Genomic DNA, 56,339 nt, shown 5'->3' on the forward strand with positions numbered 1-56,339 from the left:
CGGCGACGGCGCCGTGGACGTCGCCCCGGTCGAAGCGGACCGTCGCGCGGTTGACCCAGGCGGCCGGCAGGTCGGGAGCGTGCTCGACGGCCCGGGTGAGCAGGGCCTCGGCCTCGGGGAGGCGGCCGCGTTCGGATTCGACCACCCCGAGCACGCAGAGCAGGTGCGGCTGGCCGGGGGAGAGGTCCAGGCCCGCGAGCGCGTCGCGTTCGGCGAGGTCGGGCCGGCCGTCGTCCAGGTGCAGTCCGGCCCGGTTGACCAGGGCATCGAGGTGGTCGGGGGCGATCAGGAGGGCCCGGTCGAGGTCGGCCAGGGCCGCCTCCGGACGGCCCAGGTCGGTGTGGGTCCCGGCGCGGTTGTAGTACGCCTCGGGCAGGTGCGGGCCGAGGCGGATCGCGGTGCCGTAGTCGGCGATCGCCTCCGCCGGGCGCCCGGCGGCCCGGTGGAGGGCCGCCCGGTCGACGTAGTACTCCGCGTTCTGCGGGTCCTGCTCGATCACCGCGTCGAGGTCGGCGAGCGCGCGGGCCGGGTCGCCCAGCGCGAGGTGCAGCTGGGCGCGGTTGTGCACCAACCGGGCGCGGTCCCGGGGGCGTTCGCCGGGCGCCAGGGTCTCGGCGAGCCGGGCGATGCCGTCCTCGACCGTCCGCAGCGCCGCCGCGTGGTCGCCGGCGCGGCTGTCCAGCAGGGCCAGGCCCTGGCGGTGGAAGACGGTGGTGACGGTGCGTTCGCGCGGGTCCTCGATCCGCTCGGCGAGTGCCAGGGCGCGCTCCAGCCAGCTGCGGGCGGCGGTGAGGTCCCGGGCGTTCGCCGGCAGGTGGCGGGCGTGGAGCATGGCGGTGGAGTAGGCCGCGGAGAGGTGGATCCTCGGCTCGTCGGTGACCTGCCGGGCGTGGTCGTAGAGGGCGAGCGCCTCGGCCGGGCGGTCCAGGGCGGTCAGCGCGGTGGCCAGCGCGGTGGTGAAGGCCCACCAGTTGCGGGTGTCGCCGGTCGGGGTCACCAGCGGCAGGCCGCGTCCGGCGAGGCGGACGGCGTGCTCGTAGAAGCCGCTGTTCAGTGCGAGGCCGAGGGCGGTGCGCAGCGCGTCGACCCCGTCGGTGGCGGGGCGGGTGCCGCGTTCGCGGTGGTAGGGGATCGCGCCCAGCTGCCAGGACCACTCGCCGGTCGCGGCCAGTTCGTCGGCGCGCTCGTCGTGCCAGGCGGGGTGGCGGTGGTCGGGGTCGTGGTGGTCGGGGCCGTGGTGGGCTGCCGCGTGGTTCCCGGTGGCCGGCCGGGGCGGTGGTGGGGCGGCGGGGTCGGTGGCGGGGGCGGTGCCGGGTCGCGCGGCCGTCAGGGGCCGGGCGTACTCGGCGACGGTGGCCGCGAGTGCGTCCGGCAGTGCGGCGCCACCGACGTACAGCCTCAGCCGGGCGGGGTCCACGCGTCGCAGCAGGACGTCGACGAGCTCGACGGTGGTGGCGTCCGCCTCGTCCAGCCGGTCGAGCACGACGGCGGCCGGCGTCCGTGGGCCCTGCGACCAGGCGGCCACGAACTCGCCTACGCCGTGGGCGAGGTGGCGGGTGCGCCGGGCCGGGTGGAACCTGATCTGCACGTCCGCGACGTCCAGCGCCGCGACGGCCTCGGTCGCCCAGGGCATCGCGGGCTGCAAGTCCCGCACCACGCAGAGGAGTTCGACCTGATGGCGGTCAACCAGCGGGGTGTGCCCCTGGTCGAGGACGAGGCGGCGGACGAACTCGCCGACCCCGCCGTAGGGGCCGCGTTGCCAGACCCGGCAGTCGAAGGAGCCCAGGAGCCCTTCGGCTCCGGCGGCCGCCGTGCGGCGGTCCCGGGGCAGTGGTGCCTCCAGCCAGACGTGCCGCATGGTCGACTCATCTCCTCATCGTGCCGGCGGGCCCCGCCGTGGGCTGTCGTTCCGCCGGCCGGGGCCCCGGCCGGCCCGGTGGCGCGCCAGGGCTCTTGGAGCGTCCTGGCGCGCCACCGGTGTCAGCGCTGCGCCGGAGCTCCTACCAGCACCACTCGAACCAGAGCCGGCGGGCGTTGCCGGTCAGGGTGACGGTGCCGGACTTACGGATCGTCATCTTCCGCATGTCTGTCTCCTTCGGTGTACGTGGGGGAACGGTCGGCCGGGAGTTGCGGTGACCAAGGCCCATGGTGGTGATAATTCGTATGAACTGTCAAGGAATTGGAAACTCCGCTAAGCGGCCCGGGGTGGCCGCTTCCGGCCGCCCCGGGTGGCGCCGGCCGCGGGCCAGGGTTCAGGCGAGGGCGGTGACCAGCAGGGCGAAGGCGGCGACGATGACGGCGACGCGGGCGTAGTGGTAGCGGTCCCACCGGTTCATCTGCCGCCTCCAGTCGGCGGGCCGGTCCTCGGGGGTCCACGTCTTGCCCCGGTCGTTGATGGGCACGAGGAGCAGGATCGACATGATCACGCTGAGGAGGAGCAGCGCGCCGGAGGTGGCGACGAGGCCGGTGTCGTGGTGGTGCCGTCCGGTGATGGCCCAGGCCGTGACGAGGGCGAGCGAGCCGATGTACCAGACCGGCATCACGGCGCCGAGCATCCGGCCTCCGTGGGCGCGACCGCGCAGGGTGCTGTCGTCCGGGAGGGCGTTGAGGATCGGGTTGATGACGAAGGCGACGGAGAACTCCACCCCCACCATCACGCCGACGACCACGGTGGTGCAGACCGCAAGTGCGTTGAACATGATGACCCCTTCCGGGATCTAGCGCCGCTAGATGTCACTGCCGATGCTAGTTCTACTGTCGCTCGATTGTCTAGCGATGCTAGGATCGAGTCATGTCGGTACAACAGCGCAAAGAACGCGAACGGATGGACCGCGAGCGCCTCATCGTGGCCACGGCCCGTGAACTCGCCGAGCAGCAGGGCTGGGATGCCGTCACCACCCGGCGGCTCGCCGAACGCATCGAATACAGCCAGCCCGTCCTCTACAGCCACTTCCGCGGCAAGCGCGAGATCATCGGCGCCGTCGCCCTCGAAGGCGCCGCCGAGATGGCCGTGCTGCTGCGGGCCGCGGCCTCCGCCGCGGACGGCCCGCGCGCCCGGGTCACCGCCCTCGCCCGCGGCTACCTCGACTACGCCGCACGCAACCCGGCGGTCTACGACGCCATGTTCCAGCTCGACGGCGGACTGGCGTTCGCGCAGGAGGACACCCCGGAGCCCCTGAAGGACGCCTTCGCCGCCCTGCTGGAGAACCTCGGGGAGGTCGCCGGCGACGGTGTCCACCCCGGGCTGTTCACCGAGCTGTTCTGGTCGGCCCTGCACGGGCTGGCAACCCTGACCAGGGCGGGAAGGCTGCCGCCGGAGCACACCGAGGGGCGGGTGGACCTGCTGGTGGACCGCCTCGCCGTGCTCTGACGCCCGCGGGCGTTCCTGACGTCCGTGCAGGAGGCCGGACCGGAGGGCTCGCAACCGCCCGCCGCACCGACACCGCCGTCCGCCCCGGACTCCGCCGGGCACGCCCCGCTTTCCCCACCGCACCGACGCTGCGCGGAGTAGGGTCGGTGGCGACCGCCACGCACCTGACCTACGACGTCTTCCGGTGAGCCGATGACCACTGTCAACGTCCATGGGACCGCCCTGGGCATCGAGTCGTTCGGGGACGACGACGCGCCGCTCGTCCTCCTCGCGGGCGGGACGACGATGCTCTCCTGGCCCGATGCCCTGTGCGAACGCCTGGCCGCCGGCGGGCGCCGGGTGGTGCGCTACGACCTGCGCGACAGCGGCGAGTCGACGACGGGGGATCCGCAGGCGCCCGCCTACACCCTGCGCGACCTCGCCGCCGACGCGGCGGCCCTCGTCGGCGCGCTCGGCGGGGGACCCGCGCATCTCGCGGGGATCGGCGTCGGCGGGATGGTCGCCCAGGTGGCCGCGCTCGACCACCCGGGGGCGTTCTCGGCGCTCACCCTGGTCGGCACCCGCGCGGTCGCCCCCGGCCCGGTCGACGACGACCTGCCGGACCACGACGGGGCGGTGATGGGCCGGCTGTTCGCGCGACCGCTGCCCGACTGGGCGGACCGGGAGGCGGTCGCGGAGTTCGCCGCCGCCGGCGCGGAGATCCTCGGCGACGACCCCGCCGCCGCCCGCGCCCTCGCCGCGCGCATCTGGGACCGCACGCCCGGCACCGCGGCCCCGGTCCAGCTGGCCAACCAGCTGGGTCTGGTGTTCGCCGGGCTCGACTGCGCACCCCGCTGGCGCGAGCGCCTGGCCGGGATCGAGATCCCCGCCCTGGTCGTCCACGGCCGCCGCAACCGGTTCTTCCCCGTCGGCAACGCCGAGGCCATCGCGCGCGAGATCCCCGGTGCGCGACTGCTCATCCTCGAAGAGGCCGCGACCGCGATCCCCGACGCGGCGGCCGGCGAGGTCGCAGGGGCGATGCTCGCGCTCGGATAGCGGACGCCGGGTTCGGCGGGCGGACGGCTCTGGCGGGTGATGGCACCGAGCCGCTACGGTCTGGACCAGCCACCCGTCCTGGCCTCTACCGGGAGTCGACATCAGCACCCGAACCACCGTCAGCGCCGTTCGCTCCACCGACGTTTCGGTGCCCGACGCCGCCACCGCGCTCACCCTGCCCGATCTGCTCGACGACCGGGCGCGGCGGCACCCCGACCGGCCCGCACTGCTGGTCCCGGGCCGTCCGGCGCTCGACTACCGGAGCTGGCGCGAACGGGCGGTGCGCGCCGCCCACGGACTGGCGCGCGCCGGGGTGCGGCCGGGGGACCGGGTGCTGCTGCTCTTCCCCAACCGGGCCTGGGACGACTACGCGGTGGCCTTCCTGGCCGCGCACTACGCGGGCGCGGCGGGCGTCGTCGCCCGCGAGGACCTGAGCGCCGAGGACACCGCCCGGCTGGCGGGCGACAGCGCGGCGGCGCTCGCGGTCGCCCGCTCGGCCGAGGACGAGCGCGCCACCGCCGCCGGCCTGCGCTGTCTGCGCCTCGCCGACCTGGAGGAGGGCGGCGCGGGCGACGACCGGCCGCCGCACCGCCCCGGCCCCGGCGACCTCGCCCAGGTCATCGGCACCTCCGGCACCACCGGCGCGCCCAAGGGCGTGCACGCCGCCCACGCCAGCCTCACCGCCGGCCAGCGGCTCGACCCGCGCCCGCGCCCCTACGCCCACTCCGCACACGTGGTGCACGCCTTCCCGATCGGCACCAACGCCGCCCAGGTCGTCCTGGTCAACGCCCTGGTCGCCGCGCCCGCCACGATCTGCCTGCCGCGCTTCGACGCCGAGGAGTTCGGCGCGGCCGTCGCCGAACACCGCGCGGGCACCGTCTTCCTGGTGCCGTCGATGGCCGTCGAACTGCTCAACTCCGGCGCCGCGACGCGCCACGACCTCAGCAGCGTGCTGCTGATCAGCTCCTCCGCCGCCGCCCTGCCCGCCCCCGTCGCCACCGCCCTGCGCGCGGCCCTGCCCACCGCGACCCTGGTCAACACCTACACCTCCGCCGAGGCGTCCCCCGCCCAGATATCCGCCGTCGTCGACGCCCGCCGCCCCGGCTCCGTCGGCCGCCCCGCCAACCCCGCCGACCTGCGGCTGCTCGGCGAGGACGGCCGGCCCGTCGAACCGGGCGCCGTCGGCGAGGTCTGGCTGCGCCAGCCCGGCCCGCCGCGCGGCTACACCGCCGGGGCCGACGCCTCGGCCGCCGTCTTCCGGGACGGCTGGGTGCGGATGGGCGACCTCGGCCGGCTCGACGCCGACGGCTACCTGTACCTGGTCGACCGGGAGAGCGACGTCATCAAGTCCGGCGCCCTCAAGGTCTCCACGCTGCGCATCGAGGACGTCCTGCACGCCCACCCGCGGGTCGCCGACGCCGCCGCGCTCGGCCTGCCGCACCCCGTGATGGGCGCCGTGCCGGTGGCCGCCGTGGTGCCCGCCGCCGACGGCCTGGACCTCGACGAGCTGCGGCTCTTCCTGGCCGCCCGGCTCGGCCGGGCCGAACTGCCGGTCCGCATCCTGGTCACCGACCGGCTGCCCCGCAACCCCAGCGGCAAGGTCGTCAAGCACGAGCTGCGCGCCCGCTTCGACGCCCCCGCCGACGACACGGCCGGCACCCCGCCCGCCACCGAGGACGAACGCGCCCTCGCCGCCGTCTGGCGCAGGATCCTCGGCCGGCCCGTCGCCGCCGTCGAGGACGAGTTCTTCGCGCTCGGCGGCGACTCCTTCCGCGCCGTCCAGCTCGCCGCCGCCGTCTCCGCTGAGTTCGGCGTCACCGCCAGTACCGCGCTCGTCTTCGAACGCCCCTCGCTGCGCGCCCAGGCCGCCTGGCTCGCCGACGCCCCGAGGAACGGCGACGGCCCGGCCCCGGTGGACGACTCCGAGCTGTCCCCGTTCCTGCGCGAACTGCGCGCCCAGCCGCACGACGTCCCGCTCACCTCCCAGCAGGAGAACTTCCTGCGCTGGATGGCCGAGGCCGAGGGCCGCAACGTCGGCTCGGTCGCCGTCATGTTCCGCGTCACCGAGGAACTGCGCCCCGGCCTGCTGGCCGAGGCCCTGACCGAGGCGGTCCGCCGCCACCCGGCGCTGCGCACCCGCTTCGTGCCGGTGCCCGGCGCCGCGCCCGGGATCCGGCGCGCCGTGCTCGACGCCGAGCCGGAGATCGAGGCCGTCCTGGTCGACGCCCCGGGGGAGAGCGACGACGAGGTGTCGGCCCGGCTGATCGCCGTCCGGGACCGGCTCACCGACGTCGGCGAGGGCCCGATGACCGGCCTCGCCGTGGTCAGCCGGGGCCCCGAGGACCACGCCGTCCTGCTCGCCGTCCACCACATCGTCGGTGACGGCTGGTCGGTCGGCGTGCTGCTGCGCGACCTCGGCGTCATCTACTCGGCGCTGCGCCGCGGCCGCCCCGCGCCCCCGCCCCGGCCGATGCCGACGCTCGGCGAGCTGGTCACCCGCGCCAACGCCCACTGGCCGGTCTCCCGCGCCCACTTCGCCCGCGCCCTGGCCGGCGCGCCCGAGGCCGTGCACCCGTTCCCCGGGCGCGCCGACACCGAGACGGTCCTCAGCGCCGCCCACCGCCTCACCGTCCCCGCCGACCGCGCCGCCGCGCTGCGCGAACGGGCCGCCGAGGCCGGGGCCACCCCCTTCCAGGCCCTCGCCACCGTCTGGCTGGGCCTGCTGGCGGAGCGCAGCGGCCAGGACGACCTCGTCCTGATGACCCCGGTTCCCGGCCGCACCACGCCCGAGGCCGAACAGGCCGTCGGCTGCTTCGTGCAGTCGCTGCTGCTGCGGGTCGACGCCTCGGGCGCGCCCGGTTTCGCCGAACTCCTCGCCCGGGTGCGCGACACCGCCACCGCGGCACTGGACCACCAGCTGTACCCCTTCGCGGAGTTCAGCCCGCTGGTGCCGTTCGCCGCCTGGCTGCGCTACGAGAGCTGGAACGCCCCCGCCCAGCTCCCCGGCCTCAGCTGCACGGCCTGGGAGGTGCCGCGCAGCGCCACCGTGCCCTACCCGCTGCCCGGCGGCGACCGGCACGTCCCCGAACTGGCCGCCACCGAACAGCCGGACGGCTCCCTGGTCTGCTGGCTGCGCTACAACGAGCACGCCTTCACCCCGGCCGCCGTCGAGTCGCTGGCCGCCGCCCTGGAGGCTCGCGTCACCGAGGCGGCCGGCGGCTGAGCGTGCGTCTGTCAGTGGCCGATGCCATGATCCCCATGACCCGACCGAAGGAGATCATCATGGGTACCTGGGACATCGGCCACTTCGACAACGACACCGCCGCCGACTTCTCCGGCACGCTCGACGAGGCGGCCCTGGAGGAGCGGGAGGGCCTGGTCCGCCGCGTCCTGACCGTCGTCGCCGACACCGGGGCCGAGGACTACCTCGACAGCGACGAGGCGGCGGAGGCCCTGGCCGCCGCCGCCCTCGTCGCCGCCCAGTGCCCCGGCGGCGAGCCGGTCACCACCGCCTACGGCCCCGACGAGCCGCTCCCGACGTTCCCCGCCGACCTCCGCCCGCTGGCCGTGGAGGCCCTGGACCGGATAGTCGCCGATGAGTCCGAACTCGCCGAACTCTGGGACGAGACCGAGGAGAGCGCGGCCTGGCGCCGCGCCGTCAAGGACCTCCGCGCCGTCCTCGCCCCCGAGCCGGAGCCCGACACGGAGCCGCTGTTCGACCTCTAATGCCCGCCGTTCCCGCCCGGCTCCGGCGCGAGATCGCGAGGTGGCACCGGAGCACCTAGGCGTCGAGACCCGCCGATCCGACCACATGGGTGAGTTCGGCGTGGAAGAGCTTGTCGGGCGAGAGTGTCTGGGCGCGCAGGTGGCCGTAGATCTCCAGCGCGACCAGGCCGTGCAGGTGCCCCCAGATCCGCAGGGCCAGGGCCACTCCGGCCGGCGGTAGCGCGGGGAACGCCGGGCGGACCTTGTCGAGCAGGCCGGGGTCGAAGTCGTCCCAGTCGAAGTCGACGTCCCCGTACGCCTGTTCGGCGCCGCCCCAGGCCACGTCCGCCAGCGCGGCGATGCCGACGCAGACCCGCCGGGCGGCGTCCGGCGCGGCGCCGCCGGCGGGGGCCTGGTAGCCGGGGACGGGGTCGCCGTAGATCAGCCGGAAGCCCTCGGGGTTGGCCAGCGCCCAGTCGCGGAAGGCGTGCGCCCAGGCGTGTATCCGCTGCGCCGGCGCGTCCTGCGCGGAGGCGGCCCAGGCTGCGTCGACGGCGTCGGCGAGCGCCGTGTAGACGTCCGAGATGAGGGCGGTGACCAGGTCGTCGCGGGTGGCGAAGTAACCGTAGATGGCGTTGGCGGTCATGCCCATCTCACGGGCGATCGCCCGCAGCGTGATCGCGTCGGGGCCGCCCGAGCCCATCAACTCCAGTGCGGTGCGCTTGATCTCGGCGGTCGTCTCGATCCGCAGTCGCTCGCGTCGTCCGGTGCTTCGGGTGCCTGTCACGGGCTCACTCTACAGCGTCACCGCAAGGATTGCCGTGAAGAAACTTCACGCCGTATAGTTTTTGCGCGGCGTGAGGTCACCCGGCCATGCGTCGCCGCATCCAGCATGACCACGGCATGAAGCAAGGGGAGAATCATGCACATCGGCGTCATCGGAGCCACCGGCACCATCGGCAGCCGGGTCGTCACCGAGGCCCTTCGGCGCGGACACCGCGTCACGGCGTTCAGCCGGGACGTCTCCGCGATCACCGACCAGCGGGAGAACCTCGGCTGGGCGAGCGTCGACGTCCTGGACGCCGCGAGCGTCGCCGCCGTCCTGCCCGGCCTGGACGTCCTGGTCAGCGGCTTCCAGCCCGGGAACGCGGCGAAGGACTTCGCCGACACCGTCCAGCGTTCGATCGCGGACCCCACCGTCTACGCGGCGGCCGCCCGGGCGCTGCTCAAGGCCCTGGAGAGCCACCCCCGCACCCGGCTGATCGTCATCGGCGGCGCGGGCAGCCTGGAGATCGAACCGGGCGTCGTCCGCGCCGACCACGAGGAACTCGTCCACGCGTCCCTCGACGACCTCGGACTGCCCCGTCAGTACGCCGCGGCCGTACGCGGCCACCGGGAGGCGCTGAACGTCCTGCGCACCTCGAACCGGCTCTGGACCTACTTCAGCCCCGCCGAGCAGATCGCCCCCGGCGAGCGCACCGGTCGCTTCCGCGTCGGCGGCGACCAGCCCGTACTGGACGCCGACGGCCTGAGCCGGATCTCGGTCGAGGACGCCGCGGTCGCCCTGGTGGACGAGGCGGAGCTGCCCCGCTTCGTCCAACGCCGCTTCACCGTCGGCTACTGACCAGGCTGTCGGCCCGGCGTCCGCAGGCCGGATCGGGCCGTCCTCACGGCCCGATCCGGCGAGACCGCTGGACCGTCGAGGCCGGCTAGAGCGAGGCCAGCCAGTCCTCCTCCAGGCCATCGAGAACGAACCCGTTCGCGAACTGCACCTTGTACGTGGTCCGGGCGCCGGCCGCGGTGCCGTGCAGGCTCATCCTGACCACCTGCTGACGGAGGTCGTCGACCAGGCCGGCCGCGAAGCTCGGGAGCTGGCCGCCGCGGAGCTGCTGGTCGAAGGCCGCGAGGTGATCCTGGGCAGCACCGGCGCTGCCCTGTGTGACGCCCGTGACGATGCCCGCCAGCCCCTCGGCCAGGAAGAGCGCTCCGGAAAATCCTCCTCCGGCCGCCGTGCCGTGCGCGGTGACCTGCACCTCCCTGGTCAACCTCACTCGCGAGCCGGTGTCGTACGGCATGGCGGTACCCCCCTGGTTCGATCCTGCCCCGACCAGGGCGAGCGTAGTCGAGAGGCCTGCGGGGCGCCGAGGCCAGGGGGCGGCGCGGCTACGGGGCGCCGAGCAGCTGGGCGCGCAGGGCCGCGGCGCCGCCCTCCGCGAGCCAGTCCGTCAGGGTGCGCAGTCCGGGGTGGATCACCCGCAGCGCCTCGATGTCGGCGCGCCAGCGGTGGCCGTCGTCCCACTGCTGCCGGACTTCGGCGAACTCCGGGTTCAGCGCCGCCGCCTGGTCGTGGGTCACCTGCTCGTAGCGCACCACCGTTCCGGTCGCGGCGCTGATCGCGGCAGCCGCCTCGACCGGGGTCGGGTCGTCACCGGCCAGCTCCAGGGTCCGTCCGGCGAACCGCTCCGGCTGCTCGAAGGCCAGGGCCGCGAACTCGGCGATGTCCTCCAGCGCGATGACCTGGAGCGGCGCGTCCGGGGTGAACAGGTGCCGGTGGACGCCGTCCACGATCCCGTCCAGGCCGATGCCGTTCGTCCCGAGGTAGTTCGTCATGAACCGCACCGGGCGCAGCACGGTCACCAGCGGGAACCAGTCGTGCAGGTACTGTTCGAGGCGCCGCTTTCCCGGGGCCGCGAACGCCCGGCCGGTGGTCGAGGCGACGCCGGTGAACACCACCTGGCGGATCCCCGCGGCGGCTGCCGCGTCGGCCAGGGCCCGGCCCCGGGTGAACTCCAACTCCGGGTCGCTGCCCGTCGGTCCGTAGGCGACCGGCGGCACGGCGAACAGGGCCGTGGCGTCGGCCAGCGCCGGTCCGAGGCTCGCCGGGTCGTCGAAGTCCGCGACGGCCAGCTCGGCCCCGGCGGCCGCGAGGGCCGCGGCGGCGGGGGTGGTCGTGTCCCGGACCAGCGCGCGCACGCGCCGGCCGCCGGCCAGCAGCCGTCGTGCCGTCGCACCGCCCTGCTTGCCGGTGGCGCCGGTCACGGCGATGGTCGCGGACCAGGCGGTGTCCTTGCCGATGGTCATGATCGTTCCTCCTTCTCCCGGGGCCGGGGGCTTCGGACTGCTGCGGTGGACCCGGGGTATCTGGAACACTGCAACCCGGTTGAGTCGAGGCACAAGGGGTTTCGTGACATGACGACAGCGATCGCCGGAGACCGGGCCGACGCCCGCCGCAACCGGGAGAGGGTGCTGGCCGCCGCCGCCGACGCGATGGCGGACCAGGGGCTCGACGTCCCGCTCGGCGAGATCGCGCGCCGGGCGGGCGTCGGCGCCGGCACCGTGTACCGGCACTTCCCGAGCAAGCAGGCCCTCCTGGAGGCGGTGTTCGCCCGGCATCTGGAGGACCTGATCGCCTCCGGGGAGCGCCGGGCCGCCCGGTACGCGCCCACCGAGGCCTTCTTCGGGTTCCTGCTGGACATCGTCGAACTCTCCAGCAGGCGCGGGCACATCTGCGACGTGGTGACCGCCGACACCAGCTGGCCGCGCCCGGTGCTCACGGCCTCCCGGCTGCGCTTCCGCCAGGTGCTGGCCGCGCTCCTCCACGCCGCGCAGCGGGCCGGGGGCGTCCGCCCCGACGTCGACCCCGAGGACGTCCTCGCCCTCACCGCCGGATGCGTCTCGACGCTCACCGCCCGCCACGACCGCCCGGCCGGCCTCAAACTCGTCCACCTCACCCTGGACGGGCTGCGCCCCTGCACTCCCGTCACGAAAGCGCGCCCGTTCCGTGACGACCCGCAGGCCCCGTGCTGCGCGGAGTGCGGGACCGGGCTCACCGCCCGCCCCACCGGCCGTCCGATCCGCTACTGCGGCCCGACCTGCCGCCAACGCGCCCACCGCCGCCGCCTCGCGGGCTGAGCCCCGGCCGGACGGGCTGCTCCGCCGGGTGCGGCCGGGGGCGCTCCGGGCGCAGGCCGATCTGGACCGGGCGGGCGTCCCTGGCGGACCTGGACGAGGTGATCAGCGAGAACGGCGGGCCGTGGGCGCCGGCCCGGCGGCCAGGGGAAGGGGATCGCGCAGCCGGGCCGTGGAGCGCCGGTACGCCCGGGCCTCGGGGGTGGCGGCGTCGACGGCGGCGAGGCGGTCGGGGAACAGCACTCCTCCGGCGTGGAGCCGGGCGTGCGCCCCGAACCGGTTGCCGTGCAGCCGCCCGGTGAGCAGCCGGCCCCGGGCGCCGGGGACCGGCCTGGACCGGCCGGACGCCACCGGAGCGCGGTTGGCCTGGAACCAGATCTCCCGCCGGTTGCCGAACAGCACGATGCTCTCGCGCAGATCGCGCACATCGGTGTACACGTTGAAGTCCCAGTCACCCGGTGCGCCGCCCGAGCCGTACCGGCCGCGGAGGTGGTGCAGGAACCGCGGCAGCGCGATGCGGGCGCCGAACGGGATCACCGCGTCGGCGTAGGGCTCACCGGCGAGGAAGTGGATCCTGAACTCCAGGCCGTACGGCCGCCCGTGGACCTTCCTCCGGACGAAGAGCGAGAACGTGTCCGCGTCGTCGCGGCTGGAGCGGTTCTCGGCGCGGACGTGCCGGCTCAGGTGCCCGAACGACAGCGCCTCCGGACCGGGCAGGAGGCCGGGGATCCGCTCGACCGAGCCGTGCAGCAGGTAGAGGCACATCAGGTCCACCGGATGGGTGTCATGGGCCAGCCGCGTGAGGAGGCCGTCGGAGAAGCAGTCCCGCACAGGTGTCTCCAGTCGTCGAGCCGTCCCAGCCGTCCCAGCCGCCCCGCCCCGCGCCGGATCGCCGGAGCGGGCGCCGGAGCGGGCGCCGCTGCGGGGCGCGGGTACGGGGTCAATCTACGGGAGCGGGGCGAGGAGCCGCGCGCTTGACCTCAACCGCGGTTGACCTTGCGGGCTCGGGGTGTTCGCACTCACGCACAGGCAGGGGGCAGGCGGCATGCGCGCCGTACAGGTACACCGCTTCGGGGGGCCCGGCGAACTGGTCCTGGGGAGGTCCCGGATCCGACGGCCGGCCCGGGACAGGTCGTCGTGGAGGTGGCCGTCCGGCGGGCCGGCAGACGCCTGCGGTCGAGGTCGGGCGACTCGAAGAAGCCGTTCGGCGCGGCCGATGGCGGCGGGGCGGGTGGACCGGGTCAGGGGAGCAGGGCAGCGAGTTCGGCGTCGTAGAGGACCTCGGGGTCGAACCGCATGCCGGTGAAGTGGCCGGCGAGTTCGAGGGAGAGGACGCCGTGGAGGCGGGTCCAGAGGGTGAGGAAGAGGGCGAGGGCCTCGGGTGGGGCGGGGTGGTCGGCGGCCCAGGTGCGGTGGGCGGCGAGGTGGGTGCCGAGGGGGGAGGCGGGGGCGGCCGGGGGGAGGGCGGCGGTGCAGGCGTCCAGGAGGGTGGTGGCGATCTCCTGGGAGATGGCGGTGGTGTCCTCCGGGGCCTGGTAGCCGGGGATCGGGGTGCCGTAGACCAGCAGGTAGCGCTGGGGATCGGCGAGGGCCCAGCTGCGCAGGGCGCGGGCGAGGCCGGCCAGGTCGGCGCCGTCGGCGGCGGCCGCCGCGAGGGTGTCGGCGAGGCTGCGGTAGGCCTCGCGGACGAGTTCGGTGATCAGCTCGTCGCGGTTGGCGAAGTAGCGGTAGAGGGCGGGGCCGCTCAGGCCCATCTGCTTGGCGATCGCGTTGAGGGAGAGCGCGGAGGCGCCTGCGGTGGCGATCTGTTCCCAGGCGCGTTCCATGACCTCGGCGCGCACCTGGGTGCGGTACCGCTCGCGGGGGGTGGTGGGGTCGCTCTTCGCCATGGGTTAGAACCTATCACGGAAGCTATTGACTGTCGGGATGATGGCGAGTTAGAACTTGTAACGGAAGTGATGGGATCTAGAGAGGGATGTCATGATGGGAATCCGAGCTGCTGTGATCACGGTCCCGCTGGTGGTCGGGATCCTCGCCGGCGCCGCCGTGCCCGCCGGGGCGCAACCCGTCAAGGGGCTCACCTGCCGGGGCGCGGGCGTCGACCCAGCCGCGCAGGTGCGGTACCGGACGGAGACCGTGATCGACGCGCCGCTGGACGTGATCTGGAAGCTGCAGACGGACGTGGACCGCTGGCCGTCCTGGCAGCAGGCCGTCACCGGCGCCCAGCGCCTCGACCACGGCCGCTTCCGGCCCGGGTCGGCGTTCCGCTGGATGACACCGGTGCCGCCCGGGACGGGGATCCCGGCTACGAGCCTGGACATCACCTCGACCGTGCGGCAGGTCAAGGCGGGCTCCTGCATCCGGTGGACCGGTCCGGCGGTCGGCGAGGGGGTGCGCATCGACGGCGTGCATGTCTGGAGCTTCAGCAGGGTCAAGGACGGGGTGAAGGTGAGCACCGAGGAGACCCACACCGGGCCGCAGGTCGACGCCGATGTGCCGGTGGCGACCGCGATCCTCAAGGCGGGCCTGGACGGCTGGCTGACCGACCTCAGGGCCGCCGCGGAGGCGCGGGCGTCCGGGTGGACGCCCGCGCCCCGGCCGTGATCAGCCGCCGAGGCGGTCGGCGGCCTCGTCCTCGCTCAGGGCCTCGATCTCCGCGATGAGGAGTTCCTCGACGCGGGCCGCGAGCGCGGCGGCGGTGGACAGCTCGAAGGCGTCCCGGATCGGGACGTCCAGGCCGACGCCCGCGCGGACCCGGGCCACCACCCGGGTGACCAGCAGCGAGTCCCCGCCGAGTTCGAAGAAGTCGTCGAGGGCCCCCACCCGGGGCACCCCCAGGACCTCCTGCCACAGCTGGGTGACCAGTTGCTCGGCGTCGGTGCGCGGCGCCACGTACGGGCGCGCGGAGGCCTGGGCCGGTTCGGGCAGGGCCGCCGTGTCCAGCTTGCCGTTGAGGGTCAGCGGCAGGGTGTCCAGCAGGACGACCGTGTCCGGGACCAGGTAGGCGGGCAGCCGTACCGCGAGGTGTTCGCGCAGGGAGGCCGGGTCGGGCCCGGTGCCGGGCGCCGGGACCGCGTACGCCACCAGGCGCCGGCCGCCGAGCACTACGGCGGCGGCGCGCAGCACGTCCGGACGGCCGGCCAGGGCGGACTCGATCTCGGCCGGTTCGATCCGGTAGCCGCGCAGTTTGATCTGCTCGTCGGCGCGGCCGAGGTAGTCGAGGGTCCCGTCGGTGCGCCAGCGGGCGCGGTCGCCCGTCCGGTACATCGGCCCGCCGGCGAACGGGTCCTCGACGAACGCGGCGGCCGTCAGATCGGGGCGGCCCAGGTAGCCGCGCGCGAGCCCGGCGCCGCCGATGTACAGCTCGCCCTCCGAGCCGCGCGGGAGCAGGGCGCCGCGCTCGTCCAGCACGTACAGCCGCACGCCCGGGAGCGGGCGGCCGAGCGGCGGGCGGCGTCCGGCGTCCGGGGCGCCGAGGTCGGCGGCGGTGACGATGACGGTGGCCTCGGTTGGGCCGTAGGTGTTGACCAGCCGGACGGTGTCGCCGTGCCGCTCCCGCCAGCGGGCGACGGCGTCCGCGCGGACCTCGGAGCCGCCGAGCACCACCAGGCGCAGGGCGGCCGGCCACGGGGTGCGCTCGTCGTGCGCGACCAGTTCCTCCCAGTAGGCGGTCGGAAGGTCGAGCACGGTGACGGCCGGGCCGTGCGGGCCGCGCAGCAGGTCGGGCAGGGTGCGGCCGCCGCCGGGGAGCAGCACGACCCGGGCGCCGGTGGCGAGGGCGGGCCACAGCTCCTCGGCGTGGGTGTCGAAGCCGATCGAGGCGAACTGCACGATCCGGTCGGACGGGGTGAGCCGGTAGCCGTCCGGGCCCGCCATCCAGTCGACCCGGGCCGCCAGCGCAGTGTGGTCGACGGCGACGGCCTTGGGGGTGCCGGTGGAGCCGGAGGTGTAGAGCACGTAGGCGAGGCCGGCGCGCTCGTCGTCCGGAGCCGGATCGGCGCCGGGCAGGAGGCGCAGGCCCTCGCCGCCCTCGTCCGTGAGCAGCAGGACGGCGCCGGACTCGCGGACCATCAGCCGCCGCCGCTCCTCCGGGTGGGCCGGGTCGAGCGGCAGGTAGCCGGCGCCGGCCTTCCAGATCGCCAGCAGGGCCGTGACCAGGTCGAAGGAGGGGGCCAGCCGGACGGCCACCACCTGCCCGGCGACCGGGCCGAGCCGCTCGGCCAACTCGGTGGAGCGGCGGTCGAGTTCGCCGTACGAGAGGACCTCGCCGTCGCACTCCAGGGCGGTCGCGCCCGGAGTCGCGGCGGCCTGCTCGGCGAAGCGGGCGAGCACCGGGCGGGCATCGGCAGGGACCACGGGGCCCGTGCCCAGCGCCAGCAGTTCGGCGCGCTCCTCCGCCCCGATCAGCCAGTCCCCGTGCAGCGGCACCGTGGCGTCCTCGACGGCGGCGGCCAGCAGCGCGCGGCAGCGGGTGCCGAGCGCGTCCACCGTCGCCGGGTCGAGCACCTCCCGGTCGAAGCAGAAGGAGAGCGCGAGACCGCCGTCCGGGGTGCGCCAACTGTCCAGCAGCAGATCGGTCTTGGCGCGTTCGAAGCCGGAGTCCATGGAGGCCGTGCGCACCCCGGCGGGCAGCGGGGCGCCGCCGTCCTCGCCGGCCAGGTCGTACTGGCTCTGGTGCACGAACACCGCTTGGTAGAGCGGCGCCGCGCCGGCCTCGGCGGGCAGGTCCAGGTGGGCGGCGAGCCGTTCCAGCGGGACGTCCTGGTGGCTGAGCGCGCCCAGGGTGGCGGTGCGGACGCGGCGCAGCACGGTGCGGAAGTCGGGCTCGCCGGTGAGGTCGGCGCGCAGCACGCCGGAGCGGGCGAAGTAGCCGATCAGCGCCTCCTGCGCCGGCTCGGTACGGCCCGCGAGCGGGGTGCCGACCACGAAGTCGGTGGTGCCGGTCCAACGGGCCAGCACGCACTGGTAGGCGGCCAGCAGCACCATGAACGGGGTGCAGCGCTCGCGGCGGGCCAGTGCGTCCAGGGCCGCCGTCAGCTCCGGATCCAGGTCGACCGTGGCGAAGCCCGCCGGGTGCGACGGCTCGGCCGGGCGCGGGTGGTCCAGCGGCAGCCGCAGCCGGCCGGCGCCGGCCAGCTTCTCCGCCCAGTAGCGGAACGCCGCCTCGGCACCGCCCGCCGCCGCGCGCTCCTGCTCGGCGCGCGCGATGTCGCCGTAGCGCAGGGCGAGCGGTGCGAGGGCGGCCGGTGCCTCGCCGAGCGCCTCCCGGTAGAGCGCGAGCAGTTCGCGCCAGAGGATCCCGAACGACCAGCCGTCCGCGACGATGTGGTGCACCACCAGGGCGACCGCGTGCTCCTGCGGCCCGGCGGAGACCAGGACGGCGCGCAGCGGGGGCCGCCCGGCGAGGTCGAACGGCGCGTTGACGGCCGGGCGGCAGGCCTCGGTGAACTCCTGTTCGCCGGCGCCGGGGGCGAGTGCGAGCAGGTCGAGCGGGACGGGCGCGGGCGGTTCGACCAGCTGGACGGGCGCCTCGCCGTCCAGGGCGAAGCGGGTGCGTAGCGGCTCGTGCCGGGCGGTCAGCGCCTCCAGCGCGGTGCGCAGCGCGGTGACGTCCAGCGGGCCGCTCCACCGGCGGCACAGGTACATGTTGAAGCCGGCGTCGGCCGGGTCGAGCTGCTGGAGGAACCAGAGCCGGCGCTGTTCCTCGGTGAGCGGATGGACGGCCTCGGCGGGGCGGGCGCCACTGAGGGTCCGGTCGGTGATGGTCATCGGGTGGCGGCCTCGGTTCCGGTACGGCGCGCGGATGCGGCGGCAGGTTCGACGGGTGCGGTGGAGAGCTCGGCGGAGGTCGCCGAGGGGACGACGGACGGGGACACCGTTCCGGCGCGGGCCGTGAGGGTGGCCAGGCCGACCAGGTCGTCAGGCTCGGCGTCGGGAACGTCGCGGTCGAAGTTGCGCAGTGCCGGGACGGCCAGGCAGACGGCCACGAGCAGCGCCATGGCGAGGCCGAACAGCAGGTAGAGCAGGCCGATGCCGCGCCCCTCGCCGGTGCCGATCAGCCGGCCGACGGTGCCGGCCAGCGCGCCGTTCTCCTCGATCCACGGCTGGACCAGGCGCGGCCCGAGCGGGGCGACGACGGCGAAACCGACCGGGAGGGTGGACCAGGCCACCATGGTGTTGACCGCGATCACCCGGCCGTGGAAGCGCAGTGGCACCTTGGTCTGCACGATCGTCGCGTAGACGCCGTTGACCAGCCCCAGCGCGTACGCCATGCCGAACGCGCCGAGCGCCACCGGCCAGACGCTCGGGCGCAAGCCCGTCACCAGGCAGGCGGCGGCCACGCCGAGGGTCGAGAACAGGACGCCGCGCAGCCGCAGCCTGCGCGGCCCGCCCCAGACCAGCAGGGTCAGCCCGCCGAGCACGGCGCCGAGCCCGGCCGCGACCGAGACCCAGCCCGCGGCCGCGAGCGGGGCGAAGGAGAGCACCAGCGGGGTGGTGAGCAGGAACAGCGGCGAGAGGAAGATGTTGAGCACCGCGAAGAACAGCAGCATGGCCCGGAAGTGCCGGCTGCCGAGCGCGCGCCGGAACCCGGCCCGGATCTCGGCGGTGACGCTCTCGCGGCGCCGCGCGGCCATCACGTCGGGGAAGCGCACGGCGAGGGTGACGCCGGTGGCGACGACGTAGCTGGCGACGTCCATCACGAGGATGCCGCCGAGGCCGAGCGCCGACAGCAGGCCGACCGCGAACAGCGGGACCAGGAACTGGGCGAGGCCGAAGGCCATCTGGACGACGCCGTTGGCGCGGCCGAGGAAACGTTTCGGGACGAGCTGGGGCACGGCCGAGTTCCACGCCAGCCGCTGGAAGGTGAGCGCCGTCGACAGCAGCGCGATCAGGACGTAGGCGTGCCAGACCTGTAGCGAGTCGGTGAGGTACAGCAGCAGCATCACCGCCTGGGTGAGGCCCGCCGCGATGTCGCCGTACAGCATGATCCGGCGCCGGTCGCCGCGGTCCACCAGGGCGCCCGCGAGCGGCGCGGTGAGGATGCCGGGGACGAGACCGCAGGCGGCCAGCAGGCCGAACTGGGCGAGCGAGCCGGTGGTGAGGTAGATCCACACCGGCAGGGCGAACTCGGTGAGCGCCGAGCCGATCATCGAGATCTGCTGGCCGGCCGCGACGCCGAGGAAGCGGCGCATGGTCGGCCGCACGGCCGTGGACGGGTGCTCGGGGGCCTGCGAGGAGTCCCGGGAGAGCCCGGCCAGCCACCAGGTGGCGCCCTCGGTGCGCTCGTGCCGCCGCTCCTCGCCGTCCGCCACCGAGCGGTGCACGGTGGTGAGGATCTCGGCCAGCTCGGCGGCCCGGTACTTGAGGTAGAAGTGGCCCGCCTCGTCCAGCACCACCACGCCGGTGGTGTCGCTGAGCCGGTGCCACTCGCGGTACCGCTCCTCGTAGAACTCGGTGGCCGGGTCCTGGGTGCCGCAGACCGCGTACACCGGGGCGTCGATCCGGCCGCCCTCGCTCTCGAACAGCCGGGTGAAGTACCGCTCGGCCTCCTTGGTGCCGGTTCGCCGGTTGGCCACCATCAGGCGCAGCTGCTCGGTGCTGACCTCGTCGGTCTCCAGGCCCGCCGCCGCCAGCGCGTTGATCATGCCCTGGTCGCTGCGCAGCTTGTCGGCGGTGCGGGCCCACCACTCGCCGACGGCGGCGCCGCGTCCGCTCGGGCGGGCGAACGGGAAGATGCCGCCGAGGTGGACGGCCTCGACCTCGCGGCCCGCCGCCTCCACCCGCCGGGCGATCTCCACGGCCAGCCGGACGCCGACGCCGCAGTGGCCGTACAGCACGACGCGTCCCTCGACGTTGTCGAGGATCTCCTGGGCGCAGCCGGCCGCCACCTCGTCGATGTCCATCGCCTCCTCGCCCAGCTCGTGGCCGGGGACGGCGAGCGAGTGCAGGGCCCAGTCGGCGGGCAGGGCGTCGGCCAGCGGCTTGTAGATGAGCGCGCTGCCGCCGCCGTACGGCGCGCAGACCAGGCTCGCGGTGGCCTTGCGGCCGGGCGGGGTGAGCAGGTGCAGCAGGCTGCGCGGGCCGCGGTCGGCGTGCGGGTCGCTGACCAGGGCGGCCAGCCGGCGCACGGTGGGGTACTTGAAGAGGTCCATCACCCCGACCGGGGTGGGCAGTTCGGGGAAGGCCCGGCGCAGCTTGGCGACCACCTGGGTGGCCAGCAGGGAGTGTCCGCCGAGTTCGAAGAAGTCGTCCAGGGCGCCGACCCGGGGCACGCCCAGCAGCTCCGCCCACAGGGTGGCGATGAACTCCTCGGCCTCGCCCTCGGGTTCGACGAACTCGCCGCTCGCGGCGGGCTCCTCGGGTGCGGGCAGGTTACGGCGGTCGACCTTGCCGTGGGCCAGCAGCGGCAGCCGCTCCAGCACCACGAAGCGGGCCGGGACCATGTAGTCGGGCAGCACCTCGGCGAGGGTCTCGCGCAGGTCGGCGGCGGCGGGGGCGGGGCCGTCGCCGGGGTGCTCCAGGTAGGCGACCAGGGTCTGCCGCAGCCCCTCCCCGCGGGCCAGCACGACGGCCTGGGTGATGCCGGGCAGCGCGGTGAGGGCGGCCTCGACCTCGCCGGGCTCGACCCGGTAGCCGCGCACCTTGATCTGGTCGTCGGCCCGGCCGAGGTAGTCGAGCGTGCCGTCGGCGCGCCAGCGGGCCAGGTCGCCGGTGCGGTAGAGGCGGTCGCCGGGGGCGCCGAACGGGTCCTCGACGAAGCGTTCGGCGGTCAGCTCGGGGCGGCCCAGGTAGCCGCGGGCCAGCCGGTCGCCGCCCAGGTACAGCTCTCCCGTGACGCCCGGTGGCACCGGCTGCATCGCCTCGTCCAGGACGTGGCAGCGGGCCCCGGCGAGCGGGGTGCCGATCGGGGTGCTGCCGGGACCGGCGGCCTCCGCGGTGACCTCGTGGACGGTCACGCCGACGGTGGCCTCGGTCGGCCCGTAGTGGTTGAAGACCGCGCACCGGCCGAGGGCGGCGAGCTCGGCGGCCCACGGCCAGGCCGAGGCCTCGCCGCCGAGCACCAGCGCCCGGCGCGGCAGCAGCCGCTCCATCGGGGCGTCGGCGCCGAGCGCGGCCAGGTGGGAGGGCGTCATCTTGAGGTAGTCGAGCCGCAACGCCTCGATGCGCTCGGCGAGTTCGGCGCCGGCGATGCGGCGCGGCAGCAGGTGGACCCGCCCGCCGGTGCTCAGCGCGAGGTAGAGCATGGTGATGCTGAAGTCGAAGGAGAGCGACTGCAGCAGCCCGTAGCCGGCGCCCGGCTCGATGCGCAGCCGCTCCCGCACCCCGGCCAGGTAGTTGAGGATCTGCCGGTGTTGGACGGCGACGCCCTTGGGGGTGCCGGTGGAGCCCGAGGTGTAGATGACGTAGGCCAGGTGGTCCGGCCCGGAGACCTCCTCCAGCGGCTCGGGGTCCCGCGGCGCCGGATCGGTGTCCAGCAGCAACGTGGCGCCGTCGTACCCGGGGAAGCGCTCGTGCAGCGCCGTGTCGGTGAGCAGCACCCGCACCCCGGCGTCCGTGACCAGGTGGGCGAGGCGGGCGGGCGGCTGCTCGGGGTCCAGCGGCAGGTAGGCGCCGCCCGCCTTCAGCACGGCGACCAGGGCGACCGCCAGTTCGGGCGACTGCTCCAGGCAGACCGCGACCCGGTCGTCCGGCCCGACGCCGAGCGCCCGCAGCCGCCGGGCGAGGCCGTTGGCGCGCTCGTCCAGCTCCCGGTAGTCGAGGGTGCGGCCCTCGAACTCCAGGGCCGGGCGGTCCGGGTGGGCGCGCGCGGTCGCGGCGAGCAGCGCGGTGAGGGTGTGCCGGCCGTCGGCGGGGTCGGGCAGCGCGGGACCGGCGGCCCAGCGCTCCAGGACGTCCTGCCGCTCGCCGGGGGTGAGCAGCGGCAGCCGGGAGACCGGCCGCTGCGGGTCGGCCACCGCGGCCGTGACCAGCAGCTCGAAGCGTTCGACCAGCCGCTGCACGGTGTCGGCGTCGAACAGGTCGGTGCGGTAGGTGAGCAGCCCGTACAGGCCGCCGTCGGACTTCTCGCGCAGGTAGAAGGCGAGGTCGGTGCGGGTGGTGGCGGCCTCGTGACCGAAGCCCTCGGCGGCCGGCGCGCCGGGGGAGCCCTGCGCGCCGGCGACGCCGCGGTCGCCGTAGTTCTGGAAGGCGAAGCTGACCTGGAAGACGGCGGAGCGGCTGACGTCGCGCTCGATGTCGAGATCGGCCACCATCTGCTCGAACGGCACCTCCTGGTGGGTGTACGCGTCGAGCGTCGTGCCGCGCACCCGGCGGAGCAGTTCGCCGAAGGTCGGGTCGCCCTCCAGCCGCGCCCGGATCGGCAGCATGTTGACGAACAGGCCGACCACGCCCTCCAGTTCGCGGTGCAGGCGGCCGGCGACGGCCGAGCCGATCGCGAAGTCCCGCTGCCCGGCGTGCCGTCCGAGCAGGGCCTGCAGCGCGGCCATCAGCACCATGTACCCGGAGGCGTTCGAGGCGCGCGCCAACGCGGCGACGCCCCGGCTGAGTTCGGGGCTCCAGTGGAACTCGGTGGCGGCGCCCTCGAAGGTCACCACCGGGGGCCGGGGCCGGTCGGTGGGCAGTTCCAGGGCGGGGACGTCGCGCAGTTCCTCGCGCCAGTACGCGCGGGAGCCGGCCAGCGCCTCGCCGGCCAGCCGCTCGCGCTGCCAGTGCGCGTAGTCGCCGAACTGCACCGGCAGCTCCGGCAGCCGGTCGGGCGTGCCGTGGGCGTGCCGGGCGTAGAGCGCGTCGAGTTCGCGGTGCAGCAGGTCGAGCGACCAGCCGTCGCTCACGATGTGGTGCATGACCAGGGCGAGCACGTGCTCGTCCGGGGCGGTGCGCACCAGCAGGGCGCGCAGCAGCGGGCCGGTGGCCAGGTCGAAGGGCTCGGCGACCTGCTCGGCAAGTTCCCGGGCGGCGCGGGCGGCCGGGTCGGGGTCGTCGGTGGCGTCGATGAACTCGGCCGGGCACGGGCCGGGTTCGGCGATCCGGACCTGCGCGGTGCCCTCGGGAGTGGCGGGGAAGGTCATCCGCAGCGCCTCGTGCCGGGCGAGCAGGTCGGCGAGGGCGGCGTCCAGCGCGGTCCGGTCGAGCGGACCGCGCAGCCGGCGGGCCGGGGCGAGGGCCCAGGCGGTGGAGCCGGGGGCGAACTGGTCCATGAACCAGAGCCGTTCCTGGCCGCTGGAGAGCGGCACCTCGGTGCCGGGCAGCCGGGCGGGGACGGTGTTCGCGGGGGCGGGACCGGCGGTGTCCGCGGAGCCGGCCGCGGCGGCGCGCAGCCGCTGGGCCAGCAGGGCGCGCTTGGTCGCGGACAACCCGGTGGCGGGGTCCTGGAGATCGGTCATCGGGTGAGGTCCATTCGGCGCACGTCGGGGCGGTGGGCGCCGGGCCGTCGGGCCGGATCGCCGAGGGGCCGGGCCACCGCGGGGGAGGGGAGGCGAGGGCGCAGGGAGGAAGACGCGGGAGCGGGGTGCGGGAGGCCCGGGGGCGGGCCTCCCGCGGGTCAGCGCAGCTCGCGGACGGCCGCGGCGATGCCGAGCGGGGTCGGGGTGGCGAAGAAGACGTCGAAGTCCAGCTCGACGCCGAGCAGTTCGCGGATCCTGGCGGTGATCTGGATGATCGTCAGGGAGTGTCCGCCGAGCTCGAAGAGGTCCTCCTCGGGCCCGAGGCCGGGCAGCCGCAGCACCTCGGACCAGATCCCGAGCACGGCGCTGAGCACCTCGTCCCGGTCCCGGCCGCCGTCCGGTCCGGCCGCGGCCGGACCGGACGGCACCGGCGGGACGGGCAGCGCGCGCCGGTCCAGTTTGCCGTTGGGCGTCAGCGGCAGCCGCTCCAGCACCAGGAAGCGCTGCGGGACGGCGGCGCCGGGCAGCGAGCGTTGGAGGAAGGCCCGCAGGTCGGCGGGGGAGGGGGCGGCGCTCCCGGCAGCCGGGACGAGGTACCCGGCGACGAACGGCTCCTCGCCGTCCTCCTCGCGGTGCACCGCGGCGGCGGCCTCGGCGAGGTCCGGGTGGGCGAGCAGCGCGGACTCGATCTCGCCCAGCTCTATTCGGTGACCGCGGATCTTGACCTGGTCGTCGAGCCGGCCGAGGAACTCCAGCTCGCCCTCCGGGCTCCACGCGACCAGGTCACCGGTGCGGTAGAGCCGGTCGCCGGGGGCGCCGAACGGGTCGTCGACGAAGCGCTCGGCGGTCAGCTCGGGCCGCCCCAGGTAGCCCTCGGCGAGTCCGTCGCCGCCCAGGTAGAGCTCGCCCGGCACCCCGATCGGCAGCGGCCGGCGCCGGGCGTCCAGGACGTGGGCGCGGGTGTTGGCGATCGGCCGGCCGATCCGGACCGCCTCCGGCGCGGCCGGGAGCTCGGCGCAGGTGGCATAGATGGTGGCCTCGGTCGGCCCGTAGACGTTGAGCATCCGGTCGGTGCCGGCCCGCAGCTGCCGGGCCAGCGGCAGCGGCAGGGCCTCGCCGCCGACCAGGCCGGTCAGCCCGGGCGGCAGCGGTCCGGCGCCGAGCAGGACCCGCCAGCCCGACGGGGTGGCCTGGACGTGGGTGACGCCCTCGCGCTCGACCAGGGCGCGCAGCCCCGGCCCGTCCACGGCCAGGCCGTCGGCGGCCAGCACCAGCCGCCCGCCGGTGGTCAGCGGCAGCAGCAGTTCGAGGGCGGAGATGTCGAAGGACAGCGAGGTGAGGCCGAGCCAGACGTCCTGCGGGCCGGAGCCGAGCCGGTCGGCGAAGGCGGTGAGCAGGTTGACCAGGGCGCGGTGGCCGATCTCCACGCCCTTGGGACGGCCGGTGGAGCCGGAGGTGTAGAGCACGTAGGCGAGCCGGCCCGGGGCGGCCTCCGTCGGTGCGGGAGCGTCCCCGGCCGGCGCCGTCCGCGTGAGGCGGAGCACCGCCGGGGCGGCGGCGGCCACCTCGGGCGCCGGTTCGCGGTCGGCCAGCAGCAGGGCGGCGCCGGAGTCGGCGAGCACGAAGGCCAGTCGCTCGGCCGGGTAGCCGGGGTCCAGCGGCAGGTAGCCGGCGCCCACGGCGTGCACGGCGAGCAGCGCGGCCGGCAGGTCGGCGGTGCGGGCGAGGTGCAGGCCGACCAGGTCGTTCCGCCCGACGCCGGCCGCGGTGAGCGCGCCGGCCAGCCGGTCGGCGCGCCGCAGCAGTTCGCGGTAGGTCAGCCGCTGCTCGCCGGCCACTACGGCGAGCGCGTCCGGGGCGGCGGCGGCCTGCTCCCGGACCAGGTCGAGGACGGTCCGCTCCTTCGGGTAGGCCCGGGAGGTGGCGTTCCACTCGGTGGTGACCAGGCGCTGTTCGTCCGCGTCCAGCAGCGGCAGGTCGCCGAGCGCGGTACCGGGGTCGGCCGTCGCGGCGGCGAGCAGGGTGGTGAAGTGGGCGGCGATCCGCCGGGCGGCGGCCGGGGCGAGGACGGCCGGGTCGTACTGGAGGGAGAACTCGACCGCCTCCGGGTCCGCCACGGCCTGGAGGTGCAGGGTGTTGCGGGCCGCGTGGTGGAAGACCGACCAGTCGACCCGGGTGGTGCTGCCGGGGAAGACCGGGTCGGCGGTGGTGCGGCGGCGGTAGCCGAAGGAGACCGGGGCGAGCCCGGCCCGGGGGGTGAGGCCGGGCACGGCGGTGCCGAACGGCACGGCGCGGTGCTCCGAGACCAGCCGGACCTCGGTGCGCACGGCCTGGGCGTAGTACGTGAACGGGGCGTCAGCGTCGACGCCCGCCGGAGCGTACACCGGCAGCTCGTTGACGAAGGGGCCGACCGCGCCGCGCTGCCCGGGGCGGCGGGTCGAGAAGGGGACGGCGACCGGGACGGCCTCGCCGCCGTAGCGGTGCAGCAGGCCGTGCAGGGCGGAGAGCAGGAACTCGAAGACGGTGACGCCGGCCTGCCGGGCGGCGTCCGCGAGGGCGGCCCGGCCGGGGCCGTCGAGCCGCCAGGCGACGGCCTCGCCGGGGCCCGCGTCGGTGGTGGCCCGCGCGCCGCCGGGCAGCACCGGGGCGGTGGCGGCGGCCCAGCGCGGGCCGTGGAAGGCGGCCGCCGCCTCGGTGGCCGCGGCGTCGGTGGCCGCGGCGTCGAGCGGCCGGGGGGCCTCGGCGGGCGCCGGGCCGGTCGGCGCCTCACCCGCCAGGGCGGCGGCGTACCCGGCGGCCAGGTCGGCGACCAGCACGTCCTTGGAGGTGCCGTCGAACACCGCGTGGTGGGCCACCACCAGCAGTTCGGCGCTCCCGTCCGCCCGCTGGTGCAGGGTGAACCGGGCGAGCGGTCCGGCGGCCAGGTCGAAGGGGAGGGCGAGTTCCTCGGCGAGCCGCTTGGCGAGTGCCTCGCCGCTGTCGGCGGCGGTGTCGAGGACGGTGAGCCCGGGTGCCCGGGCGGCGCGGACCTGGTGGACCACGCCGTCCCGCTCCACCAGGGCCGCCCCGAGCGCGGGGTGCCGGGCGGCGGTCGCGGCGACGGCGCGGGCCAGCGCGCCGGTGTCGATCCGGTCGAAGGCCAGGCGCAGCGCGAGGTGGAAGACCTCGGGGACGTGGGTGAGTCTGCTGGTCAGCCAGATGCCGTGCTGGGCGGGGGAGGCGGGCCCGGTGGCGTCCGTCGCTCTCGCGGGTTCCCCGGCGGCGGAGGCAGGGTCGGGCCGGTGGGGGGAGTCGGACATGCTGTGCTCGATTCGGGAGTCGGAGACGATGCTGCGGGGCACCCGTCCGAGCGGTGGCCGTGGCGGCGCGGACGCGGCACGGCGCGGTCGGACGGCGCGGCTGCCGAAGGGCGGCCGGCCCGCCCCGCGGACCGGTCGGCAGGACGCCGAGGCACGGCCGGACCCGACTCCCAGGTGTCCCCCCTGATGCGTCGGACGCTCCGATCCTCTCCCCCGTTCGAAGATCATTGGCCTGGACCTGCCGTGAGATTTCCACAGACCACATGCCTCGTCAAGGGTTGTCCACGACCTGGCCGGAGCCTGCCGACGGTTCGTCAACTACCTTCCGCCTCCGGGTGGCTGGTCTGCCTTGAGGGGTCCCGGTCAAGGCTGGGTCGCGCGGTCGCGCCGACGGGGGTCGAGCGGGGTCAAGTTGTCTGTACAGCTCGGGGTTCACTGTCCGTCATCGACGCGCCATCGAACCCCCCGTTCCCGTCCATCTGGGACCCCTACACATAACGGGTCTGGACCAAAGCGTCCGACCACCCCCGCTGTGTACAAGGAGTCACCCCCGATGAGTCCGAAGCCCGAACTGTCGCGCCGCACCCTGCTCGGCGGAGCGGCGGCGGCCGCCGCGCTGTCCGCCCTCCCGCTCAGCGTGCGCGAGGCGCTCGCCGCGCCGGCCCGCCCCGGCCGGCTGGCGGACATCCAGCACGTCGTGGTGTTCATGCAGGAGAACCGCGCCTTCGACCACTACTTCGGCACCCTGCCCGGCGTCCGGGGCTTCGGCGACCGCACGGCGGTGCGCGGCGTCAACGGCCGCTCGGTCTTCCACCAGCCCGACCCCAGCCGCAAGGAGGGCTACCTGCTGCCCTTCGCGATGAACGCCGCCCACACCAACGCCTACCAGCAGGGCGCCCCCGCGTTCGGCTTCGTCGACTCGATGAAGGCCTGGAACGACGGCCTCGCCGACGGCTCCGTCACCCGCCGCTCCGGCGGCTGGCTCGGCCAGGGCTACTACGAGAGCGCCGACATGCCCTTCTACCAGGCGCTCGCCTCGGTGTTCACCGCCTGTGACGCCTACTACGCGTCGGTGCAGTGCAACACCAACACCAACCGCGACCACGTCATGACGGGCACCAGCGGCGGCACCGTCCGGGACACCCCGGTCACCGACAACACCGAGATCCCCGGCGGCTACGAGTGGACCACCTACGCCGAGCGCCTGGAGAAGGCCGGCGTCAGCTGGAAGACCTACCAGGCGCTGGACAACTTCGACGACAACGCGCTCGCCTGGTTCGCCCCCTTCGTCAAGGCCAGGCCCGGTGAGCCGCTGTACGAGCGCGGCATGCGCGCCGTCGGCGACCCTGCCAAGAAGAACGACCCCTTCGCGATGGGCGACGCCCTGGTCGAGGCCTTCGCCGCCGACGTCCGGGCCGACGCCCTCCCGCAGGTCTCCTGGATCGTCGCCCCCGCCGCGCTCTCCGAGCACGCCAACTACGCGCCGCCGAACGGCGAGCACCTCACCGCCCGGCTGCTGGCCGCCCTCGCGGCCAAGCCCGAGGTCTGGCAGAAGACCGTCTTCATCCTCAACTACGACGAGCACGGCGGCTTCTTCGACCACCACCTGCCGCCCGTCCCGCCGCTGGCCACCGGACGCGGCAAGTCCACCGTGCCGGTCGACGGCGAGGTCGTCGTCCGGGTGAGCAGGGGCGGCTCCACCTACCACCGGGTGGTGAGCCAGGACGGCAGGTACCGGGTGAAGGCCGCCGACGGCTCGCTCACCTGGTCCGACACCCTGCCGGCCGGCGAGAGCGTCGTCTCCGGCCCCTACCCGATGGGCCTGGGCGTGCGGGTGCCGATGATCGTCGTCTCGCCGTGGACCCGCGGCGGCGTCATCGACTCCACCGTCTACGACCACACCTCGGTGCTGCGCTTCCTGGAGCAGCGCTTCGGCGTCCAGGAGCCCAACATCAGCCCCTGGCGGCGCTCGGTCTGCGGCGACCTCACCAACGTCTTCGACTTCTCCGGCCGCGACCCGCGCTGGCCCGGACTGCCGGACACCAGCGGCAACCGGCAGAAGGTCGTCGACACCGGCAAGCTGCCCGCGCCCACCGTGCCCGATCCGCAGGTCTTCCCGCAGCAGCAGCGCGGCACCCGCGCCGCCCGCCCGGCGCCGTACGACCTGACCGTCAAGCCGCGCCTCAAGGGCGACCGGCTGACGATCGACTTCATCAACCAGGGCAAGCAGGGCGCCGTCCTCGCGGTCTACCCGGAGCCCGGCACCCCGCCGCGCCACTACACCGTCGGCGCCAAGTCCCGGCTCTCCGACGTCTGGACGGTCGGCCCGGACGGCTACGACCTGCGGGTGCACGGCCCCAACGGCGCGCTCTGGCACCTGCGCGGCACCGTCGACGCGCCCTACGAGATCTCGCTGTCCGAGGAGAAGAACGGCAAGGTGCTGGAGGTGGACGTGATCAACCGCTCGCGCACCGCCCAGACCTTCCTGGTCGGCGACCTCGCCTACGGCGACGGCCTGCGCGAGGTCCGGGTCGCGGCCGGCGACGACCGGACCGTCAACGTCGAGGTCGGCCCCGAGGGCTGGTACGACGTCGCCGTCGGCGTCCGCGGCGAGCTGGGCTTCCGCCGCCGGATCGCCGGCCGCTTCCCCTGGGACGGCGAGCACCTGCTCACCGACCCGGCGATGGGCCTGGCCGACCCGCTGACCGTGGACGTCGCGCTCAAGGCCGCCTCCACCACCATCGACGAGGCGATCCTGCTGCCCGGCCGCCCGGCCCGGGTCACCGCCCGCTTCACCGCCACCACCGCGCTCACCGCGCTGGAGGCGCAGCCGGTCGTCCCGTCCGGCTGGACGGTCACCGCCGTCACCGCCGCGCCCGCCTCGCTCGCCGCCGGGGCCGTCGCCACCGCCGAGTGGGACGTCACCCCGCCCGCCCGCCTGCCGGACGGCGCCACCCACCGGGTGCTGGTCACCGCCCGGGCGCAGGCCGGCGACCGCTTCGCCGTCGCCGACGGCGAACTCGCCGCCCGCACCGCTCCGGTGATGGCCGGCCACCTGCTCGGCGAGGACTTCGAGTCGCTGGCCGGCGCGCTCCAGCCGGTCGGCGGGGTGCTCGGCTGGACCGCGCAGGCACCGCAGGGCTGGTCGGTGGTCAACGCCCCGGGCATGCCGCAGGGCACCACCCGCCTCCAGGGCTGGACCTTCCACACCAAGCGCGAGTGGTCCAGCCCGGCCGGGCAGGACCGCGGCAACTTCACCCGGGGCCTGGGCATCCTGGCCGTCGCCGACCCGGACGACTGGGACGACACCGGCTCGCCGTCCAAGAAGGGCGTCTTCGACTCGACCCTCGTCTCGCCCGCCGTGCCCCTCCCGGCCGGCGCCACCACCCTGTACCTGGGCTTCGACTCGCACTACCGCCAGGAGGCCCCGCAGAAGGCCGCGGTCACCGCGGTCTTCGACAACGGCACCGAGACCCGTCTGGTGTTCTACAGCTCCGACGCCACCGGCAACGACAACGCCGGCAGGGACGTCCAGAACACCTTCGTCGCCAAGCAGTTCGCCGTCCCGGCGGGTGCCCGCAGCGTGACCCTCAGGTTCCGGATGTACGACGCCGGGAACAACTGGTTCTGGGCCGTCGACCACATCCGCCTGGACGTCAGGCCCCTCACCGGCTGACGGTCCGCCGCACCGGGGCGGCTCCCCGGAGGGCCCGGGCCGGAAACACGTGTGCCGGCGCACTGTCAACCGTCGCGAACGCGACGCGTGCGCCGGCGCACCGGGCCGGAAAGTCACTGTCCGTATCCGGTCTCCCACCGGTAGGAATGGTGGCCGGCGCGGACCGCCCGCGCCGTGGAGAGGAGCCGCTCCGTGTCCCGTCCCCGTGCCGTCGCCCTGGCCCTCGGCTGCGCCGCCGCCGCGCTGACCCTGACCGCGACCACCGCGCACGCCGCGCCCGGCGACACCCAGAACGTCTGCAGCAGCCAGCTCACCCCCGCCGGCTGGGTGGACGTCCAGTGGTGGAACGACATCAGCTGCTCGTCGACCTTCAGCCCCAACAAGAAGCAGATCAAGCAGGCCGCCGGGCTGCCGGTCGGCACCACGTTGAACGTCTGTTCCTCCGCGCTCCCGCCGGCCGGCTGGGTGCAGCTGTCCGCGTTCTACAACAGCAGCTGCCAGTACGCCGCCGTCCCGAACTTCAACAACAACTCCTGGCAGATCAAGCGCGTCTCCTGACGCCCCGCCGCCTCCCGGGCGGCCGCCGACGGCCCGCCGGTCCCGCACCGGTGGGCCGTCGGCGCGTCCCGCACCCCGGGTCGGCACACTGGTCGCACCCTGTCCGCCGCCCGCCCCGGGAGACCACCGCCATGCACCAGCGCCTGCTGCGCCTCACCGGCGCCGCCACCGCCGTCTACGGACTCGCCGTCGCCCGGCGGCCGGCCCTGCTCGCCCGCCCCTCCGGGCTCACCGCGCCCGACGGCACGGTGCCGGCCCCGGTCGCCGCCTGCCTGCGCCCGCTCGCCCTGCGGGACGCCGCCTGCGGCCTGGCCATGGCCCTCGCCCCGAACGACGCCGCGCTGCGCACCGCCACCGCCGTCCGGATCGCCTCCGACCTCGGTGACGCCGCCCTGCTCGCCACCGCCCTCCCGGCCCGGCGGCACCGGGTGATGGCGGTCGCCGTCTCGGTCGGCTGGGGAGCGCTCTCGGTGGCCGGACTGCTGGCGCGGCCGCGAGGTCTCTCCGCCGGTCAAGTCTCTTGACGGTCGAGAGATATGATCCGGGCTGTCCGCCACCCCGCCGCAGCCCGGAGGGCGCCCCGCCATGCCCGCTGACCGTCCCGCCGCCTCCGCCGCCTCCGCCGACCCCGCCGTCCCGCCCGCCGCCTCCGCCCGGCGCCGCCGCGCCCGGCTGCTCGTCCCGCTCGCCCTGCTGATCGTCTGGCTCGGCCTCGGCGGCGCCTTCGGCTCCTACGCCGGGCGGCTCGGCGAGGTCGCCACCAACGACCGGGCCGCCTTCCTGCCCCGCAGCGCCGAATCCACCGAGGCCGCCCGGCTCGGCGCGGACTTCCGGGCCGGGGACGCCCTGCCCGTCATCGTCGTCTGGGAGAGCCGCACCGGCCCCCTCGACGACACCCGCCGCGCGGCCGCCGCCCAGGCCCTGCACGACGCCGCCGCGCTGCCCGGCGCCACCGGACGCGTCTCGCCCGCGCTGCCCTCCGCCGACGGCCTCGCCGTGCAGGGCGTCGTGCACCTGCGCGCCGACCTCGGCCGCGGGACCGGCGACACCGTGCGCGCCGTCCGCGCACTCGCCGAACGCGTCCCCGGCACCACCGTCGGCGTGGCCGGACCCGCCGCCATCCTGGCCGACCTCGGCGGCGCCTTCGCCGGCATCGACGGCCTGCTGCTCGGCGTGGCGCTCGGCGTGGTCCTGCTGATCCTGCTCGCCGTCTACCGCGCCGTCCTGCTGCCCCTGCTGGTCATCCTCGGCGCCGTCTTCGCCCTCGGCATCGCCTGCGCGCTGGTCTACCTGCTCGCCGACCACGGCCTGGTCACCGTCGACGGCCAGGTCCAGGGCCTGCTGTCGATCCTGGTCATCGGCGCCGCCACCGACTACGGCCTGCTGCTCTCCGCCCGCTTCCGCGAGGAACTGCACCTGCACGGCGACCGGTTCGCCGCGATGCGCACCGCCTGGCGGCAGTCCGTCGAGCCGGTCACCGCCTCCGGCGCCACCGTCGCGCTCGGCCTGCTGGTGCTGCTGCTCTCCGACCTCACCAACAACCGGGCGCTCGGCCCGGTCGGCGCCATCGGCATCGGCTGCGCCGTGCTCTCCGCGCTGACCTTCCTGCCCGCCGCCCTGGTGCTGGCCGGGCGCGCCGCCTACTGGCCGGCCCGGCCGGCCGCCGACGGCCGGGCCCCGGTGCACGCGGTCTGGACCAGGGTCGCGGCGCTGGTCGCCCGCCGCCCGCGCGCCCTGTGGGCGGCGAGCCTCGCCGTGCTGACGGCGCTGGCCGCCCTCGCCCCCGCCCTGGACGCCGGCGGCGTGCCGCAGAGCGAACTGTTCGTCAAGGCCCAGCCCTCGGTGGCGGGCCAGCGGCTGCTCTCCGCGCACTTCCCCGGCGGCAGCGGCAACCCGGCCGTGGTGATCGCCTCCGCCGGCCGCGCGGAGGCCGTCACCGCCGCGGCCGCCGCCGTACCCGGGGTGGCCGGTGTGCGCGCCACCACCGCGGGGGCGCCGGGCGGCGCGCCGCTGGTCGCCGACGGCCGGGTCCGGCTGGAGGCGACGCTCACCGACCCGGCCGACAGCGACGAGGCGATCGCCACCGTGCACCGGCTGCGGCAGGCGGTGCACGCCGTCCCCGACGCGCAGGCGCTGGTCGGCGGCTACACCGCGCAGCAGGACGACACCCGCACCACCGCCGCGCACGACCGCACCCTCATCACCCCGGTCGTGCTGCTGTGCGTGCTCGCCGTCCTCGTCCTGCTGCTGCGCTCGCTGCTCGCGCCGGTGCTGCTGGCCGCGACGGTCGCGCTCTCCTACCTGGCGACGCTCGGCGTGAGCGCGGTGGTCTTCCCGCACGTGTTCGGGTTCTCCGCCGTGGACCCCTCGGTGCCGCTCTACGGGTACGTGTTCCTGGTCGCGCTCGGCGTCGACTACAACATCTTCCTGATGACCAGGGTCCGCGAGGAGGCACTGCGCTCCGGCACCCGGGAGGGGGTGCTGCGCGGGCTCACCGCGACCGGCGGGGTGATCACCTCGGCGGGCGTGGTGCTCGCCGCGACCTTCGCCGCGCTCGGGGTGATCCCGCTGGCCTTCCTCGCCCAGATCGCCTTCATCGTGGCCTTCGGCGTGCTGCTGGACACCCTGCTGGTGCGCTCGCTGCTGGTGCCGGCGCTGGTCCGGGACCTCGGCGACCGGGTCTGGTGGCCGGCCCGTACCGGCCGCGCGCCGGCCGGGCGGACGGCTCCCGCCCCGGCGGATCCGCAGCCGTCCGGAGAACCGGTCGGCCCGGGGGTGTGAGCCCGGGCGGCACCGTTAGGCTGAACGGGTTGGCCCGACGTCGTACGCAACCGGAGAACACGCCTTGGCGGAGCAGGGGGAGCAGCAGAGCTCACACGGCACACCGGAGCTCGGCCGGCTGCTGCAGGACCTCGCCTCGGAGATGAACCTGCTCGGCCACGGTTTCGCCGCCGCCAGCGGCCTGCACACCACCGACGTGCAGGCCCTGCTCGCGATCATGCGCGCCGGGGACGCCACCGCGGCGTCCCCGGGCATCACCCCCGGGCGGCTGGGCGAGGAGCTCAACCTCTCCTCGGGTGCCGTCACCGCGGTGCTGGACCGCCTGGAGCGGGCCGGGCACATCCGCCGCACCCGTGACGCGGCGGACCGCCGGCTGGTCCTGGTGCACTACCTCCCCGGCGCCGGCCGGATGGCGGCCGAGTGGTTCGCCCCGGTCGCCCGCCGCACCGAGGTGGTCCGCGCCGAGTTCACGCCCGGTGAGCTCGCCGCCGTGGCCCGCTTCCTCGGCCGGATGACCGGCGAGCTGGAGGAGCTGCGCCACTCACGCTGAGCCGCCCGCCGGCCCGTCCCGGGGCTCGCGGGCGGCCTGCTCGGTGATCCGCCGGGCCATCCCGCCGAACACCACGGCGTGGAACGGCGCCACCGCCCACCAGTACGCGTGCCCGGCCAGCCCGCGCGGGTGGAACAGTGCCCGCTGCCGGTAGCGGCTGCCGCCCGCGCCGTCCGGTGCGACCGTGAGCTCCAGCCAGGCCGGCCCCGGCAGCCGCATCTCCGCGCGCAACCGCAGCAGCCGCCCCGGTTCGATCTCCTCCACCCGCCAGAAGTCGAGCGACTCGCCGACCCGCAGCCGCGCCGGGTCCCGCCGCCCCCGGCGCAGCCCCACCCCGCCGACCAGCCGGTCGACCCAGCCGCGCACGGCCCAGCCGAGCGGGAAGGAGTACCAGCCGTTCTCCCCGCCGATCCCCTCCACGACCCGCCACAGCGCCGCCGGAGCGGCGTCCACCCGCAGCTCCCTGACGTCCTGGTAGAGGCTTCCGCCGGCCCAGTCCGGGTCGGTCGGCAGCGGGTCGCTCGGGGCGCCGGGCAGCGAGGCGGAGGACCAGCGGGTGGCGACGTCCGCGTCCCGGATCCGGCGCAGCGCGAGCCCGACCGCCTCGTCGAAGCCGACCATGCCGCCCGGGGGCGGCGGCAGGTACCGGTCGAGGTCGTGCTCGCCGCGGACCACCTCGTGGCGCAGCGACTCCACCAGCGGCCGGGCGATCGAGCCCGGCACCGGCGTCACCAGGCCGACCCAGAGGCTGGAGAGCCGGGGGGTGAGGACGGGGACGGCGAGGATCAGCCGGCGCGGCAGCCCGGCCACCGCCGCGTAGCGCTCCATCATCCGCCGGTAGGTCAGCACCTGGGGCCCGCCGATGTCGAAGGCGCGGTTCACCTCGGGCGGCAGCCCGGCGGCCCCGACCAGCAGCCGCAGCACGTCCCGCACGGCGATCGGCTGGATCCGGGTCTCCACCCAGCGCGGGGTCACCATCACGGGGAGGCGCTCGGTGAGGTACCGGAGCATCTCGAAGGAGGCCGACCCCGAGCCGATGATCACCGCGGCCCGCAGTTCGGCGGTCGGCACGCCGCCGGCCCGCAGCACCCGCCCGACCTCGACCCGCGAGCGCAGGTGCGGCGAGAGCTTCCCGGCCGGTACCCCGGCGGGCGCGAGTCCGCCCAGGTAGACGATCCGGCGCACCCCGGCCTCGGCCGCCGCCCGCCCGAAGGCCTCGGCGGCGGCCCGGTCGGTGGCCTCGAAGCCGGGGCCGGTGCCGAGCGCGTGCACCAGGTAGTAGGCGATGTCGATCCCGGCGAAGGCGCCGGCCAGGCTCGGCGGGCGGGTGACGTCACCGGCGACGGCCTCGACCCGCCCGCGCCAGGGGTGGTCCCGCAGCCGGTCCGGATCGCGGACCAGGCACCGCACGGTGTGCCCGGCGTCCAGCAGCTCCGGCACCAGCCGGCCGCCGATGTAGCCGGTGGCCCCGGTGACCAGGCAGCGCAGCGGGCCGGCGGGGGTGAGAGGGGCGGGGTCGGTCACGGTGGCTCCCGGGCGGCGGTCTGCGGCTGGTCGCCACGATGATCTCCGCAGTGCGGCCGGCCCGCACCGGGGCGGCCGGGGACTCGCCCGTCCGGCCCAGGGCGGGACGGGCGCGCCCGGCTTCCCCCGCAGGACCGCGGGCCGGGCGTCGCGGCCGTCGCGGCGGTCACGGCCGCTCACGGCAGGGCTCCTCCCCTCCTCCCGGCGTCGCCCGTTCGGCGCAGCGCGGTCGGGCCGGGTGGCGGGGTGCGTGCGGAGGGCGCACGGGCGGGGTGGCCGGGCGCGGTCCGGGGAGGCGGCGGGTGGAGGCCGGGGGTGCGGCGGGTAGGCGGCGGGTAGGGCCGGAGGGGTCCTTGGTCCCGTCGGTTCAGCCCCTTGGCCCCTGGCGGAGCGCCCGGCCGGGGGAGATGCTCCTGGTACAGCCGATCGGACGACAGGGGTCCGGTCGGACCACGCCTGCGGACGAGGTGAACCGGCGTGCGGCATGCCACCGTCGAATCAGTGATGACCAGTCCCGTGGTCCAGGTCGCCCCCCAGACCGGCTTCCGGGAGATCGTCGCGCTGCTGGCCGAGTACGACATCACCGCCGTGCCGGTGGTGGACGGCGACGGCCGCCCGCTCGGCATCGTCTCGGAGGCGGACCTGCTGCTCACCCTGGCCGCCCAGGAGGACCACGGGAGCCACATGCCGCCGCCGGAGCTCCCCCGGACCGGCCCGGGCGGCGCGGTGACCGCCGCCGATCTGATGACCGGGCCGGTGGTGTGCACCACCCCGGACGCCAGCGTGGTCGTGGCGGCCCGGATGATGAGCCGGCACGGCGTGAAGCGGCTGCCGGTGCTGGACCCGGACGGCCGGGTGTTCGGCATGGTCAGCCGCGGTGACCTGCTGCGGGTCTTCCTGCGCGAGGACCGGGTGATCCGCCGGGAGATCGTGGAGGAGGTGCTCGGCCGGATCGAGGGGGTGAGCCCCGCCGAGGTGGGCGTCGAGGTCGACCAGGGGCGGGTGGTGCTCAGCGGCACCGTGCCCGAGCCGCATCTCGTCCCGATCGTGCTGAACCTCTGCCGTTCGGTGGACGGTGTGGTGTCGGTGACCGACCGGATGAGCGCCGACAACTTCGGCGGCCTGGGGCCGGAGAGCGGTTCCCCGGCCGGACCGGGGGAGGCGCGCGACGGTGACGCGCGCGGGAACGACACGCCCGCGCCGATCGGCTGATCCCGCGCGCCCGCGCGGTGCGCAGCCGGCTCCCGCGCGTCGGGCCGGCTTCCGCGCCGTTCGGCCGGGTGTCCGGCGGACCCGGAGCGTCCGCTTCGAATAGTGCGCTGTGTACCGGGTATCTCACCCAGCGTGTGCGGCGGTAGCGGGCCGTCGCGCCGCCGGGTACCGGGGAGGCAGCCGTGGCCGTCGTGTTCGACGCGGACTTCACATCGACCAGCCAGTGGGTCGCGGGGCGCAGCAGCGCCTATCCGCGGATGGGGCCGACCAACCGGGGCGACCACAAACTCGACTTCCTCAGCCGCGCCTACTGCCCCGACGGCCTGTTCACCGCGACCCGGCGGCAGGGCGGCGAGCTGTGGACGTGCAGCCTGCTCACCACCGAGGGCAGCCCGGAGGGCTTCCAGGTCCGCACCGGCGACACCCTCAGCGCACGGGTCACCCTGCCCGTCGAGGTGGGCGCCTGGCCGGCGATCTGGACGTGGCGGGACGGCGGCAACGAGATCGACGTGTTCGAGTACCACCCCGACAATCCGGACCTGCTGGAGATCTCCAACCACGTCCGGGGCGGCTACCGGTACTGGCACGGGGCCGACGCGGGCATAGCCCCCGGCGCGACCTTCGGCCTGCGGACCGTCTTCGGCGCGCACTCGGTGGACTGGTTCGTCGACGGCACCCTCGTGCACGCCGACCGCCGCGGGGTCGGCAGCGGCTGGCACGCGTACCTGATCGTCAATCTCTCGGTCTCGGACGGCACCTACCACGCCCGGCCGCCGGCCTTCGGGCCGGACCGGCTCGGCTGGACCTGCCACAGCCTGCGGGTCGAGCGCGGGGGCACGGGCAGCGGGACGCCGCGGCGTCCGTGAGGCGGCGTCCGTGGGGCGGCGTCCGTGGGGCGGTGCCCACAGGGTGCCGTGCCCGTTCGTGCGGTGCCCGTGATCAGGATCCGGGCGGGAACATCGCGGTGATCAGGCGGCGCGGCCCCGAGCGCTGGAACCAGAGCACCCGGCGGTACGGGCCGATGTGGGCGGGGTGCGTGACGTAGAGGTCGTCGTGCGGCGCGGACTCGTTACCGGGCGCGAGCGCGGCGTCCACGGCGTCGGCGGCGATGGAGCGCAGCAGCGCGTGCGCGGTCGTCGCCGCCGCGGCGGGCACGATGGCCAGTGCGGTGAGTTCGAACCAGAGCGCCGTGGAGACGTAGGCGATGGGGGAGTGACCGAGGGCGGGGTGGGGGCGGTGGTCCTGGTAGCGGAGCAGTACCCCGGCCGCGACGAGGCGCTCGCGGTCGTCGGCCGGCGGGTGGTGGTTCATGGGGCGAACGCTACCCGGCCCGGTCCGGGCGGGTCCGGTGCCCGGGGCTTTCCGGCCCGGGCCGGCGTCGGCCCGCGTGTGCCGCCGTCGTCCCGGGGACGCCGGCCCCCGGCGCGGCTCGCTTCCTGACGCCGCTCCGACGGGCACGGGCGCACGATGGTGATGAGGCGCCGATCGCCGTGGTGCGGGCCGGCCGTCACGGCCGCTGCCCGCTCGCCGGGGTGGTGAGGAGGTCGTGATGACGTACTGGAACGACCATGGCTACGGCCATGGGTTCGGGGGGTGGGGCCTCGGGCTGATGGCGCTGGGGCTGCTGCTGGTGCTGCTCGCGCTGGGGGCCGTCGTGGCGGTCCTGGTCCGGCAGTCGCGGTCGGCCGCGCCGCCGTCCAAGGGCGCGTGGGCCGCCGGTCCGTCGGGGCCGGCCGGGCCGGCGGGCGGGGCGCCTCCGGTGCCGTTGCCCGAGCAGGTCCTCGCGGAGCGGTTCGCGCGCGGTGAGATCGATGCGGAGGAGTTCCGGCACCGCCTGGAGGTCCTGCGGGAGGCGCGCGGCGGGCCGGGCGGTGCGCCAGGCGGCGGTCCACCACCGGTTCCGCCCGCGCCGCCCCGGCCGCCCGGGGAGCCGGCCGGATGATTCCCGGGCCCCGCCGCGCACCTGCGCGACGGGGCCCGGCGAGCGCGCTGAGGTCGACAAGTCGACCGGTCGCCCCCTCGACCGCCTCCCGGCGGTTTCCGGCTACTCGACGACGAGCTCGACCGGGATGTTGCCCCGGGTGGCGTTGGAGTACGGGCACACCTCGTGCGCCTTCTTGACCAGCAGCTCGCCGGTCTCGCCCGCGAGGGAGTCGGGCAGCTCGACCCGCAGCACCACGGCCAGGCCGAAGCCCTCGCCGTCCCGGCCGATGGACACCTCGGCGGTCACCGACACGTCGCCGGTGTCCACCTTCGCCTGCCGGCCGACCAGACCCAGCGCGCTGGCGAAGCAGGCGGCGTAGCCGGCCGCGAAGAGCTGCTCCGGGTTGGTGCCCTGCCCGCTGCCGCCGAGGCCGGGGGGCATCGCCAGGGCGAGGTCCAGCTGACCGTCGGAGCTGACGGCGCGGCCCTCCCGGCCGTTGGCGGTGGCGACTGCGGTGTAGAGCGCGTCCATGTCCGTTCCCTTCCGTCCTGCGGTGCGACGTCTCGGGGCGGCGGTCCGGCGGACCGCCTGCCGCAGACAAGTAGAGCACGCAATTCAGTTGCGCACAACTCAATGGCGCATCCGTCGTCGCTACCATGGAGCCATGACCGCCACGACCGAGCTTCCCGAGCCGCCCGACCTGCCGGACCTGCCCGACGACGCCGATCTGCTCCGTCTGGACCGGCAGATCTGCTTCTCGCTGAACGCCGCCTCCCGGGCCTTCGGGAGCGTCTACCGGGTGCTGCTGAAGGACCTCGGCCTGACCTACCCGCAGTACCTGGTCATGCTGGTCCTCTGGGAGCACGGCGACCTGCCGGTCAAGCGGATCGGCGAGCACCTCCGGCTCGACTCGGGCACCCTCTCCCCGCTCCTCAAGCGGCTGGAGGCGGCCGGTCTGGTGCGCCGCGAGCGCAGCCCCGAGGACGAGCGCTCGGTCACCGTCAGCCTCACCGGCGAAGGCTCCGCCCTGCGCGAGCGGGCCGGCCGGGTGCCCCGCCGGCTGCTCGCCGCCACCGGCCTCCCCGTCGAGGAAATGGCCGCGCTGCGCGCCCTGCTGGAGCAGGTCACCCTCGCGCTCGACGCCGCCGTGCCCGGGCTCGCCGAGGAGGGGTGAGCCGCCGCGGTGCGGGGGGTGCCGGCCGCTGCTCGGCCCGCGGCGCGCCGGTCGCTCAGCCCCCGGCCTGCTGCCAGGGGCCGAAGGGGCTGTCGGCTCCGGGATCGGTCTGCCGCGCGGTGCGCAGGACGGCATCCGGCCCGAGGGCCAGGACGACGCGGCGGCCGGCGGCGTCGAGCACCACGGTCGGCGCGCCGACGATCAGCCGGCCGAGGTCGGACCACTGCGCCCCCGAGCCCCGCTGGGGTGCCGGCCGCGACGCCAGGCTGACCCCGCCGGCGTCGTTGCGGATGACCACGGTCGTCCGGCCGTCGGTCCCGGTCACCGAGGCCACGCCCTCCAGGCCCGCCGGGCCGCCCATCGACTCGGGCGTGGTGGTCCAGGAACCGTTCGGCCGTACGGAGCGGGTGACGACCTGTCCGGTGCCGGCCTGGTGGAAGTAGAGCTCCAGCCGGCCGTCGGCGGCGCGGCCCGCGGTCACCGGTCCGGCCGGGGCGGGGCCGAGGAAGGCGGCGTCCCGGACGAAGGGGCCGCCGGGTGCCGACTGCCGCCAGTGCCCGATGCCGTCGCTGGTCGGCGCGAACAGCTCGACCCGGCCGTCGGCGGCGAGGACGGCGGCCAGGCCGTCCCGCACCCGGGTGCCGCCGAGATCGGCCCAGCCGGCCGGCCAGCCGCCGTCCGGCAGTTGGCCCAGTGCACTGACGCCGCCGCCCGCGTTGCGGACGAAGACGGTCAGCCGCCCGTCACCGCCGAGGACCGGGACGGGACTGCCGACGAACCCCGGGGTGGCGGGGTCGGGGTTGCCGAGCGCCGTCCATGCGCCCCAGCTGCCCGGGGCGGTCTGGGCGACGGTGACGATCCGGTCGTCGCCGAGCCGGACGCCGAACAGGTGGAGCAGCCCGGCGGAGTCCCGCACCACGCCGAGCCCCGCCGCGAGGCCCTCGCCGCCGGGGACGGGCACCGGCCCGCTCCACTCGCCGCCCGGCTCGGACTCGCGCCAGACCTGCACCCGGCTGTCGAGCACCGCGAAGGCGTTCAGCGCGCCGCCGGCGTCCTGGGCCGCCCAGGCGGTTCCGTTCGACCAGCGCGGATACTGACGGGCCGGGAAGTCCGCGTAGAAATGCGCCTCGTCCGGATCCGGCAGGGGATCGTAGGTGCCGGAATACCATCCGCCGCCACTCGCGGAGCGCTTCGGGCCCAGATAGGCGAGAAAGGTCTTCTTCTTCTCCTTGGCGGTGCTCGCGGGAAGATTCGGCGGGTCCATCCGGACGTTGTAGTCGCGGTAGTTCCGGAGCATCACCCGCCCGTTTCCGTCCGGTCCGTGATATCCGAGCGCGGCCTTTCCGGCGAATCGCGCGGCGGCGATGTGATCATTGTGGTCGGCCGGATTGAGCGGGTCCCGGCTGTACCCGTACGGCACGCGCGGGTCCTGGGCGCGCAGCACGGTCGGACGGAACCGCTCCATCAGTTCGGTGAGCGTGCCGACGAGTTCGTCGTGGGTGTAGTCCTGGTTCGCGTACGCGGGGTCGCACTCCCCGTCCGCCGGGAGGCTCCCGAGCGTGGCCTGGTGGGACGGCCCGCCGGGGCCTTCGTTGAACAGGGCGTCGAGGGTGGCCCGGGTGCCGCCGTCGGACTGGTTCGCGGGGTAGTTCGCATCGCCGCCCTCGTGCAGCCTGAGGAACACCAGCTTGATCTGCGGAGCCTGGTCCAGGGTGTCCACCTGGACGATCTTTCCGTTGTCCAGCCGTAGTGCGGCGGTGTTCCAGGTGGGGTCGGTGACGCCGGCCATCCGGGCGTGCGCGGCCCGGGCGCCGGTGTCCCGGCTCTCCGAGTAGGCGCACGGGCCGGGGAACGGGGTGCCGGTCGTCTCGCCGCCGGTCAGGTAGACGGTGACGGACGGCGCCGCGTACTGCCGGCTGAGGTCCGGGTTCATGAAGAGGAGGTCGTCGTCCTGGTGCGCGACGATCTGCAGGAACGATTCGGCGCCCGTGCTGGCGGGTGCGACGGCTGCGGCGGGTCCGACGAGTTCCTTCGGGGTGGCGCCGATGTGCAGCTGGGGCGCGGCCAGGGTGGCCGCGAGTACCGCCCCCATGGCTTTCGGAAACTGCATGCGCCCCCCGGTCTCCTCGTCCCCGAGCAGGAGATCGGTGGTATCGCCCGTCGGCCCGGAACGGACTATTCCCAAGGCGATCGGCCGACGTCAAATCCCTGGTGGCGAACCCCGCCGATCGTCGGGGGTACGGGTCGGGCGCGGGGCGACAAAAAGTCCCTCACTCCTCAAACGATGCAGAGCGGTCAAGAGGTGGGATACCGGTGCAATGCGGACATTCGATCAAGGAATCATTCCGCCGGGAGATCCGTGTGCGGACGTTCCCGCCGCCCGCGGGCGCGATTGGTGGGCGAGGGGAATTGCCTTTTCCGTGGCCGGCCGGGGCCCGGTGATCGGGCAGCCACGGGCATGCCGACGCCCGGCCGGGTTCGTCCCGGCCGGGCGTTCGGAGGGGGAGCCGGTGGTCGTCGGCAGGCCGGCGTCAGCCGGCGGCCCGCTCGTTCAGGCAGAGGATGTTGCCCTCGCTGTCCTTGAACCAGGCGGCGCGCATGCCCTCGGCCTCCGCGACGCCGTCGACGGTCTTCAGCCCGGGCACGTCGTAGTCCTCGAACACCACGCCTCTGCCGCGCAGCGCGGCCATCTCGGCGTCCAGGTCCGGGACCTTGAAGCTGGCCAGGGTGTGGGCGGCCTGGCCTCCGCTGGGAGTCTCGTAGATGCCGAACTCGGTGCCTCCGCACTCGAAGGTCAAGTCACCCTCCGGGCCGGTGTCGGTGAGCTTGAGGCCGAGGGTGTCGGTGTAGAAGTTCTTCGCCCGGGCCAGGTCGGCGGCAGGGATGATCGCCACCAGGGGTGCGTCTCCAAGCATGCTGATCGCCTCCTTGTCCCTCCAGCCTAGGTACCTCCGGCCGGGGGTGGCCATGCGGGACGCCCGGCGGACGGCGGGCATGGCCCGGTGTGTCCGGCGGGCGACGGGGCGTCACGCCGGGGGCGGGGCCGCCGTCCGCCGTGCGGGCCGCACGGAGCGGGTCGGCGGTCCGGGCACAGGGCTGCGGACCCGTGCCCGGCCGTGCTCCCCGACGCACGAGCCCCGCGCCCGCCGGTCCGTCCCGGGCCGGTTGCGCCGATTACGCCGGTTCCGCCGGTTCCGCCGTCACCAGGCGTCGGGTATGCGCTCCAGGACGCCGCCCGCGAAGACGTCGTACAGCGGCAGGGTCTCCAGGTGGACGTAGCCGATGTGACAGTCGCAGACCGGCAGAGGACAGGGGCGAGGACCGAGCCGGGGCCGGTAGGAACCGTCGTAGAGGTTGCCGAGTTCCTCGCGGACGAAGTGGCAGCGGCGGACGGTGCCGTCGCCGTCGACCGACAGCACCGACGCACCGGTGCGGCACGGGCGGCCGGCGCTGGGGTGGGCGTGGCGGCTGAAGCCGAAGTGCGGGTCGAGGGCGGTCCAGTCGGCCGCCTCCGCGTCGGTGTAGGTCCGGCCCTCGGCGGCGTTGATCCAGAGGTAGACCGCCGGGGACAGCTCGGCACGCAGCCGCCGGGCCGCCGCCAGGTGCTCCGGCCGGCCGACCACTCCGATGCTGTACCGCACGCCCAGGGCGTCGAGCTCGCGGCACTTGGCGAGGAAGCGGTCGTGACCGACCTGGCCGGGGTGGTAGGTGACCCAGAGCGCCAGGGAGCCGAGGTCCGCCTCGGCCAGCCAGCCGGTGCGGCAGCTGAGGTTGGTCTGGACGGCGACCCGGCGGACGTGCGGCAGCCGGCTCAGCTCGACCATGGCGCGCCGGTACCAGGACCGCACCAGTCCCTCGCCCCAGGGGGTGAACAGCACCGAGAGGGTGTCGCCGGTGCCGGCGCGGCCGGACACCCAGCCGGTGAACCGCTCCAGCGCGGCCCGGTCGGCGCGCAGCTGTTCGGGGGTGTCGCGCCGCTTGGCGAACGGGCAGTACGGGCAGTCGTAGTCGCAGGAGGCCAGCGGGCCCCGGTAGAGGATGCTGAGGTCGAGGGGCTGCTCGGGCGCGAGGCCGCAGGCCGAGGCGGCGAGGCCGTCGGCGGCCGGGCCGTGGGTGGCCCGGCCGTGGGTGGCGGCCGGTCCGGCGGAGGGCATGCCGAGGAAGGTCATTTCGCCTCGTATTCGGCCATCAGCGTGCGCACCTCGGGCGAGAACAGCATCGGCCCGACGGCGTCCGAGTGCGCCAGCCCCTCGGAGGAGAGCCGCAGCCGTCCGGCGCCGCTCGCCCCGTCGGCGCCGTCCGTGCCGTCGGCGCCTTCCGCGAGCCAGCCGCGGGCCGTGAACGCCGCCAGTTCGGCCGGGAAGTCCTCGGCCGGCGTGCTGCCGAAGCGGGCCCGGTACTCGGCGAGCGCGACGCCCTCGGCCTGGAGCAGCGACTGCACGAGGTGCCTCCGGCGCGCCTCGGCCGGGGTCATCGCCCGGCCGACCACCGCGCGGTCGAACGTCTCGGTGGCCACGTAGTCGTCGATGATCCGGCGCACCTCGGTGGCGTCCACCGCGTAGTCGAAGGAGTAGTGCAGCCGGGAGGTGTAGGAGCGGGCGCCGCAGCCGAGGCCGACCATGCCGTCGGTCTGGCAGGCGTACTCGCTCACCCCGGCCTGCGGGGCGGACGCCCGGCGGAACATCCGCATCGACACCTGCTCGTAGCCGTGGGCGAGCAGGTGGTCGCGGCCGCTCCGGTAGAGCGCGAGCCGGCGGGCGTCCCACTGGGCCGGGCTCTCCGCCTCCCCGCGCCGGGCGAGGCCGGTCAGCGGGCGCACGTAGAGCGGGTAGAGGTACAGCTCCTCGGGCTGCCAGGCCAGCGCGGCGTCCAGCGAGTGCAGCCAACTGGCCTCGGTCTGGCCGTCGATGCCGTAGATGAGGTCGATGTTGAGGACCGGGAAACCGGCGGCACGGATCCGGTCCAGCGCGGCCTCGACGTCGGCGCGCTTCTGCGGGCGGACCGCCGAGCGGGCCTCCGCGTCGACGAAGGACTGCACGCCGAGGCTCAGCCGGGTGGTGCCCCGCTCGGCGAGCACCGCGAGGCGGTCGGCGGTGGCGGTGGCGGGGGAGGCCTCGACCGACAGCGGGACCGCCCGGAGGTCGGCGCCCATCCGGTGCTCGGCGATGTCGCAGAGCCGCTCCAGCTCGGCCGCGCTGAGGTACGTGGGGGTGCCGCCGCCGAACGCGGCGAGCGCGAACCGGGCACCCTCGTCGAGCGCCGCCCGCACGGCGCCCGCCTGCCGGTCCAGGGCGTCCAGGTAGGCCGTGGTCAGGCCGTCCGGGCCGCCGATCCGGGTGAACAGGTTGCAGAAGCCGCAGCGCACCTCGCAGAACGGGATGTGCAGGTAGAGCGAGAGCGCGTGCTGCGGTTCGCCCGCCCACAGCTCGCGCAGCGCGGGGCGGTCCGGCAGCTCGCGGTACGCGGTCTTGTGGGGGTAGGCGTAGACGTACGACTGGTACGGGGGCGCGTACGGCGGGTCGTCCGGCCGTGCGGGTGCGGGTGCGGGTGCGGGTGTGGATGCGGGCGCGGGCGCCGGGGCGGTGGTCATGCGGTCTCCTCGGCGGGCGTGGCGGAGGTCGTGGCGGACGGCCGGGTGCTCACGGGGAGCGTGAAGTGGGCGTACGGCACCGTCCAGACCACCTCGTGGCCGATCCGGTGGCCGGTGTAGCCGTCCTCCCCGTAGGCCGTGCCGTGGTCCGAGCAGACGACGGCGAAGCACGGCCGGCGGGCGCTCATCGCCGCGAACAGCCGGCCGATGTGGGCGTCCACGTACTCCAGGGCGGCGGCGTGGCTGGCCCGGCTGTCGCCGTGCTCGCGGGTCGCACCGGGCAGGTGGAACCAGTTCGGCTGGTGCAGGGCCGAGACGTTGACGAAGAGGAAGAGCGGCTGCTCGGCGGGCTGCTCGGCGGCGACCTGCTCGGCCCTGGCGACCTGCTCCTCGAAGGAGGTCGGCGAGGGCACGCCCATCTCCGGCGACCAGTGGCTCTCCTGGAAGAGCCCGGGCAGCACCGAGCCCAGCGGGCCCTGCTTGTTGAAGAAGCCGACGCCGCCGATGCAGACCGTGCGGTAGCCGACGGCGGCGAGCGCGCCCGGCAGGTCCGGGGCGTCGAACACCCAGGTGCGCGGCGCGGTGCTCTCCGAACCGGCGAACCGGGCGGCGAACAGGCGCGGGTGCGGCCCGTCGGGCGAGGCCGGGGTCGGCAGGAAGCCGGCAAGGATCGCCTGGTGGGCGGCGTAGGTGAAGCTGCCGGGGGAGTGCCGCCGCTCCCAGCGCCCGCCGGGCAGGTGGGCGGCCAGGTGGGGGATCCGTCCGGCGGCGGCCAGTTCCTGGGCGACGTCGAAGCGCAGGGTGTCGAGCGTGACGAGCAGCAGGTCGTGGCTGCCGATCACGGCGTTCATGTCGGGGGACCCGGCCGGGGCGGCGGGAGCGGGGGCAGGGGTGCCGGGGCGGTGGTTCATCGGGGCTGTTCCGTACGTGGGTGGGTCGTCGGTCCGGGGGCCGGCCGGGGCGGGCGCCCGCCGGGGGCGGCGCCGAGGGCGGCGAGTTGGGCGGCGTAGGTGTCGAGGCCCTCGGCGGGGCCGTCGGGCAGTCCGGTGAGGCCCGGCAGCAGGTCGCCGAAGGCGTTGACCTCGCCGACCACCGTCCGCCGCCACGCGGCGGTCGGCAGCACGTCGACGCCGACCACCGGGGAGTTCGGGAAGCAGGCGGCCGCCCGCTCCGCCGTCTCCAGGAGGTCCGGCCAGGCCGGTCCGGCGGCCTCCCGGGCCAGCTCCAGGCTGCCCCGGGCGCCGCCGAGGTGCAGATTGGTCATCGGCTGGGCACTGGTGCGGACCACCGCGTGGGTGGCCCGTCCGGCGACCACGACGACCCGCAGGTCGGCCGAGCGGCCCGACTGGGAGGCCTTCGGCACCCACTGCTCGACGTGCAGGCCGTCCGGGGCGAGCCGGTCGACCAGCTCCGCGACCAGCCGCTCCTCCCGGTAGCGGCGGACGCGCAGCGAGTTGTGCAGCCACCCGTCGGCGAGCTCCACCGAGGTGGTGGCCCGCAGCTGGCCGCGCGGACCGAACTCCAGCGCCACCACCCCCGACGCCGAGGAGCCGTGGCAGGGTTTGACGAACACCCGGCGCAGGCCCTCGGCGTCCAACCGGGCGCGGAGGTCCTCCCAGCCCGTGACGGCGGCCCCGCCGAGGGCGCGCGGCACCGGCACACCGGCGTGCGACAGCAGCGCGTGCGCCCGCCGCTTGTCGAACATCACGGCGACCTCCTCCGGGTCCCCGAGCAGCCGCACCCCGGGGGCGCCGGCCAGCGCGCGCAGCGCGGCCGTCACCCCGGCGTACCAGGCGGCGCCGCCCTCGACCCGGGTCGGCGCGTACTGCGCGCCGAGCGCAGGCCCGCGCAGCAGCGCGTCCACCGCTTCGTCCTCGCCGGGCGACTCGATCCGCAGCACGGTGCCCTCGGGCAGCCGGTACGCACCGTGCAGCAGGTCGAGCCAGGGCAGGACGGCGGGCTCGGGCAGCCCGGCGGCCCGGGCGGCGGCCGCGAACAGCGTCACCCGGCGGTGGCCGGGGTTGCCGAGCACGGTCAGCCGCCCGTCCGGCGGGAGCCGGTGCTCCGGCCGGGCCGGGTGCTCCGGCCCCGCGGGCTGCGGGGCGCGGGCGCGGTCGGTGCTCCGGGGGGTCGTCGTCAGCATCGCTGCCCGCCTACTCGGCCACCGCGACGTAGCGCCACTCGTCCTCGTCGTCCTCCTCCGCGTCGGAGAGGTCGACGTCCACGCCCGGAAGGGCCTGGCGCACCCGCTCCTGCATGGCCTCGGTGAGGTAGTGGTGGTGCAGGTCGAGGGACTTGAGGTGGGTGAGCGGCTGACCGTCGAGCAGCGCCGCGGCGCCGTCGTCGCTGAGCACGCCCATCGCCAGGCTGAGCGACTCCAGCTGCGCCACCACCGGCGCGTGCGCGACGGCGGCGGCGATCTCGTCCTGGAACTCGCTGTTCTCCAGGCCGAGGTGGCGCAGCGACGGCAGCCGGGTGCCGGCCAGGATCGGGGCGAGGTCGCCGATCGTCGCGTCGCCGCCGTACTCGTCCGCGCCGAACCACAGCTCCAGGCGCTCCAGCGCGGGCAGTTCGCACGCCGCGACGGCCTGCACCACGTCGTCCGGCAGCCCGCCGCTCTCGAACCGCAGACCGGTCAGCCGGTCGTGGCGCACCGGGTCGAGGCGCAGGCCGTTGCCGCCGCGCACCACCAGCTCGGTGAGCCGGGGGAAGGCCTTCAGCACCGGGGTGACGTCCGACATCTCCAGCCAGGAGATCTCGCAGTCCTCGGAGGTCACATCGGCGATGAACAGCGCCTCCAGGGCGGGGAACCGGTCGGCGTCGGCGACGACCCGGGCGAGCGTGTCGGCCACCGGCACGTAGTCCCGCTTCCACCAGGGGCCGATGAGCAGGGCGCGGACGGCGGCCGGGTCGACCGCGGCGAGGAAGACCGACCAGAGCTCGTCGAAGCCCTGCTCGGCGCCGTAGCCGACCGACAGCCGCCAGGCGGCGGCGTCCGCCGGCGGCAGCTCGTCGGTCAGCAGGCGCCGTTGGTGCCTGCCGGGCTCGGCGAGCGAGAGGTTGACGACCGGCAGGTCGAGGAAGCGGTCGGCGTGGTTGGTGATGAACACGGGTGCCCCCCTGGGCGGCATGGCTGGTGCTGGTGCTGGTGCTGGTGCTGGGCGGGTGCGGATGCTGGTGCTGGGGCGGGTGGGGAGGAGCGGGCCGGCGGTGGGCCGGGGACCGGACTACTCGGCCACGGCGACGTAGCGCCAGCGGTCGTCCGGCTTGCCGGCCTCGGAGAGGTCGATCGCCACACCGGGCAGCGACTCGCGCAGCCGCTGCTGCATGGCCTCGGTGAGGTAGTGGTGGTGCAGGTCGAGGGACGTGAGGTGGGTGAGCGGCTGCCCTTCCAGCAGCGCCGTCGCGCCCTGGTCGGTGAACACGCCCATGGACAGGTTCAGCGACTCCAGCCGGGGCACCACCGGGGCGTGCGCGACGGCGGCGGCGATCTCGTCCTGGATCTCGCTGTTCTGCAGACCGAGGTGGCGCAGCGCGGGGAAGCGCGCGCCGTCCAGGAACGGCTGCAGGTCCTCCAGCCGGGTGGTGCCGCCGTAGTTCTCCACCCCGAGCCAGAACTCCAGCCGCTCCAGCGCGGGCAGTTCGCTCGCCGCGACCGCCTGCGGCACCGCGGCGGGCAGGCCGCCGGACTCGAACCGCAGTGCCCGCAGGTGCTCGTGCCGCACCGGCCGGAGCCCGACGCCCTCGCCCTCGACCGACTCCTCGGAGGCGCCGCGCACGACCAGCTCGGTGAGCCGCGGGAAGTCCGTCAGCACCGGCGTCACGTCGGTCATGTCGATCCAGGAGATCTCGTTCTCCTCGTACGTGATGTCGCCGATGAACAGGCCGCGCAGGGCGGGCAGCCGCTCCGCGGCGCCGAGGATCGCGGCCAGCGGCCCGGCGAAGCTCTCCGGTCCGTCCTGCGACCACTCGCCGACCACCACGGCGGCCACCCGGGTGCTGTCCACGCGGTCCAGGAACTGCCGCCAGCGCGCCGCCCAGTCCTCCTCGGCCTCGAACTCGATCCCGATCTTCCAGGCCACGGAGGCGGGCTCGGGCAGCTCGGCGCCCCCGTCGACGGCCGCGACGAAGTCGAAGACGGGAAGGCCGTGGAACTCCTCGATGTGGTTGTTGACCGTCATGCGCTGCTCCTCGGGGATCGGTGCGGGCCGAACAAGTGTCTACCAGCCCCGACCGACAATCCGGTGCCGGGGGCTTCGCCCGGGCGCGTTGTCCGCTCCGTCCCCGGGGGTCCCGCGCGTCCCGCCGGCCCCGTGCGGCACGGCCGTCACCCGGGCACCGGGCGTCGTTGTCGGACCCCTGTCCTAGGGTCCGTGGCGTGGGATTCCGCCGCGTCGTCGAGTCGGTCAGGGAGGGCTGATGTTCCGTCAAGGAGATGTGCTGATGGTTCCGGTGGTGGAGGAGGCGGTGCCGGCCCGGGTGGGCTCGCTGGCCGCGCAGCCCCGGGACACCCGGGGGCGGCTGGTGCTGGCGCTGGGCGAGGTCACGGGCCACGCGCACGCCGTGGTCGGCCCGGGGGAGCTGCGGCGCGAGTCGGGGCCGTTCGGCACGGCGTGGCTGCACCTGCCGGAGGGCGGCCGGGTGGTGCACGAGGAGCACGCGGCCATTCCGCTGCCCAAGGGCTGGTACCGGGTGGTCCGCCAGCGCGAGTACGTGCCGGGCGCGGTGCGGATGGTCGCGGACTGACGGACGGCGGGGCGCGCCGGGGCGCGCGGACGAGGGACACGGATCGGGGCGGGCGCGCGGCGCCCGCGGCACGGCCGGGCGCGGTGCCCGGGCGGGAACGGAGAGTGTGATGGTGACTGGACAGACGGCACCGGCCCCCGTGGCGGGCGGGACGGCCGAGGTGACGGCCCGCTGGCGGGCGGTGGCGGCCGCCACCGGCCCGGCGGACCGGGCCGGCGTCGAGCGGGCGGTGCGGGCCGCGTACCGGGCCGTGGGCCTGGCCGAACCGGCCGCCGTCCGGTGGTTCGGCTCGCCGCTGGCGGCGGCGGAGGCGGCGCTGGAGCTGCGGGCGGCGGGCGCCGTGACGGTGCGCGAGACGGTGCGGACCCTGCCGTGGGACGCGGTGCGCCGGCAGGCCGTCGAGCGGACCGGCGCGGCCGGCTGGGCGCCGTTGTGGGCGCTGACCGGCGGCGAGCTCGGCCCGGTGACCACCGCGCTGGCCGACCGGATCCGCGGCGCCGTCCTCGACCGGCTCGCCCCCGAGCCGGACACCGAGAACGACGAGGACGACGTCATCGAGGCCGCCCGTGAGCGCCGGACCGAGGTCCGGATCGCCCTGCTCGACGCCGTGCGCGGTCAGCACGACGCGCCCTGGTTCGCCGCCTTCGAGGCGGCCGGGGTGCCGGCCGCGACGCCCGGCGCGCCGGGCGGTCCCGCGGACGGGGCGATCGCCGCGCTGGCCGAGGTCGCGCGCGGCGCCGGCTGGTGGTGGCCGTACGCGGACGTGGCGCTGATCAGCGAGCGCCCGGTGGCGCTGCACCGCGACGAGGCGGGCCGGCTCGACCACGCCGACGGCCCGGCCCTGGCGTACTCCGACGGCTTCGACCTGCACGCCTGGCGTGGCATGCCGGTGCCCGCCGACTTCCTCGCCGGGCTCGGCGACGTCACCGTCGAGCGGATCCGTACCGAGGAGAACGCCGAGCTGCGCCGCGTCCTGCTGGAGCACTACGGCTACGAGCGCTACCTCTCCGACGCCGGAGCCGTCCCGGTGCACCAGGACGAGACCGGCCGGCTCTGGCGGATCGACCTGCCCGCCGACGAGTCGGTGGTGATGGTCGAGGTGGTCAATTCGACCGCCGAGCCCGACGGCACCTTCCGCACCTACTGGCTGCGGGTGCCGCCGACCACGATGACCGCCCGCGCCGGAGTGGCCTGGACCTTCGGCATGACCGAGGCGGAGTACCACCCGCAGCGCGAGACCTGAGCGCGTGGTGCTCCGCCGTGCGGCCCGCTCCGGCCGGCGACGCGGGGCCGGGGCCGGGTCACCGGAAGGCGGCGGCGCTCCGGCGGGCCCACGCGGCGAAGGGGGTGGCCGGGCGCCCCACCGGCCGTTCGGCGGCCGTGCCTGGCGGCCGCCCGGGTCGTGCGGCACCGCCCGCGCCTGGGACGGGCGCGGGCGGTGCGGGTTCGGTGCAGCGGTGGGATCAGTGGACGTCGATGCCGTCGAAGGAGCCGATGACGGCGTCGCCGCCGACGTTGGTGATCTCGCCGCCGGCGAGCTGGTTGCCGGTGCCGATGACGGTGATGGTCGTGGTGTTGACCGTCACCTCGTCGGCGAAGGCCTGGGTGGGCAGGGAAACGGCGCCGACGGCGGCGATGAGGACGGCGAACGTACGGACGGTGCGGTACATGATGGTTATCCCTTCGTGGACCAACGGTACTTCGAACCCTAGAGACCGACGCCGCGTCATAGAAAGGAATGTCACCCGTACGGGTTGATGGACGTGTCGTCCGAACCGATTTCGTCGTTGAGCAGGAGTTGCCCCGAATGGAGTGCCGCTCAGTGATCCGCCTAACGGATGATCATACCGCTGGCCTGGGACGGACATGACGAGTCCGTCACGCGGAGGTCCCGATCGAGTGCAATCCGGCGTGATCCCGCGCTTCGAGCCCCGCGCATCGCCGATGATGCTGCTATGTCGGGAAGAGCGATGGCGTGGGCGGGCGGAACCGTGGCGGTGGCTGCCGCGGGCGGCCTCATCTGGTACTTCGGCAGCGTGGGGTGGGAGAAGTCCAGCTGGGTGGCCGGTGTGGCGGGACTGTTCGTCGCGCTGGCCGCGCTGGCGGTGACCGTCTGGGGGCTGGTCCTCCAGCACCGGGCCGGAGGCGGGGCCGTGGCCGGCGGCCAGCACGTCGCGGCGACCGTACGGGGATCCGTGAACCTGGTGCGGGGAGCGGAGGGCAACGTCAGGATCAAGGCCGGTTCCCCGACCGCTCCGCCCCCTGCGGGCACCACCCCGCCCGTCTACGCCGCTCCCGTCGGGAACCAGTCGGTGACCGGCGACATCTCCGGCCCGGTCAACCTGGTCGACGGCGCGAAGGACGTCGCGGTGGAGTGAGGCCGTGGAACGCGCCGGACGGCGCCGGCCGGGCGAAGCCGGACCGCGGGCGCGGGTTCGCCGCCCCATCGGTGAACTGCCCGAAGGTCCGGGGGAGCGTCTTCCAGATCCAGAGCGGTGGACGTCGTCCTGCGGCACCCCACCCTTGCCCTCGCGCTGCCTCGACGGCACCAGGAGCTGCTGGGCCGGGCGGGTGTGCCGGCCGGCGCGCCCGCCGCGCTCTTCGCCGCGTCAGCCGGTGCCGACGGGCCGGCCGGCGCGGGCGAGCAGGACCGGCTGGAAGAAGCCGGTGACGGCGGGCGGCTGCCATTCCACGGCGGTGAAGCCCGCCTCGGCGGCGAACCGGGCGAGCTGCTCCCGGGTGAGCGCCCAGTACGTGGTGCGGTGCACGCTCACCGGGCCCCAGTCCTGGTCGTCCCCGCCGGGCCGCCGGGTGAGCCGGAAGAGCTCCAGGTCGTACCGCTCGCCGTCCTCGTGCCAGTGCCACAGCTGGAAGGTGACGGCCCGCCGGCCGTCGCCGTCCACCGACACCCGGGGTTCCGTCGCCGTCGGCCGGTCCCGCCGAAGGTCGTCGTAGGGGCGGGTGGAGAGCAGCAGCAGACCGCCGGGGCGCAGCACCCGGCGCAGCTCGGCGAAAGCGGCGCGCACGTCCGCGGCGGTGAGCAGGTGCGGCAGCGCGTTGTCGGCGCACACCACGGCGTCGAAACGCCCGTCCGGGCAGGGGAGCCGGCGCATGTCGGCGGCCGCGGTGGGCAGGTGCAGCCCGCGCGCCGCCGCCTCGCGGGCGGCCCGGGCGGCGGACACCGGGCTGAGGTCGGTCCCGGTGACCCGGTGGCCGTGGCCGGCCAGCCCGAGCGCCTGGGTGCCGATGCCGCAGGCGCAGTCGAGCACGTCCGCGGGAGCGTCGCCGAGCCGGGCGCGCAGGAGCGCGTCGAGGCTCGCGCCCTGCTCGGCGACGCTCGCCTCCCAGTCGGCGTACACCAGGTGGTAGCCGGGGGCCAGTTGGTCGTAGAAGCGGGTCAGGGAGCGGAGCGGAGGGACGGAGGGGCCGGTCCGACCGGTCGGACCGGTCGGACCGATGGGTTCGTCACCGCGGCCGGGATCATCCATGCGGTCACGGTACCGGTGCCCCGGTCAGTCCCGTTCGGGCCGGTAGACGGTCAGGGCCCGGTGGGCCTTGGCCAGCCGGAGGGCGCCGGCGGCCGGAACGGACTCGCCGTCGACGGCGATCCGGCCGGCGTCGCCGAGGTCTTCCAGGTCGAGGGCCCGGATCCGGGCGCCGTGGTACACCCGGGAGCGGGCGAGCGTGCCGGACAGGAACGCGGCGGCGAGCCGGGTCCGGGCGAACGGGCGTCCGCCGTCCACCACCCGGACGTCCAGCAGACCGTCGGCGAGACCGGTCCGGTGGGTGGGGGCGAAACCCGGCGGGTCGTAGGCGCCGTTGCCGGCGAACAGCAGCCAGAGCCGCCGCTCGCGCCCGCGGGCCCGGACGGTGACCGGTTCGGCGCTCGCCAGCACCCGGGCGGTGGCCACCGCGAGTGCCGGCCACTTGCCCAGCCGGTCCTCGAACGTCTCGCGCACCCGGACCAGCTCCGGGTAGACGCCCAGGCTGAACGTGTTGAGGAAGTGCCGGCGCTCGGTGTCGTCGGCGGCCAGGCCGAGGTCCACCCCGCACGCCCGGCCGGCGGTCACGGCGGCGGCCGTCGCCTCGATGCCGTCTATGCCGAGGTCCAGCGCGAAGTGGTTGAGGGTGCCGCCGGGGAAGACGGCGAGCGGCAGGTTCCGTTCGACGGCCAGCCCGGCGGCCAGGTTGACGCTGCCGTCGCCCCCGCAGACGCCGAGCGCTCCGCCGGCCGCCGCGGCCCGGTCGGCGGCCTCGGCGAGCAGGGTGGGCAGGTCGTCCCCGGGCCCGCAGAGCCGGACGTCGGCCCGCGGCAGCAGCTTGCGCAGGGCGGCGGCCGTCTCCTCGGGGCCGTCGGAGGTCAGCGCGCCGTTGCCGGAACCGGAGTTGACCACCACCGACAGGCCCGCCCCCTCGGGCAGCGCCGGGGCCGGGCGGCGCGGCGGCGCGGCCGACGGCGGTATGTCGCAGGAGCGGGGCCACCAGCGGAGGGTGAGCGCCGCGAGCGAGGAACCGAGCGCGAACCCCGCCAGGACGTCGCCCGGGTAGTGCGCGCCCGTGTACACCCGGGAGGCCCCGACCGCGAGCGCCACCGGTGCCACCACGGCGGCCGCCACCGGCGACTCGATCGCGACCGCTGTGGCGAAGGCCGCGGCGGAGGCCGAGTGGCCGGAGGGGAAGGAGGTGGTGACCGGCTGGCGGAGCAGCCGCCGGGCGGCCGGCACCGGGTCGAGCAGCGGACGCGGCCGGCGGGTGAGTTGTTTGGCCGCCACGTTGGCCACCGACGACGCGAGGGCCAGCGAACCCACCCCGCGCAGGGCCGCCCGCCGCCCGGACCGTCCGCCGACGGCCCCGAGCACCGCGGCCGCGCCGAACCACAGCACCCCGTGGTCGGCGGCCCGGCTCAACCCGCGCAGCCACGGCCCGACCCGTGACCCGGCGCCGAACGGGCGGCGGGCCACGGCGATCCGCTGGAACAGGGTCTGATCGATCACGTCCAGTCGCCTCATCCGGCCTAGCCTAGGCCCTCTCCCGCGGAACACGCCGGACGAGCGGCCCCGGAGCACGCAGGGGGTCGGTGAGGTGACCGGGGTGGTCCGGGTGCCGGGGCCGGTCCCCTCCGACGGGCGGACCACGCGCCCGCCTGCCGCTGTACTGCACCCCCGGAGTGGTCAGGTGGCCGGCTCGACGGCGCGCTGCTGCCGCATCACGTTCCGCACGCCGGAGTGCGGCTGGCCGCGCCGGGCCCGACCCCGGCCCGGCAGGGACCGCACGCGCTCGACCGCCGAGGCCCGGAGCGCCTTCCCGTGCGGGGCACTACCCGCGCGGGGTTGAGTACGGGTACTCAGGCGCCCTCCGCCGGGCCCGCGCAGACTGGCCGGCAGACCCGCACCCGTCACCGAGGACCCTCACCGCCATGCTGAGCCGCGCCTCCGCCCTTCTCCTGCCCGCCTTCGGCCGCCTGCAGATCACGGCAGAGACCGCCGACGGTGCCCACGTCGCCGCTGGCGCCGACTCCGCCCGCCCCGCGCCGGGCAGCATCGTCGCCGCCAACCACACCTCGCTCGCCGACCCCGCCGTCGTGCTCGCCGCCCTGCACCGGCTCGGCGCCCGGCCGGTGGTCCTGGCCACCGCCGGGCTGTGGCGGATCCCGGTACTCGGGCCGGCCCTGCGCCGGGAGGGCCACATACCCGTCCACCGGGGCACCGCGCGGGCGGCGGAGTCGCTCGACGCGGCGGCCGAGGCCCTCGCGTCCGGGCGGGTCGTGCTGATCTACGGCGAGGGCGGGCTGCCCCGCCGCCGCGACTCCGGGGAACAGCCGCCCGGCCCGTTCCGCAGTGGCCTGGCGCGCCTGGCGCGGGCCACCGGAGCACCGGTGGTCCCGCTCGGCCAGGCCGGGTCC

General features: G+C 75.6%; 45 protein-coding genes (2 of these 45 cut by a window edge). 20 read left to right on the forward strand and 25 right to left on the reverse strand.

Going from position 1 to position 56,339, the window contains the following annotated elements; genetic code table 11:
- From ACF1AK_RS10930 to ACF1AK_RS10940, 3 genes are all read right to left on the reverse strand, one after another.
- Positions 1-1,858, reverse strand: partial view of a tetratricopeptide repeat protein gene (locus tag ACF1AK_RS10930; RefSeq protein ID WP_391498446.1) — the 5' portion only. It extends 215 nt beyond the left edge of the window; 1,858 of the gene's 2,073 nt are visible here — the first part of the coding sequence; its start codon is at positions 1,856-1,858; the stop codon falls past the left edge of the window.
- 142 nt (positions 1,859-2,000) lie between these two features.
- A complete protein-coding gene (locus ACF1AK_RS10935) occupies positions 2,001-2,147 on the reverse strand; it encodes a hypothetical protein (RefSeq protein ID WP_391498447.1) in 147 nt (48 codons plus the stop codon).
- 105 nt (positions 2,148-2,252) lie between these two features.
- Complete coding sequence (locus ACF1AK_RS10940) at positions 2,253-2,699, reverse strand: anthrone oxygenase family protein (RefSeq protein ID WP_391498448.1); 447 nt, start codon at positions 2,697-2,699, stop codon at positions 2,253-2,255.
- A 92-nt stretch (positions 2,700-2,791) separates the two neighbouring features.
- Here ACF1AK_RS10940 and ACF1AK_RS10945 point away from each other — a divergent pair, with 92 nt between their 5' ends.
- From ACF1AK_RS10945 to ACF1AK_RS10960, 4 genes are all read left to right on the forward strand, one after another.
- Positions 2,792-3,370 carry a TetR/AcrR family transcriptional regulator gene (locus ACF1AK_RS10945; RefSeq protein ID WP_391498449.1) on the forward strand — a complete coding sequence of 193 codons (579 nt, stop codon included), beginning with the start codon at positions 2,792-2,794 and terminating at the stop codon, positions 3,368-3,370.
- A gap of 192 nt (positions 3,371-3,562) precedes the next feature.
- Positions 3,563-4,405, forward strand: a complete 843-nt coding sequence (locus ACF1AK_RS10950) for an alpha/beta fold hydrolase (RefSeq protein WP_391498450.1) — start codon at positions 3,563-3,565, stop codon at positions 4,403-4,405.
- A gap of 148 nt (positions 4,406-4,553) precedes the next feature.
- Positions 4,554-7,628 (forward strand): AMP-binding protein, encoded by a 3,075-nt coding sequence (locus ACF1AK_RS10955; protein WP_391498451.1) that lies wholly within the window; start codon positions 4,554-4,556, stop codon positions 7,626-7,628.
- 59 nt (positions 7,629-7,687) lie between these two features.
- Positions 7,688-8,131, forward strand: a complete 444-nt coding sequence (locus tag ACF1AK_RS10960; RefSeq protein WP_391498622.1) for a DUF4259 domain-containing protein — start codon at positions 7,688-7,690, stop codon at positions 8,129-8,131.
- A gap of 55 nt (positions 8,132-8,186) precedes the next feature.
- On the opposite strand, the gene ACF1AK_RS10965 is transcribed toward ACF1AK_RS10960, so the two are convergent.
- Entirely contained in the window at positions 8,187-8,897 is a 711-nt protein-coding gene (locus ACF1AK_RS10965; RefSeq protein ID WP_391498452.1) for a TetR/AcrR family transcriptional regulator, read from the reverse strand.
- Between the two features lie 135 nt (positions 8,898-9,032).
- Here ACF1AK_RS10965 and ACF1AK_RS10970 point away from each other — a divergent pair, with 135 nt between their 5' ends.
- On the forward strand, positions 9,033-9,734 hold the full coding sequence (locus ACF1AK_RS10970; RefSeq protein WP_391498453.1) for an NAD(P)-dependent oxidoreductase: 702 nt from the start codon (positions 9,033-9,035) through the stop codon (positions 9,732-9,734).
- An 85-nt stretch (positions 9,735-9,819) separates the two neighbouring features.
- Here ACF1AK_RS10970 and ACF1AK_RS10975 read toward each other — a convergent pair whose 3' ends face one another.
- Both ACF1AK_RS10975 and ACF1AK_RS10980 read right to left on the reverse strand, forming a co-directional pair.
- A complete protein-coding gene (locus ACF1AK_RS10975) occupies positions 9,820-10,185 on the reverse strand; it encodes a hypothetical protein (protein ID WP_391498454.1) in 366 nt (121 codons plus the stop codon).
- An 88-nt stretch (positions 10,186-10,273) separates the two neighbouring features.
- Positions 10,274-11,191, reverse strand: coding sequence for an NmrA family NAD(P)-binding protein (locus ACF1AK_RS10980; protein ID WP_391498455.1), 918 nt, complete (start codon positions 11,189-11,191; stop codon positions 10,274-10,276).
- Between the two features lie 108 nt (positions 11,192-11,299).
- Here ACF1AK_RS10980 and ACF1AK_RS10985 point away from each other — a divergent pair, with 108 nt between their 5' ends.
- The gene (locus ACF1AK_RS10985) at positions 11,300-12,022 is read left to right on the forward strand and encodes a TetR/AcrR family transcriptional regulator (protein ID WP_391498456.1); all 723 of its coding nucleotides are present in this window, start codon (positions 11,300-11,302) and stop codon (positions 12,020-12,022) included.
- Between the two features lie 102 nt (positions 12,023-12,124).
- Here the strand turns inward: ACF1AK_RS10985 and ACF1AK_RS10990 are convergent, their stop codons facing one another.
- Positions 12,125-12,850, reverse strand: coding sequence for a hypothetical protein (locus ACF1AK_RS10990; RefSeq protein ID WP_391498457.1), 726 nt, complete (start codon positions 12,848-12,850; stop codon positions 12,125-12,127).
- 410 nt (positions 12,851-13,260) lie between these two features.
- Positions 13,261-13,908 carry a TetR/AcrR family transcriptional regulator gene (locus tag ACF1AK_RS10995; RefSeq protein ID WP_391498458.1) on the reverse strand — a complete coding sequence of 216 codons (648 nt, stop codon included), beginning with the start codon at positions 13,906-13,908 and terminating at the stop codon, positions 13,261-13,263.
- A 91-nt stretch (positions 13,909-13,999) separates the two neighbouring features.
- Between ACF1AK_RS10995 and ACF1AK_RS11000 the strand changes: the two genes are divergently transcribed.
- On the forward strand, positions 14,000-14,623 hold the full coding sequence (locus ACF1AK_RS11000; RefSeq protein ID WP_391498459.1) for an SRPBCC family protein: 624 nt from the start codon (positions 14,000-14,002) through the stop codon (positions 14,621-14,623).
- Here ACF1AK_RS11000 and ACF1AK_RS11005 read toward each other — a convergent pair whose 3' ends face one another.
- The 3 genes from ACF1AK_RS11005 to ACF1AK_RS11015 form a co-directional block, all read right to left on the reverse strand.
- Entirely contained in the window at positions 14,624-17,788 is a 3,165-nt protein-coding gene (locus ACF1AK_RS11005; RefSeq protein WP_391498460.1) for an amino acid adenylation domain-containing protein, read from the reverse strand. It abuts the gene before it with no gap.
- Complete coding sequence (locus tag ACF1AK_RS11010; protein WP_391498461.1) at positions 17,785-23,403, reverse strand: amino acid adenylation domain-containing protein; 5,619 nt, start codon at positions 23,401-23,403, stop codon at positions 17,785-17,787. The genes ACF1AK_RS11005 and ACF1AK_RS11010 overlap by 4 nt, the downstream gene beginning before the upstream one ends.
- 158 nt (positions 23,404-23,561) lie before the next feature.
- Entirely contained in the window at positions 23,562-26,702 is a 3,141-nt protein-coding gene (locus ACF1AK_RS11015) for an amino acid adenylation domain-containing protein (RefSeq protein ID WP_391498462.1), read from the reverse strand.
- Positions 26,703-27,255: 553 nt separating this feature from the next.
- On the opposite strand from ACF1AK_RS11015, the gene ACF1AK_RS11020 reads away from it, so the two are divergent.
- The 5 genes from ACF1AK_RS11020 to ACF1AK_RS11040 all read left to right on the forward strand — a co-directional run bounded on the left by ACF1AK_RS11020 (position 27,256) and on the right by ACF1AK_RS11040 (position 34,267).
- Positions 27,256-30,378 (forward strand): phosphocholine-specific phospholipase C, encoded by a 3,123-nt coding sequence (locus tag ACF1AK_RS11020; RefSeq protein ID WP_391498463.1) that lies wholly within the window; start codon positions 27,256-27,258, stop codon positions 30,376-30,378.
- Positions 30,379-30,570: 192 nt separating this feature from the next.
- Positions 30,571-30,936 (forward strand): hypothetical protein, encoded by a 366-nt coding sequence (locus tag ACF1AK_RS11025; protein ID WP_391498464.1) that lies wholly within the window; start codon positions 30,571-30,573, stop codon positions 30,934-30,936.
- A 131-nt stretch (positions 30,937-31,067) separates the two neighbouring features.
- Entirely contained in the window at positions 31,068-31,460 is a 393-nt protein-coding gene (locus ACF1AK_RS11030) for a hypothetical protein (RefSeq protein ID WP_391498465.1), read from the forward strand.
- Between the two features lie 61 nt (positions 31,461-31,521).
- Positions 31,522-33,717 (forward strand): MMPL family transporter, encoded by a 2,196-nt coding sequence (locus ACF1AK_RS11035; protein ID WP_391498466.1) that lies wholly within the window; start codon positions 31,522-31,524, stop codon positions 33,715-33,717.
- A gap of 64 nt (positions 33,718-33,781) precedes the next feature.
- Positions 33,782-34,267: a MarR family winged helix-turn-helix transcriptional regulator gene (locus tag ACF1AK_RS11040; RefSeq protein ID WP_391498467.1), complete on the forward strand. Its 486-nt coding sequence runs from the start codon at positions 33,782-33,784 to the stop codon at positions 34,265-34,267.
- Here ACF1AK_RS11040 and ACF1AK_RS11045 read toward each other — a convergent pair.
- The gene (locus tag ACF1AK_RS11045; RefSeq protein ID WP_391498468.1) at positions 34,259-35,791 is read right to left on the reverse strand and encodes an SDR family oxidoreductase; all 1,533 of its coding nucleotides are present in this window, start codon (positions 35,789-35,791) and stop codon (positions 34,259-34,261) included. The two genes, ACF1AK_RS11040 and ACF1AK_RS11045, sit on opposite strands and share 9 nt — an antisense overlap.
- A gap of 504 nt (positions 35,792-36,295) precedes the next feature.
- Between ACF1AK_RS11045 and ACF1AK_RS11050 the strand changes: the two genes are divergently transcribed.
- A complete protein-coding gene (locus ACF1AK_RS11050; protein WP_391498469.1) occupies positions 36,296-37,003 on the forward strand; it encodes a CBS domain-containing protein in 708 nt (235 codons plus the stop codon).
- A 182-nt stretch (positions 37,004-37,185) separates the two neighbouring features.
- Entirely contained in the window at positions 37,186-37,869 is a 684-nt protein-coding gene (locus ACF1AK_RS11055) for a beta-glucanase (protein ID WP_391498470.1), read from the forward strand.
- A gap of 73 nt (positions 37,870-37,942) precedes the next feature.
- Here ACF1AK_RS11055 and ACF1AK_RS11060 read toward each other — a convergent pair whose 3' ends face one another.
- On the reverse strand, positions 37,943-38,314 hold the full coding sequence (locus ACF1AK_RS11060; RefSeq protein ID WP_391498471.1) for a hypothetical protein: 372 nt from the start codon (positions 38,312-38,314) through the stop codon (positions 37,943-37,945).
- A gap of 238 nt (positions 38,315-38,552) precedes the next feature.
- On the opposite strand from ACF1AK_RS11060, the gene ACF1AK_RS11065 reads away from it, so the two are divergent.
- Positions 38,553-38,945 (forward strand): SHOCT domain-containing protein, encoded by a 393-nt coding sequence (locus tag ACF1AK_RS11065; protein WP_391498472.1) that lies wholly within the window; start codon positions 38,553-38,555, stop codon positions 38,943-38,945.
- Positions 38,946-39,047: 102 nt separating this feature from the next.
- Here ACF1AK_RS11065 and ACF1AK_RS11070 read toward each other — a convergent pair whose 3' ends face one another.
- Complete coding sequence (locus ACF1AK_RS11070) at positions 39,048-39,458, reverse strand: organic hydroperoxide resistance protein (RefSeq protein WP_391498473.1); 411 nt, start codon at positions 39,456-39,458, stop codon at positions 39,048-39,050.
- 133 nt (positions 39,459-39,591) lie between these two features.
- Between ACF1AK_RS11070 and ACF1AK_RS11075 the strand changes: the two genes are divergently transcribed.
- Positions 39,592-40,101 carry a MarR family winged helix-turn-helix transcriptional regulator gene (locus ACF1AK_RS11075; RefSeq protein WP_391498474.1) on the forward strand — a complete coding sequence of 170 codons (510 nt, stop codon included), beginning with the start codon at positions 39,592-39,594 and terminating at the stop codon, positions 40,099-40,101.
- 55 nt (positions 40,102-40,156) lie between these two features.
- Here the strand turns inward: ACF1AK_RS11075 and ACF1AK_RS11080 are convergent, their stop codons facing one another.
- The 8 genes from ACF1AK_RS11080 to ACF1AK_RS11115 all read right to left on the reverse strand — a co-directional run bounded on the left by ACF1AK_RS11080 (position 40,157) and on the right by ACF1AK_RS11115 (position 49,872).
- On the reverse strand, positions 40,157-42,211 hold the full coding sequence (locus tag ACF1AK_RS11080; protein ID WP_391498475.1) for a hypothetical protein: 2,055 nt from the start codon (positions 42,209-42,211) through the stop codon (positions 40,157-40,159).
- 421 nt (positions 42,212-42,632) lie between these two features.
- Entirely contained in the window at positions 42,633-43,016 is a 384-nt protein-coding gene (locus ACF1AK_RS11085; protein WP_391498476.1) for a VOC family protein, read from the reverse strand.
- Positions 43,017-43,301: 285 nt separating this feature from the next.
- Entirely contained in the window at positions 43,302-44,270 is a 969-nt protein-coding gene (locus tag ACF1AK_RS11090; RefSeq protein WP_391498477.1) for an STM4011 family radical SAM protein, read from the reverse strand.
- Complete coding sequence (locus ACF1AK_RS11095; RefSeq protein ID WP_391498478.1) at positions 44,267-45,691, reverse strand: STM4012 family radical SAM protein; 1,425 nt, start codon at positions 45,689-45,691, stop codon at positions 44,267-44,269. The genes ACF1AK_RS11090 and ACF1AK_RS11095 overlap by 4 nt, the downstream gene beginning before the upstream one ends.
- Positions 45,688-46,542, reverse strand: coding sequence for an STM4013/SEN3800 family hydrolase (locus ACF1AK_RS11100; protein ID WP_391498623.1), 855 nt, complete (start codon positions 46,540-46,542; stop codon positions 45,688-45,690). Before ACF1AK_RS11100 ends, ACF1AK_RS11095 begins: the two co-directional genes overlap by 4 nt.
- Positions 46,543-46,598: 56 nt before the next feature.
- Positions 46,599-47,834: an STM4014 family protein gene (locus ACF1AK_RS11105; RefSeq protein ID WP_391498479.1), complete on the reverse strand. Its 1,236-nt coding sequence runs from the start codon at positions 47,832-47,834 to the stop codon at positions 46,599-46,601.
- Between the two features lie 10 nt (positions 47,835-47,844).
- Positions 47,845-48,822, reverse strand: a complete 978-nt coding sequence (locus ACF1AK_RS11110) for an STM4015 family protein (RefSeq protein ID WP_391498480.1) — start codon at positions 48,820-48,822, stop codon at positions 47,845-47,847.
- Positions 48,823-48,918: 96 nt separating this feature from the next.
- Positions 48,919-49,872, reverse strand: coding sequence for an STM4015 family protein (locus ACF1AK_RS11115; RefSeq protein ID WP_391498481.1), 954 nt, complete (start codon positions 49,870-49,872; stop codon positions 48,919-48,921).
- 238 nt (positions 49,873-50,110) lie between these two features.
- Here ACF1AK_RS11115 and ACF1AK_RS11120 point away from each other — a divergent pair, with 238 nt between their 5' ends.
- Together ACF1AK_RS11120 and ACF1AK_RS11125 are read left to right on the forward strand one after the other, a co-directional pair.
- Positions 50,111-50,437 (forward strand): hypothetical protein, encoded by a 327-nt coding sequence (locus ACF1AK_RS11120; protein ID WP_391498482.1) that lies wholly within the window; start codon positions 50,111-50,113, stop codon positions 50,435-50,437.
- A 109-nt stretch (positions 50,438-50,546) separates the two neighbouring features.
- Positions 50,547-51,680, forward strand: coding sequence for a DUF6745 domain-containing protein (locus tag ACF1AK_RS11125; protein WP_391498483.1), 1,134 nt, complete (start codon positions 50,547-50,549; stop codon positions 51,678-51,680).
- 220 nt (positions 51,681-51,900) lie between these two features.
- Here ACF1AK_RS11125 and ACF1AK_RS11130 read toward each other — a convergent pair whose 3' ends face one another.
- Positions 51,901-52,107, reverse strand: a complete 207-nt coding sequence (locus ACF1AK_RS11130) for a hypothetical protein (protein WP_391498484.1) — start codon at positions 52,105-52,107, stop codon at positions 51,901-51,903.
- Between the two features lie 285 nt (positions 52,108-52,392).
- Between ACF1AK_RS11130 and ACF1AK_RS11135 the strand changes: the two genes are divergently transcribed.
- On the forward strand, positions 52,393-52,815 hold the full coding sequence (locus ACF1AK_RS11135; RefSeq protein ID WP_391498485.1) for a hypothetical protein: 423 nt from the start codon (positions 52,393-52,395) through the stop codon (positions 52,813-52,815).
- A 231-nt stretch (positions 52,816-53,046) separates the two neighbouring features.
- On the opposite strand, the gene ACF1AK_RS11140 is transcribed toward ACF1AK_RS11135, so the two are convergent.
- A complete protein-coding gene (locus ACF1AK_RS11140; RefSeq protein WP_391498486.1) occupies positions 53,047-53,925 on the reverse strand; it encodes a class I SAM-dependent methyltransferase in 879 nt (292 codons plus the stop codon).
- Between the two features lie 24 nt (positions 53,926-53,949).
- Entirely contained in the window at positions 53,950-55,446 is a 1,497-nt protein-coding gene (locus tag ACF1AK_RS11145) for a bifunctional phosphatase PAP2/diacylglycerol kinase family protein (RefSeq protein WP_391498487.1), read from the reverse strand.
- 407 nt (positions 55,447-55,853) lie between these two features.
- Here ACF1AK_RS11145 and ACF1AK_RS11150 point away from each other — a divergent pair, with 407 nt between their 5' ends.
- Positions 55,854-56,339, forward strand: the 5' portion of a protein-coding gene (locus tag ACF1AK_RS11150; protein ID WP_391498488.1) for a lysophospholipid acyltransferase family protein. The gene runs 216 nt beyond the window's last position; the window shows 486 of its 702 coding nt (coding positions 1-486); its start codon is at positions 55,854-55,856; its stop codon lies off the right edge, out of view.

Source organism: Kitasatospora sp. NPDC015120 (genome assembly GCF_043080305.1).
GTDB lineage: Bacteria > Actinomycetota > Actinomycetes > Streptomycetales > Streptomycetaceae > Kitasatospora.

Excerpts from the sequence above, each read along its gene's own strand:
- ACF1AK_RS10985 (WP_391498456.1), top strand. The coding sequence starts at position 11,300 with ATGACGACAGCGATCGCCGGAGACCGGGCCGACGCCCGCCGCAACCGG.
- ACF1AK_RS10950 (WP_391498450.1), top strand. The coding sequence starts at position 3,563 with ATGACCACTGTCAACGTCCATGGGACCGCCCTGGGCATCGAGTCGTTC.
- ACF1AK_RS10940 (WP_391498448.1), bottom strand. The coding sequence starts at position 2,699 with ATGTTCAACGCACTTGCGGTCTGCACCACCGTGGTCGTCGGCGTGATG.
- ACF1AK_RS11060 (WP_391498471.1), bottom strand. The coding sequence starts at position 38,314 with ATGAACCACCACCCGCCGGCCGACGACCGCGAGCGCCTCGTCGCGGCC.
- ACF1AK_RS10970 (WP_391498453.1), top strand. The coding sequence starts at position 9,033 with ATGCACATCGGCGTCATCGGAGCCACCGGCACCATCGGCAGCCGGGTC.
- ACF1AK_RS11065 (WP_391498472.1), top strand. The coding sequence starts at position 38,553 with ATGACGTACTGGAACGACCATGGCTACGGCCATGGGTTCGGGGGGTGG.
- ACF1AK_RS11035 (WP_391498466.1), top strand. The coding sequence starts at position 31,522 with ATGCCCGCTGACCGTCCCGCCGCCTCCGCCGCCTCCGCCGACCCCGCC.
- ACF1AK_RS11015 (WP_391498462.1), bottom strand. The coding sequence starts at position 26,702 with ATGTCCGACTCCCCCCACCGGCCCGACCCTGCCTCCGCCGCCGGGGAA.
- ACF1AK_RS11075 (WP_391498474.1), top strand. The coding sequence starts at position 39,592 with ATGACCGCCACGACCGAGCTTCCCGAGCCGCCCGACCTGCCGGACCTG.
- ACF1AK_RS10945 (WP_391498449.1), top strand. The coding sequence starts at position 2,792 with ATGTCGGTACAACAGCGCAAAGAACGCGAACGGATGGACCGCGAGCGC.
- ACF1AK_RS11000 (WP_391498459.1), top strand. The coding sequence starts at position 14,000 with ATGATGGGAATCCGAGCTGCTGTGATCACGGTCCCGCTGGTGGTCGGG.
- ACF1AK_RS11120 (WP_391498482.1), top strand. The coding sequence starts at position 50,111 with ATGTTCCGTCAAGGAGATGTGCTGATGGTTCCGGTGGTGGAGGAGGCG.
- ACF1AK_RS11070 (WP_391498473.1), bottom strand. The coding sequence starts at position 39,458 with ATGGACGCGCTCTACACCGCAGTCGCCACCGCCAACGGCCGGGAGGGC.
- ACF1AK_RS10995 (WP_391498458.1), bottom strand. The coding sequence starts at position 13,908 with ATGGCGAAGAGCGACCCCACCACCCCCCGCGAGCGGTACCGCACCCAG.
- ACF1AK_RS11080 (WP_391498475.1), bottom strand. The coding sequence starts at position 42,211 with ATGCAGTTTCCGAAAGCCATGGGGGCGGTACTCGCGGCCACCCTGGCC.
- ACF1AK_RS11105 (WP_391498479.1), bottom strand. The coding sequence starts at position 47,834 with ATGCTGACGACGACCCCCCGGAGCACCGACCGCGCCCGCGCCCCGCAG.
- ACF1AK_RS11100 (WP_391498623.1), bottom strand. The coding sequence starts at position 46,542 with ATGAACGCCGTGATCGGCAGCCACGACCTGCTGCTCGTCACGCTCGAC.
- ACF1AK_RS11145 (WP_391498487.1), bottom strand. The coding sequence starts at position 55,446 with ATGAGGCGACTGGACGTGATCGATCAGACCCTGTTCCAGCGGATCGCC.
- ACF1AK_RS11010 (WP_391498461.1), bottom strand. The coding sequence starts at position 23,403 with ATGACCGATCTCCAGGACCCCGCCACCGGGTTGTCCGCGACCAAGCGC.
- ACF1AK_RS11115 (WP_391498481.1), bottom strand. The coding sequence starts at position 49,872 with ATGACGGTCAACAACCACATCGAGGAGTTCCACGGCCTTCCCGTCTTC.
- ACF1AK_RS10960 (WP_391498622.1), top strand. The coding sequence starts at position 7,688 with ATGGGTACCTGGGACATCGGCCACTTCGACAACGACACCGCCGCCGAC.
- ACF1AK_RS11110 (WP_391498480.1), bottom strand. The coding sequence starts at position 48,822 with ATGCCGCCCAGGGGGGCACCCGTGTTCATCACCAACCACGCCGACCGC.
- ACF1AK_RS11030 (WP_391498465.1), top strand. The coding sequence starts at position 31,068 with ATGCACCAGCGCCTGCTGCGCCTCACCGGCGCCGCCACCGCCGTCTAC.
- ACF1AK_RS11135 (WP_391498485.1), top strand. The coding sequence starts at position 52,393 with ATGTCGGGAAGAGCGATGGCGTGGGCGGGCGGAACCGTGGCGGTGGCT.
- ACF1AK_RS11050 (WP_391498469.1), top strand. The coding sequence starts at position 36,296 with ATGACCAGTCCCGTGGTCCAGGTCGCCCCCCAGACCGGCTTCCGGGAG.
- ACF1AK_RS11125 (WP_391498483.1), top strand. The coding sequence starts at position 50,547 with ATGGTGACTGGACAGACGGCACCGGCCCCCGTGGCGGGCGGGACGGCC.
- ACF1AK_RS11140 (WP_391498486.1), bottom strand. The coding sequence starts at position 53,925 with ATGGATGATCCCGGCCGCGGTGACGAACCCATCGGTCCGACCGGTCCG.
- ACF1AK_RS10975 (WP_391498454.1), bottom strand. The coding sequence starts at position 10,185 with ATGCCGTACGACACCGGCTCGCGAGTGAGGTTGACCAGGGAGGTGCAG.
- ACF1AK_RS11085 (WP_391498476.1), bottom strand. The coding sequence starts at position 43,016 with ATGCTTGGAGACGCACCCCTGGTGGCGATCATCCCTGCCGCCGACCTG.
- ACF1AK_RS11005 (WP_391498460.1), bottom strand. The coding sequence starts at position 17,788 with ATGACCATCACCGACCGGACCCTCAGTGGCGCCCGCCCCGCCGAGGCC.
- ACF1AK_RS11130 (WP_391498484.1), bottom strand. The coding sequence starts at position 52,107 with ATGTACCGCACCGTCCGTACGTTCGCCGTCCTCATCGCCGCCGTCGGC.
- ACF1AK_RS10980 (WP_391498455.1), bottom strand. The coding sequence starts at position 11,191 with ATGACCATCGGCAAGGACACCGCCTGGTCCGCGACCATCGCCGTGACC.
- ACF1AK_RS10935 (WP_391498447.1), bottom strand. The coding sequence starts at position 2,147 with ATGGGCCTTGGTCACCGCAACTCCCGGCCGACCGTTCCCCCACGTACA.
- ACF1AK_RS11020 (WP_391498463.1), top strand. The coding sequence starts at position 27,256 with ATGAGTCCGAAGCCCGAACTGTCGCGCCGCACCCTGCTCGGCGGAGCG.
- ACF1AK_RS11095 (WP_391498478.1), bottom strand. The coding sequence starts at position 45,691 with ATGACCACCGCCCCGGCGCCCGCGCCCGCATCCACACCCGCACCCGCA.
- ACF1AK_RS11090 (WP_391498477.1), bottom strand. The coding sequence starts at position 44,270 with ATGACCTTCCTCGGCATGCCCTCCGCCGGACCGGCCGCCACCCACGGC.